Annotated in this window: 55 protein-coding genes (2 of these 55 cut by a window edge); 22 read left to right on the forward strand and 33 right to left on the reverse strand. The window is 65.7% G+C overall.

Going from position 1 to position 56299, the window contains the following annotated elements; all coding sequences use genetic code 11:
• Window positions 1-307 carry the end of an IS256 family transposase gene (locus OU994_RS28655; protein WP_281608671.1) on the forward strand. 890 nt of this gene lie to the left of the window's left edge, so 307 of the gene's 1197 nt are visible here — the last part of the coding sequence; its start codon lies off the left edge, out of view; the stop codon is at window positions 305-307.
• Window positions 308-568: 261 nt separating this feature from the next.
• Here OU994_RS28655 and OU994_RS28660 read toward each other — a convergent pair whose 3' ends face one another.
• A complete protein-coding gene (locus tag OU994_RS28660) occupies window positions 569-931 on the reverse strand; it encodes a hypothetical protein (protein WP_130187622.1) in 363 nt (120 codons plus the stop codon).
• Between the two features lie 467 nt (window positions 932-1398).
• Here OU994_RS28660 and miaB point away from each other — a divergent pair, with 467 nt between their 5' ends.
• From miaB to ybeY, 3 genes are read left to right on the forward strand one after another with little or no spacing between them, the layout of a single operon-like run.
• A complete protein-coding gene (gene miaB / locus OU994_RS28665; RefSeq protein ID WP_281608672.1) occupies window positions 1399-2730 on the forward strand; it encodes a tRNA (N6-isopentenyl adenosine(37)-C2)-methylthiotransferase MiaB in 1332 nt (443 codons plus the stop codon).
• 28 nt (window positions 2731-2758) lie between these two features.
• Window positions 2759-3814: a PhoH family protein gene (locus OU994_RS28670; protein WP_131143975.1), complete on the forward strand. Its 1056-nt coding sequence runs from the start codon at window positions 2759-2761 to the stop codon at window positions 3812-3814.
• Window positions 3798-4268, forward strand: a complete 471-nt coding sequence (gene ybeY / locus OU994_RS28675) for an rRNA maturation RNase YbeY (protein ID WP_281608673.1) — start codon at window positions 3798-3800, stop codon at window positions 4266-4268. Before OU994_RS28670 ends, ybeY begins: the two co-directional genes overlap by 17 nt.
• A 175-nt stretch (window positions 4269-4443) precedes the next feature.
• Here the strand turns inward: ybeY and OU994_RS28680 are convergent, their stop codons facing one another.
• Entirely contained in the window at window positions 4444-5457 is a 1014-nt protein-coding gene (locus OU994_RS28680) for a transporter (protein ID WP_131143973.1), read from the reverse strand.
• A 145-nt stretch (window positions 5458-5602) separates the two neighbouring features.
• Between OU994_RS28680 and OU994_RS28685 the strand changes: the two genes are divergently transcribed.
• From OU994_RS28685 to OU994_RS28715, 7 genes are all read left to right on the forward strand, one after another.
• A complete protein-coding gene (locus OU994_RS28685; RefSeq protein ID WP_373922636.1) occupies window positions 5603-6541 on the forward strand; it encodes an HlyC/CorC family transporter in 939 nt (312 codons plus the stop codon).
• On the forward strand, window positions 6541-8094 hold the full coding sequence (gene lnt, locus OU994_RS28690; protein ID WP_281608675.1) for an apolipoprotein N-acyltransferase: 1554 nt from the start codon (window positions 6541-6543) through the stop codon (window positions 8092-8094). The genes OU994_RS28685 and lnt overlap by 1 nt, the downstream gene beginning before the upstream one ends.
• Window positions 8095-8199: 105 nt before the next feature.
• Window positions 8200-9099: a glycine--tRNA ligase subunit alpha gene (gene glyQ, locus OU994_RS28695; RefSeq protein WP_131143970.1), complete on the forward strand. Its 900-nt coding sequence runs from the start codon at window positions 8200-8202 to the stop codon at window positions 9097-9099.
• 10 nt (window positions 9100-9109) lie between these two features.
• Complete coding sequence (gene glyS, locus OU994_RS28700) at window positions 9110-11212, forward strand: glycine--tRNA ligase subunit beta (protein WP_281608676.1); 2103 nt, start codon at window positions 9110-9112, stop codon at window positions 11210-11212.
• Window positions 11213-11222: 10 nt separating this feature from the next.
• Window positions 11223-11777, forward strand: a complete 555-nt coding sequence (gene gmhB / locus OU994_RS28705) for a D-glycero-beta-D-manno-heptose 1,7-bisphosphate 7-phosphatase (protein WP_131143968.1) — start codon at window positions 11223-11225, stop codon at window positions 11775-11777.
• A 36-nt stretch (window positions 11778-11813) separates the two neighbouring features.
• Entirely contained in the window at window positions 11814-12554 is a 741-nt protein-coding gene (locus tag OU994_RS28710; protein ID WP_281608677.1) for a 1-acyl-sn-glycerol-3-phosphate acyltransferase, read from the forward strand.
• Between the two features lie 218 nt (window positions 12555-12772).
• Window positions 12773-13615 carry a M48 family metallopeptidase gene (locus tag OU994_RS28715; protein ID WP_281608678.1) on the forward strand — a complete coding sequence of 281 codons (843 nt, stop codon included), beginning with the start codon at window positions 12773-12775 and terminating at the stop codon, window positions 13613-13615.
• 13 nt (window positions 13616-13628) lie between these two features.
• Here OU994_RS28715 and waaA read toward each other — a convergent pair whose 3' ends face one another.
• The 9 genes from waaA to rfbB all read right to left on the reverse strand — a co-directional run bounded on the left by waaA (window position 13629) and on the right by rfbB (window position 22947).
• Window positions 13629-14912 (reverse strand): lipid IV(A) 3-deoxy-D-manno-octulosonic acid transferase, encoded by a 1284-nt coding sequence (gene waaA / locus OU994_RS28720; protein ID WP_281611745.1) that lies wholly within the window; start codon window positions 14910-14912, stop codon window positions 13629-13631.
• Window positions 14913-14925: 13 nt separating this feature from the next.
• Window positions 14926-15900 carry a lipopolysaccharide heptosyltransferase I gene (waaC, locus tag OU994_RS28725; protein WP_281608679.1) on the reverse strand — a complete coding sequence of 325 codons (975 nt, stop codon included), beginning with the start codon at window positions 15898-15900 and terminating at the stop codon, window positions 14926-14928.
• 16 nt (window positions 15901-15916) lie between these two features.
• Complete coding sequence (locus OU994_RS28730) at window positions 15917-17299, reverse strand: phosphomannomutase/phosphoglucomutase (protein WP_281608680.1); 1383 nt, start codon at window positions 17297-17299, stop codon at window positions 15917-15919.
• Window positions 17300-17747: 448 nt separating this feature from the next.
• Window positions 17748-18056, reverse strand: coding sequence for an H-NS family nucleoid-associated regulatory protein (locus tag OU994_RS28735; protein ID WP_131143964.1), 309 nt, complete (start codon window positions 18054-18056; stop codon window positions 17748-17750).
• A gap of 67 nt (window positions 18057-18123) precedes the next feature.
• Window positions 18124-19221, reverse strand: a complete 1098-nt coding sequence (locus tag OU994_RS28740) for a glycosyltransferase family 4 protein (RefSeq protein WP_281608681.1) — start codon at window positions 19219-19221, stop codon at window positions 18124-18126.
• Window positions 19222-19457: 236 nt separating this feature from the next.
• Entirely contained in the window at window positions 19458-20315 is an 858-nt protein-coding gene (gene rfbD, locus OU994_RS28745; RefSeq protein WP_281608682.1) for a dTDP-4-dehydrorhamnose reductase, read from the reverse strand.
• Window positions 20316-20366: 51 nt separating this feature from the next.
• On the reverse strand, window positions 20367-20912 hold the full coding sequence (gene rfbC, locus OU994_RS28750; protein WP_131143961.1) for a dTDP-4-dehydrorhamnose 3,5-epimerase: 546 nt from the start codon (window positions 20910-20912) through the stop codon (window positions 20367-20369).
• The gene (rfbA, locus tag OU994_RS28755) at window positions 20909-21865 is read right to left on the reverse strand and encodes a glucose-1-phosphate thymidylyltransferase RfbA (RefSeq protein ID WP_281608683.1); all 957 of its coding nucleotides are present in this window, start codon (window positions 21863-21865) and stop codon (window positions 20909-20911) included. The genes rfbC and rfbA overlap by 4 nt, the downstream gene beginning before the upstream one ends.
• A complete protein-coding gene (gene rfbB / locus OU994_RS28760; RefSeq protein WP_281608684.1) occupies window positions 21862-22947 on the reverse strand; it encodes a dTDP-glucose 4,6-dehydratase in 1086 nt (361 codons plus the stop codon). The genes rfbA and rfbB overlap by 4 nt, the downstream gene beginning before the upstream one ends.
• A gap of 175 nt (window positions 22948-23122) precedes the next feature.
• On the opposite strand from rfbB, the gene OU994_RS28765 reads away from it, so the two are divergent.
• Window positions 23123-23983 (forward strand): symmetrical bis(5'-nucleosyl)-tetraphosphatase, encoded by an 861-nt coding sequence (locus tag OU994_RS28765; RefSeq protein WP_281608685.1) that lies wholly within the window; start codon window positions 23123-23125, stop codon window positions 23981-23983.
• A 193-nt stretch (window positions 23984-24176) separates the two neighbouring features.
• Here the strand turns inward: OU994_RS28765 and OU994_RS28770 are convergent, their stop codons facing one another.
• From OU994_RS28770 to OU994_RS28795, 6 genes are read right to left on the reverse strand one after another with little or no spacing between them, the layout of a single operon-like run.
• On the reverse strand, window positions 24177-24998 hold the full coding sequence (locus OU994_RS28770; RefSeq protein WP_281608686.1) for a 1-acyl-sn-glycerol-3-phosphate acyltransferase: 822 nt from the start codon (window positions 24996-24998) through the stop codon (window positions 24177-24179).
• 4 nt (window positions 24999-25002) lie between these two features.
• On the reverse strand, window positions 25003-26295 hold the full coding sequence (locus OU994_RS28775; protein ID WP_131143956.1) for a dihydroorotase: 1293 nt from the start codon (window positions 26293-26295) through the stop codon (window positions 25003-25005).
• Window positions 26296-26303: 8 nt separating this feature from the next.
• Window positions 26304-27269, reverse strand: coding sequence for an aspartate carbamoyltransferase catalytic subunit (locus OU994_RS28780; RefSeq protein ID WP_131143955.1), 966 nt, complete (start codon window positions 27267-27269; stop codon window positions 26304-26306).
• Between the two features lie 9 nt (window positions 27270-27278).
• Entirely contained in the window at window positions 27279-27800 is a 522-nt protein-coding gene (gene pyrR, locus OU994_RS28785; RefSeq protein ID WP_131143954.1) for a bifunctional pyr operon transcriptional regulator/uracil phosphoribosyltransferase PyrR, read from the reverse strand.
• A 1-nt stretch (window position 27801) separates the two neighbouring features.
• Window positions 27802-28221 (reverse strand): Holliday junction resolvase RuvX, encoded by a 420-nt coding sequence (ruvX, locus tag OU994_RS28790; RefSeq protein WP_281608687.1) that lies wholly within the window; start codon window positions 28219-28221, stop codon window positions 27802-27804.
• Complete coding sequence (locus tag OU994_RS28795) at window positions 28214-28879, reverse strand: YqgE/AlgH family protein (protein ID WP_131143952.1); 666 nt, start codon at window positions 28877-28879, stop codon at window positions 28214-28216. Before OU994_RS28795 ends, ruvX begins: the two co-directional genes overlap by 8 nt.
• Before the next feature lie 180 nt (window positions 28880-29059).
• On the opposite strand from OU994_RS28795, the gene OU994_RS28800 reads away from it, so the two are divergent.
• Window positions 29060-30496 (forward strand): deoxyribodipyrimidine photo-lyase, encoded by a 1437-nt coding sequence (locus OU994_RS28800; protein WP_281608688.1) that lies wholly within the window; start codon window positions 29060-29062, stop codon window positions 30494-30496.
• Between the two features lie 171 nt (window positions 30497-30667).
• On the forward strand, window positions 30668-30871 hold the full coding sequence (locus tag OU994_RS28805) for a hypothetical protein (RefSeq protein WP_131143950.1): 204 nt from the start codon (window positions 30668-30670) through the stop codon (window positions 30869-30871).
• Between the two features lie 68 nt (window positions 30872-30939).
• On the opposite strand, the gene OU994_RS28810 is transcribed toward OU994_RS28805, so the two are convergent.
• The 8 genes from OU994_RS28810 to OU994_RS28840 form a co-directional block, all read right to left on the reverse strand.
• Window positions 30940-31368, reverse strand: coding sequence for a hypothetical protein (locus OU994_RS28810; RefSeq protein ID WP_131143949.1), 429 nt, complete (start codon window positions 31366-31368; stop codon window positions 30940-30942).
• Between the two features lie 210 nt (window positions 31369-31578).
• Window positions 31579-32364 carry a response regulator gene (locus OU994_RS31805; protein ID WP_373922499.1) on the reverse strand — a complete coding sequence of 262 codons (786 nt, stop codon included), beginning with the start codon at window positions 32362-32364 and terminating at the stop codon, window positions 31579-31581.
• A 3-nt stretch (window positions 32365-32367) separates the two neighbouring features.
• Window positions 32368-37236 carry an Hpt domain-containing protein gene (locus OU994_RS28815; RefSeq protein ID WP_373922500.1) on the reverse strand — a complete coding sequence of 1623 codons (4869 nt, stop codon included), beginning with the start codon at window positions 37234-37236 and terminating at the stop codon, window positions 32368-32370.
• A gap of 15 nt (window positions 37237-37251) precedes the next feature.
• On the reverse strand, window positions 37252-39555 hold the full coding sequence (locus tag OU994_RS28820) for a methyl-accepting chemotaxis protein (RefSeq protein WP_281608689.1): 2304 nt from the start codon (window positions 39553-39555) through the stop codon (window positions 37252-37254).
• 20 nt (window positions 39556-39575) lie between these two features.
• Window positions 39576-40175, reverse strand: coding sequence for a chemotaxis protein CheW (locus tag OU994_RS28825; protein ID WP_281608690.1), 600 nt, complete (start codon window positions 40173-40175; stop codon window positions 39576-39578).
• Window positions 40175-40540 carry a response regulator transcription factor gene (locus OU994_RS28830; protein WP_131143946.1) on the reverse strand — a complete coding sequence of 122 codons (366 nt, stop codon included), beginning with the start codon at window positions 40538-40540 and terminating at the stop codon, window positions 40175-40177. The genes OU994_RS28825 and OU994_RS28830 overlap by 1 nt, the downstream gene beginning before the upstream one ends.
• 11 nt (window positions 40541-40551) lie before the next feature.
• Entirely contained in the window at window positions 40552-40950 is a 399-nt protein-coding gene (locus OU994_RS28835; RefSeq protein WP_131143945.1) for a PleD family two-component system response regulator, read from the reverse strand.
• A 244-nt stretch (window positions 40951-41194) separates the two neighbouring features.
• Entirely contained in the window at window positions 41195-41347 is a 153-nt protein-coding gene (locus OU994_RS28840; protein ID WP_281611746.1) for a rubredoxin, read from the reverse strand.
• A gap of 143 nt (window positions 41348-41490) precedes the next feature.
• Here OU994_RS28840 and OU994_RS28845 point away from each other — a divergent pair, with 143 nt between their 5' ends.
• The 3 genes from OU994_RS28845 to OU994_RS28855 all read left to right on the forward strand — a co-directional run bounded on the left by OU994_RS28845 (window position 41491) and on the right by OU994_RS28855 (window position 44390).
• On the forward strand, window positions 41491-42339 hold the full coding sequence (locus OU994_RS28845) for a hydroxymethylpyrimidine/phosphomethylpyrimidine kinase (protein WP_373922501.1): 849 nt from the start codon (window positions 41491-41493) through the stop codon (window positions 42337-42339).
• Entirely contained in the window at window positions 42336-43622 is a 1287-nt protein-coding gene (hemL, locus tag OU994_RS28850) for a glutamate-1-semialdehyde 2,1-aminomutase (protein WP_281608692.1), read from the forward strand. Before OU994_RS28845 ends, hemL begins: the two co-directional genes overlap by 4 nt.
• A 306-nt stretch (window positions 43623-43928) precedes the next feature.
• A complete protein-coding gene (locus OU994_RS28855; RefSeq protein WP_281608693.1) occupies window positions 43929-44390 on the forward strand; it encodes a hypothetical protein in 462 nt (153 codons plus the stop codon).
• 165 nt (window positions 44391-44555) lie between these two features.
• Here the strand turns inward: OU994_RS28855 and corA are convergent, their stop codons facing one another.
• The 8 genes from corA to mpl form a co-directional block, all read right to left on the reverse strand.
• Window positions 44556-45521, reverse strand: coding sequence for a magnesium/cobalt transporter CorA (gene corA / locus OU994_RS28860; protein ID WP_131143941.1), 966 nt, complete (start codon window positions 45519-45521; stop codon window positions 44556-44558).
• Window positions 45522-45692: 171 nt separating this feature from the next.
• On the reverse strand, window positions 45693-46406 hold the full coding sequence (gene mtgA, locus OU994_RS28865) for a monofunctional biosynthetic peptidoglycan transglycosylase (protein ID WP_281608694.1): 714 nt from the start codon (window positions 46404-46406) through the stop codon (window positions 45693-45695).
• A 93-nt stretch (window positions 46407-46499) separates the two neighbouring features.
• Window positions 46500-47408: a shikimate dehydrogenase gene (gene aroE / locus OU994_RS28870; protein ID WP_281608695.1), complete on the reverse strand. Its 909-nt coding sequence runs from the start codon at window positions 47406-47408 to the stop codon at window positions 46500-46502.
• A gap of 1 nt (window position 47409) precedes the next feature.
• Window positions 47410-48291, reverse strand: coding sequence for a TonB family protein (locus OU994_RS28875; protein WP_281608696.1), 882 nt, complete (start codon window positions 48289-48291; stop codon window positions 47410-47412).
• A 152-nt stretch (window positions 48292-48443) separates the two neighbouring features.
• Complete coding sequence (locus OU994_RS28880; protein ID WP_281608697.1) at window positions 48444-50507, reverse strand: ribonuclease catalytic domain-containing protein; 2064 nt, start codon at window positions 50505-50507, stop codon at window positions 48444-48446.
• 3 nt (window positions 50508-50510) lie between these two features.
• Window positions 50511-51113 (reverse strand): chorismate lyase, encoded by a 603-nt coding sequence (locus OU994_RS28885; protein ID WP_281608698.1) that lies wholly within the window; start codon window positions 51111-51113, stop codon window positions 50511-50513.
• Window positions 51110-51712, reverse strand: coding sequence for a YqiA/YcfP family alpha/beta fold hydrolase (locus OU994_RS28890; protein ID WP_281608699.1), 603 nt, complete (start codon window positions 51710-51712; stop codon window positions 51110-51112). Before OU994_RS28890 ends, OU994_RS28885 begins: the two co-directional genes overlap by 4 nt.
• A gap of 3 nt (window positions 51713-51715) precedes the next feature.
• Entirely contained in the window at window positions 51716-53107 is a 1392-nt protein-coding gene (mpl, locus tag OU994_RS28895) for a UDP-N-acetylmuramate:L-alanyl-gamma-D-glutamyl-meso-diaminopimelate ligase (RefSeq protein ID WP_131143936.1), read from the reverse strand.
• Window positions 53108-53195: 88 nt separating this feature from the next.
• Here mpl and OU994_RS28900 point away from each other — a divergent pair, with 88 nt between their 5' ends.
• From OU994_RS28900 to accC, 5 genes are all read left to right on the forward strand, one after another.
• Window positions 53196-53852 (forward strand): hypothetical protein, encoded by a 657-nt coding sequence (locus OU994_RS28900; protein WP_281608700.1) that lies wholly within the window; start codon window positions 53196-53198, stop codon window positions 53850-53852.
• Window positions 53849-54409 carry a TlpA disulfide reductase family protein gene (locus tag OU994_RS28905; protein ID WP_281608701.1) on the forward strand — a complete coding sequence of 187 codons (561 nt, stop codon included), beginning with the start codon at window positions 53849-53851 and terminating at the stop codon, window positions 54407-54409. The genes OU994_RS28900 and OU994_RS28905 overlap by 4 nt, the downstream gene beginning before the upstream one ends.
• Window positions 54410-54539: 130 nt before the next feature.
• Complete coding sequence (gene aroQ / locus OU994_RS28910) at window positions 54540-54977, forward strand: type II 3-dehydroquinate dehydratase (protein WP_131143933.1); 438 nt, start codon at window positions 54540-54542, stop codon at window positions 54975-54977.
• A 110-nt stretch (window positions 54978-55087) separates the two neighbouring features.
• On the forward strand, window positions 55088-55558 hold the full coding sequence (gene accB, locus OU994_RS28915) for an acetyl-CoA carboxylase biotin carboxyl carrier protein (protein WP_281608702.1): 471 nt from the start codon (window positions 55088-55090) through the stop codon (window positions 55556-55558).
• Between the two features lie 112 nt (window positions 55559-55670).
• On the forward strand, window positions 55671-56299 hold the 5' portion of the coding sequence (gene accC / locus OU994_RS28920; protein WP_131143931.1) for an acetyl-CoA carboxylase biotin carboxylase subunit. It continues 730 nt past the right edge of the window; the window shows 629 of its 1359 coding nt (coding positions 1-629); its start codon is at window positions 55671-55673; its stop codon lies off the right edge, out of view.

The raw sequence follows: 56299 nt of genomic DNA on the forward strand, positions 1-56299 counted from the left end.
ATTTCCGAAACTGGCTGCGATGATGGACGATGCTGAGCACGAGGTACTGACGTTTATGACCTTCCCGAAAGCGCATCGGACCCAAATTCACAGCACCAATCCGCTTGAAAGATTGAACGCCGAGGTGAAGCGTAGAACCAACGTCATCGGTATATTCCCTAACGATGCCGCCATCATCCGCTTGGTCGGGGCCATGATGCTCGAACAGAATGACGAGTGGTCCTTGCAGCGCCGATACATGCAGCTTGAAGGATTATTGTCCTTGAGCGACAATCAGCCCGCACGGCTCTCCGCCGTGATTAACTGATCGGGGACCCAGCCCCTTGAGAATCACTTCTCATACACCACTCCTGGGGACACTATCGCGGGCGCGACAAGGCCTGCCGGAAATGGCGGGTGGCGCGGGAACGCAGGGACACGGAAGGCGCTGGTATTGCGCGAAGAAGGACGCAAAAACAGGCGCAAAAAACGGGCGCAAAAATCAGCCGCAAAAATCAGGCGGGAAGCAGCAGGCGGGAAGCAGCAGGCGGGAAGATTGGCCGGAGCGTAGCGCTCCGGCCGGCATGGCTCAATGCGTGTAATTGCCTTCCGGCTTTTGCTGAGCTTGCTGTGCGGCGGCGGCGGCCTGCTGTGCGGCCTTTTCTTCTGGCTTCGGACGGCCTTGCGCGTCGGACAGGCGATACTTGGTGCGGCGATCGCCCATCAGGTCGCGCAGGTCGCGAATGCTCATGCCGGTCACTTCATGCATGCGGATCAGCAGCGAAGCACCCACCGGCAGGCGGTGGTGGCGGATCTTGCTGATCACGGGCGGCGCCACTTCCAGCAGGCGCGACAGGGCAGCATCGTTTTTCAGTTGCATCTTGCCCAGCAAAATATCGAGCAGGTGATTCGGGTTGTAGCTTTCTTGGGATGAGAGTGCGTGGTGTGCCATGATGGATCCTCGTCGATATAGTAGATTGAAGATGCTGCTCCGGACATTAGGAAAGACCGCAGATTTCTACCTTGGTTTCAAAAAATATTTCCACATCAGTACCGGAACGGGTACGCCAAAACTTCCAGGCGCAAGGGCCGGCGACCATCGGGTAGAAACTTGCACTTTCTGCAAAATTCTATGCCCAAACAAGCACGCTCCAGCCTAGCGATGCCAAGCGAAGATTTAATAAAAATCAATCATTCGCTAAGAAACTTGACAACATGGCTATTTCAACACACGGAAACAGTAGGCAGCGCACGATAGAACCCGTGGGAAATTGTTACGGGGCCTCAACCTGCCGGTGACAGAGTTGTCAGACCGATATTGATGAGCCTGAAAGCCGCATGCCCACTGGCATGTAAAGTTTTTCCGTACTTCATCAACACGCGCAGTTCGCCAACAGGAATTACGGTAAACTGCCGGCCATGCAGAAAAAAGTATTCATCAAGACCTTCGGCTGCCAGATGAACGAGTACGACTCGGACAAGATGGCGGATCTTCTCGGCGCCACGGATGGCCTGGTGCGCACCGACACGCCGGAAGAAGCCGACGTCATCCTCCTCAACACTTGCTCGGTGCGCGAAAAGGCGCAGGAAAAGGTGTTTTCCGACTTGGGCGTGTTCCGCAAGCTGAAGGAAAAGAATCCTGGCCTGGTGATCGGCGTGGGTGGCTGCGTGGCATCGCAGGAAGGCGAAGCCATCGTCAAGCGCGCGCCGCAGGTGGATATCGTGTTCGGCCCGCAGACCCTGCACCGCTTGCCGAAGATGATCGAACTGCGCCGCCACAGCGGCAAGCCGCAGGTGGACATCGCGTTTCCGGAAATCGAAAAGTTCGACCACCTGCCGCCGGCCCGCGTCGACGGTCCGTTCGCCTATGTGTCCATCATGGAAGGCTGCAGCAAGTACTGCAGCTATTGCGTGGTGCCCTACACGCGCGGCGAGGAAGTGTCGCGCCGTTTCGACGACGTGCTGACGGAAGTGGCCGGGCTGGCCGCGCAGGGTGTCAAGGAAGTGATGCTGCTGGGCCAGAACGTCAATGCCTTCCGCGGCCAGATGGCCGATGGCCAGCAGGCCGACTTCGCGCTGCTGATCGAATACGTGGCCGAAATCCCCGGCATCGAACGGATCCGCTTCGTCACCAGCCATCCGAAGGAATTCACGCAGCGCCTGGTCGACTGCTATGCGCGGATCCCGCAGCTGGCCGATCACCTGTACCTGCCGGCCCAGCACGGCTCGGACAAGATCCTGGGCGCGATGAAGCGCGGCTATACGGCGCTGGAATACAAGTCGATCATCCGCAAGGTGAAGGCGGTGCGGCCGGACGTGACGATCGCCTCCGACTTCATCGTCGGCTTTCCCGGCGAGACGGAAGACGACTTCGAGGCGATGATGAAGCTGGTGCGCGACGTCGACTTCGATAATTCGTTCAGCTTCATCTTCAGCAAGCGCCCCGGCACCCCGGCCGCCAACCTGGCGGACGATACGCCGCACGAGGTGAAGCTGGCGCGGCTGCAGCGCCTGCAGGCATTGATCGACGAGAACACGAAACGGCACAGCGCGGCCATGGTGGGCAAGACGATGCGCGTGCTGGTCGAGGGGCCTTCGAAGCAAGGCGGCAAGGAACTGGCCGGCCGCGCCGGCAACGGCCGCACCGTCCTGTTCGATGGTGGCGACACGCCGACCGCCCTGCATGGCAAGATGGTCGATGTAATCATTACGGAAAGCCTGTCCTATTCCCTTCGCGGCGAGCGCATCTGATTCGCCGCCCTTCTGCCCTGACCACACATTGAAAACAAAGACTCCCGTACAACCGCACTATTTCGTTCCGGAACCGCTGGACAATACCCGGCTGGCCAACCTGTGCGGTCCCCTCGATGAAAACCTGCGCCAGATCTCGGCGGCGCTCGATGTAACGATCTTCCGGCGCGGCGAAAAATTCATCGTCAGCGGCACCAATGCCGAGCGCGCCGTGCAGATCCTGGAAAAATTCTATGCGGTGGCCGACAAGGCCGTGCCGATCGAGGAAGTGCAGCTGGGCCTCGTCGAACAGCGTACCAGCCAGGCCGCGCCGGACGGCGACGACGAAGAAGAGCCGCCGTTCTACGATCCGGAAATCGCCAGCCCCGCGCTGAAGACCCGCCGCAGCGACCTGCGCGGCCGCACGCCGCACCAGATCCGCTACCTGCGCAATATCCTCGAACACGACATCAGCTTCGGCGTCGGCCCGGCCGGCACCGGCAAGACCTACCTGGCCGTGGCCTGCGCCGTGGACGCGCTCGAGCGCGACGCGGTGAAGCGCATCATCCTGTGCCGCCCCGCCGTCGAGGCCGGCGAACGCCTGGGCTTCCTGCCGGGCGACATGGCGCAGAAGGTGGACCCGTACCTGCGCCCCCTGTACGACGCGCTGTATGACCTGCTGGGCTTCGACCGCACGCAAAAGATGTTCGAGAAGCAGGTGATCGAGATCGCCCCGCTGGCGTACATGCGCGGCCGCACGCTGAACCACGCCTTTGTGATCCTCGACGAGGCGCAGAACACCACCGTCGAGCAGATGAAGATGTTCCTCACGCGGATCGGCTTCGGCAGCAAGGCCGTGGTCACCGGCGATGTCACGCAGGTCGACTTGCAGAAGCACCAGAAGAGCGGCCTGGTCGATGCCATCCAGGTGCTGCGCGACGTGCGCGGCATCGCCTTCTCGCACTTCTCCAGCGAAGACGTGGTGCGCCATCCGCTGGTGGCGCGCATCGTCGACGCCTACGACAGCGCCCACCAGAGCACCGCCGACATCGCACCATTGCTGAAACCCGTCAAGACCGCCGCCCGGAATGTCCGAAAAAAATAAGCTGACCCTGTCGGTGCAATACGCCGATCCCCGCCTGCAGGAAACCATCACCCGCCCGCTGCTGCGCAAGTGGGTGAAGGCCGCGCTGTTCGCCCCGGCCGAGCTGACGATCCGCTTCGTCGACGCGGCCGAGGGCCAGCAGCTGAACCAGGCCTACCGCGGCAAGGACTATGCCACCAACGTGCTGACGTTCGCCTACAACGAAGGCGAGGACATCGCCGACGACGAACCGACCCGCGCCGACATCATCCTGTGCACCGACGTGCTCGAGCGCGAAGCCGCCGAACAGAAGAAAACCGTCGAGGAACACACCGCCCACCTGATCGTGCACGGCGTGCTGCATGCGCAGGGCTACGACCACGAGGACGATGACGAGGCCGAGGAAATGGAAAGCCTGGAAACCGAGCTGCTGGAAGGGCTGGGCTACGCCGATCCCTACGCCGCCGAGAAGTAAGCCCCTGCTCCCCGCGCTTCAGCCGGGTCTGGTGTCAGACATTATTTTCCGGACGATCTACCCTGAAAATAGTGTCTGACACCGGTTTTCGCTACTCCAGCTAAAAACGGTGACAGGCACCATTTAATTTGCAACACCCGTTGCAAAACAAATGGTGCTGTCACCGATTTTTTCGTTACTCCAGCTCGCGCCGCCGCCGCATCACCACCCAGGCGGCCACGCACGTGAACGCGGCCACGATCCCGGCAATGATCCAGAAGCCGGACGCATCGGTGGCCAGCGGCACGCCGCCCACGTTCATGCCCAGCAAGCCGGCGATGATGTTGATCGGCAAGGCCAGCACGGTAACGATCGTCAGCGTGTACAGGCTGCGGTTGTTGCCTTCATTGACGAGCGCGGCGATTTCTTCCTGCAGCAGCTTGATGCGCTCCTGCAAGGTGGCGATGTCGTTCAGCGTGACGGCGAATTCCTCGCTGGCTTCGCGCAATTCCTGGCGGTCTTGCACGGTCACCCATAACGGCGGGCGCTGCAGCAGCCGGAACATGGCCGCCGGCTCCGGCGCCAGCAGCCGCTGCAGCCGCACCAGCACGCGCCGCAGCGCGCCCAGGTCGGCACGCTTGTACTTCAGCTGGCCGGACAGCAAATTGTCCTCGATGCTGTCGACCTTGCCGGTGGCCACGCGCACGATGCGGGTCAGCACGTCGGCCTGGTCGCGCAGCAGGTGGGTCAGCAGCACCACGGAAGAGGCGATCGGCTCGCCGCGCCGCACCGCCTGGCGCAGCCGCTCGACCGCCTGCAGCGGGCTGCGCCGCGCGCTGATCACCAGCTGCCGTTCCACGGAGAGGTACAGGCTGGCGATGTCGGAAGGTTCAAAGGAAAAGTCGCGCAGCACATCGTTGACGACGGCCACCAGCGTGTCGTCGGCCTGTTCGATGCGCGTCGAGCGCGAACCCTGGTGCAGGCAATCGTAGAATTCCTCGGACAGGCGCACCTGCTCGCGCAGCCACTTTTCACTGGCCGTGTTGGCCAGGTTGAAGTGCAGCCAGAGGAATTCGCCCGGCTGGCCGGCATTCGCGCGCAGCCATTGCGCCGCCTCGGCCGCCTCGATCGGCACTGCCTGCGCCTCGCGCCCGAACAGGTATCCGCACACCAATCCATTCTGATCCGATCCGTATTCCAGCGCCTGCATGTTTCCTCCCGGCGCCAGCCTACCAGACGAATATGACAGTGGCATAGTGGCCGATGCGTGGCTGATGACTTTTTGATAAAAAGCGCCCCGCCGGCCCGTTTGGTGTATCCTGTATCCCTTCGAAACAAATGGCTTTATGCCTGCTATGCAAGAGCACTCTAGTAGCGTCAGGAATGACGCGAACCCAAACCGTAGCCTCAAGGGCGACACGAACTACGCCCGTAACGGCAAGAGCGACGCGAAACCCCATCGCTCCCTTCTCGAGCGCCTTACCGCGCTGATCTCCCCGGAGCCGGAAAACCGCTCCGAGCTCCTCGAAGTCCTGCACGAAGCCCACGAACGCAACCTGATCGATGCCGATGCGCTGTCGATGATCGAAGGCGTATTCCAGGTTTCCGACCTGTCCGCGCGCGACATCATGGTGCCGCGCTCGCAGATGGACGTGATCGACATCACCAAGCCCATCGAGGAATGGATGCCGCTCGTGCTGGAAACGGCACACTCGCGCTTCCCGGCCATCGAGGGCGAGCGCGACAAGGTGGTCGGCATCCTGCTGGCGAAAGACCTGCTGCGCTATTACGCCGAAGAATCGTTCGACGTGCGCGACATGCTGCGCCCGGCCATCTTCATCCCCGAATCGAAGCGCCTGAATGTGCTGCTGCGCGACTTCCGCGCCAACCACAACCACATGGCGATCGTCGTCGACGAATACTCCGGCGTGGCCGGCCTGATCACGATCGAGGACGTGCTCGAGCAGATCGTCGGCGATATCGAGGATGAATACGATTTCGACGAAGAGGAAGACAACATCCTCTCCATCCGCGAAGGCCAGCTGGGTCCGCGCTGGCGCGTCAAGGCGCTCACCGAGATCGCCCAGTTCAACGAAGAACTCGATGCCGACCTGCCGGACGACGACGTCGATACCATCGGCGGCTTCGTCGCCAAGCATCTGGCCCGCATGCCGCACAAGGGCGACGTGTTCGACATCGGCAACCTGCGCTTCGAAGTGCTGCGCGCCGATGCACGCCAGATCCACGTGCTGACGGTCGAGAAACTGCCACCCGCCATCGACGAGCAGGATTGATGCGTTTTCGCCGCGCCGCACCCGACGCGCCAGCATCGCCTCCCCGCAGCACGCGCAGCCGCATGATCATCGCCGCCATCGCCGGCGGCGCGAGCGTCCTGTCGTTCGCGCCGGTCGGCTGGTGGCCGCTCCAGCTGCTCGCGCTGGCTGTCCTTTTCTACCAGGTCTTGCGCGCCGAATCCGTGAAGGCCTCGGCCTTCATCGGCTGGGCATTCGGCTTCGGCTGGTGCCTGGCCGGCGTGCACTGGCTGACGATCACGCTGCCCCGTTTCGGTTTGCCGCCCGTGCTGGCCTGGATCGCCATCGTGCTGCTGTCCATCTACATGGGCGGGCACGCGGCCCTGGCGATGGGCGCCGCCGCCTGGCTGCGCAAGCGCTGGGCGCTGGCCCTGCCCGCGGCGAACCTGCTCGTGCTGCCCGCCTGCTGGGCCATTTCCGAATGGTCGCGCGGCTGGCTGGTCACCGGTTTTTCCTGGGCTTCCGCCGGCTATGCGCACAACGTGACGCCGCTGGCCGGCTATGCGCCGGTGCTCGGCGTGTACGGCATCGGCTGGATAGCCGCCATGAGCGCCGGCGCGCTGCTGCTGTCGATGCACCCGGTCCGCAAAGCCGCGCTGTCGCTGCTCGCCGCGCTGTGGATGGGCGGTTTCGCGCTCCAGTACGTGCAGTGGACGCAACCTGCCGGCAAGCCGCTGACGGCGCGCCTCATCCAGGGCAACGTGGCCCTGTCGGACAAGTTCAATCCGAACCATGTCGGCGACACGCTGCGCCAATACCGCGATGCCGTGACGGCGGCACCGGCGGACCTGATCGCGATCCCGGAAACCGGCATTCCCCTGTTCCCGCAACAGCTGCCGACCGGCTACCTGGACAGCTACGGCACCTTCGCCCGCAAGACCGGCAGCGCGATCGTGCTGGGCATGCCCATGGCCGACAGCCCGACGAGCTACTCGAACAGCGTGCTGGGGCTGGCGCCCGCGCTGGGCAAGCCATACCGCTACGACAAGCACCACCTGGTGCCGTTCGGCGAATTCATCCCGCCCGGCTTCCGCTGGTTCACGAACATGATGCAGATCCCGCTCGGCGACCAGGCGCGCGGCAAGGTGCTGCAGCCGGCCTTCCCGGTGAAGGACCAGCGCGTGCTGCCGAACATCTGCTACGAAAACCTGTTCGGCGAGGAAATCGCGGCCCAGCTCAACGAGGAAAGCGCGGGCTCGCACGCCACCGTGCTGCTGAACGTGTCGGAGCTGGCGTGGTACGGCAAGTCGGTGGCGATCCCGCAGCACTTGCAGATCTCGCAGATGCGCACGCTGGAAACGGGCCGGCCGATGCTGGCGGCGACCAACACCGGCCCCACGGTCGCCATCGACCCGCACGGCGTGGTGCAGGCGCGCCTGCCCTACCACCAGGCCGGCATCCTGCAGGCCACGGTGCAGGGCATGACGGGCGACACGCCGTACATCGTACTGCAGAACCGCCTCGTCCTCGCACTGGCCGCGGCCAGCCTGCTGGCCGCCTGGCTGCTCTCGCGCCGCAGGAAAGCCAGCGGCTGATCCCTACTGGTCCGTTGCAAAAACCGCTAAAATGAGCCGTTTTAGCGAACCGCCACACCGCTACCCATTATGCCTGCGCGCCCCGGCGCGCCACAAAAGAACACGATGCTGACATTCCAACAAATCATCCTGACCCTGCAAACCTACTGGGACAAGCAAGGCTGCGCCCTGCTCCAGCCATACGACATGGAAGTGGGCGCGGGTACTTTCCACACCGGCACCTTCCTGCGCGCCATCGGCCCGGAGCCATGGCGCGCCGCCTACGTGCAGCCGTCGCGCCGCCCGAAGGATGGCCGCTATGGCGAAAACCCGAACCGCCTGCAGCACTACTACCAGTACCAGGTGGTGCTGAAGCCGGCGCCGGAAAACATCCTCGACCTGTACCTCGGTTCGCTGGAAGCACTGGGCCTGGACCTGAAGCAGAACGACGTGCGCTTCGTCGAGGATGACTGGGAAAGCCCGACGCTGGGCGCCTGGGGCCTGGGCTGGGAAGTCTGGCTGAACGGCATGGAAGTCACGCAGTTCACGTATTTCCAGCAGGTCGGCGGCCTCGATTGCAAGCCGGTGCTGGGCGAGATCACCTACGGCATCGAACGCCTGGCGATGTACCTGCAGGGCGTGGAAAACGTCTACGACCTGGTGTGGACCGAATGGGAAGAGAACGGACAGAAGAAGGTGCTGAAGTACGGCGACGTGTTCCACCAGAACGAAGTGGAACAGTCGACCTACAACTTCGAGCACGCCAACACCGAACTGCTGTTCGCCCAGTTCGCCAACCACGAATCGGAAGCCAAGCGCCTGATCGAGCTGCAGCTGACGCTGCCGGCCTACGAACAGATCATGAAGGCTTCGCACAGCTTCAACATGCTGGACGCGCGCGGCGCGATCTCGGTCACGGAGCGTGCCGCCTACATCGGCCGCGTGCGCACGCTGTCGCGCCTGGTCGCCCAAGCCTACTACGATTCCCGCGAACGCCTCGGCTTCCCGATGGCCGCGCAAGCATAAGAAAACCGTTATGACCCAGACTCTCCTGATCGAACTGCTGACCGAAGAACTGCCGCCCAAGGCCCTGTCGAAACTGGGCGCCGCCTTTGCTTCGGGCATCGTCAATGGCCTGAAGTCGCGCGACTTCCTCGAAGAAGACAGCGTCGCCACCGCATATGCCACGCCGCGCCGCCTGGCCGTTTCCATCACCCGCGTGCGCGACGTGTCGCCGGACAAATCGATCCGCGAAAAAGTGCTGCCGGTGACGGTGGCCCTCGATAAAGAAGGCAAGCCGACAGCGCCGCTGGCCAAGAAGCTGGCAGCGCTGGGCTTCCCCGACCTGCAGGTCGGCGACCTGGAACGCGCCCAGGACGGCAAGGCCGAATCGTTCTTCTACACGTACACCGCGCCCGGTTCGCAGCTGGTCACGGGCCTGCAGGCCGCGCTGGAAGACTCGGTGGCCAAGCTGCCGATCCCGAAGGTGATGAGCTACCAGCGCCCGGACGGCGCCACCGTGCAGTTCGTGCGCCCGGCGCACAGCGTGATCGCGCTGTTCGGCGACACCGTACTGCCCCTGACGCTGCTGGGCCTGACCGCATCGAACGTCACGCAAGGCCACCGCTTCCTGACGGCGCCGGGCCAGCGCGCGGTCACCGTGCCGCACGCCGACGCGTACGCCGACACGCTGATCGACAAGGCCAGGGTGATCCCCTCGTTCGAAGCGCGTAAAGAGCAGATCCGCCAGGAACTGCTGGCCAAGGCCGGCGACGACCAGGTGCTGATGCCCGAGGCGCTGCTGGAAGAAGTGGCATCGCTGGTCGAATGGCCGGTGGTCTACGAATGCCGCTTCGAGGATGAATTCCTGGCCGTGCCGCAGGAATGCCTGATCCTGACGATGCAGACCAACCAGAAATACTTCGCGCTGACCGACAGCAACGGCAAGCTGCGCTCGCGCTTCCTGATCGTCTCGAACATCGCCACCGATACGCCGCAGGCGATCGTCGGCGGCAACGAGCGCGTGGTGCGCCCGCGCCTGTCCGACGCCAAGTTCTTCTTCGAGCAGGACAAGAAGAAAACGCTGGAATCGCGACTGCCGCTGCTGAAGAACGTGGTCTACCACAACAAGCTGGGCACGCAGGCCGAGCGCAGCGACCGCGTCACGGCCCTCGCCACCGCCATTGCGAAACGCCTCGGTGCCGACGCTGCGCTGGCCGAACGCGGCGCGCGCCTGTCGAAGGCCGACCTGCTGACCGACATGGTCGGCGAGTTCCCCGAACTGCAAGGCATCATGGGCACCTACTACGCCCGGCATGACGGCGAGAACGAGGAAGTGGCGCTGGCCGCCTCCGAGCATTACCAGCCGCGCTTTGCCGGCGATGCGCTTCCGTCCACGCAGACCGGCACCGCCGTCGCGCTGGCGGACAAGCTCGAAACGCTGGTCGGCATCTGGGCCATCGGCCTGCAGCCGACCGGCGACAAGGACCCGTTCGCGCTGCGCCGCCATGCGCTGGGCGTGCTGCGCATGCTGATCGAGAAGCGCCTGCCGCTGGCGATCTCCGACATCCTGGCCGACGCGGTGGCGCAGTTTGCTTCCGTAGCGGGCTTCAAGGACCCGACGCCCGAGGTGACGGCGTTCTTCATGGACCGCCTGCGCGGCATCCTGCGCGAGCGCGGCTTCACCCCGAACGAGATCGAAGCCGTGGTGGCGCAGAACCCGGACCGCCTGGACGACATCGTGCAGCGCCTGGAAGCGGTGCAGGCCTTCGCCGCGCTGCCGGAAGCGGCCTCGCTGGCCGCCGCCAACAAGCGCATCACCAACATCCTCAAGAAGAACGAGGAAGCGCTGGCGCAGGCCGGCACGGTGAATCCGGCGCTGCTGCAGGACGTGGCCGAGAAGAACCTGGCAGCGGCCGTGACGCGCGTGCAGCCGGAAGTCGACGCGGCCTTCGCTGGCGGCGACTTCACCGGCACTTTGATGACGCTGGCCCAGCTGCGCGACGATGTCGACGCCTTCTTCAACGACGTGATGGTGATGGCCGAGGACATCGCGCTGCGCAACAACCGCCTGGCGCTGCTGTCGTCGCTGCACGGCATGATGAACCGCGTGGCGGACATCTCCAAGCTGGCCGCCTGAGGAAGCACGGATGCCGCAGCCGAAACTGATCATCCTGGACCGGGATGGCGTGATCAACCACGATTCGCCGGACTTCATCAAGTCCCCGGACGAGTGGATCCCCATTCCCGGTTCCCTGGAAGCGATCGCCCGCCTGAACCAGGCGAATTACCGCGTGGTGATCGCCTCGAACCAGTCCGGCATCGCGCGGCAGCTGTTCGACATCACCACGCTCAATGCGATCCACGCGAAGATGCACCGGCTGGCCCTGCAGGTGGGTGCCGATATCGATGCCGTGTTCTTCTGCCCCCACGCGGCCGCGGACAACTGCGATTGCCGCAAGCCGAAGCCGGGCATGTTCGCCGAGATCTCGAAGCGCTACCAGGTCAGCCTGAAGGGCGTGCCCACGGTGGGCGATTCGCTGCGCGACCTGCAGTCCGGCTTCATCAGCGGCTGCGTGCCGTTCCTGGTGCGCACGGGCAAAGGGGAAAAAACCGAGGCGACCGGCGGCCTGCCGCCCGGCACGCTGACGTTCCCGGACCTGGCGGCCACCGTGCAGCACATCCTGAAGACCCCCACGCCATAAAGGCTGGATCCTTCCTGAAACTATTGGAGTACCGCGTTGCGTAAAGCCGTCCTGTTCCTGCGTTCCCTCGTTTTCGCCATGGTGATGGCCATTGCCACCGTGATCTGGTCGTTCGTCTGCATGCTGGCGGCGCCGCTGCCTTACAACAAGCGCTACTACGTCACGTCGCGCTGGAACGTGTTCGTCGTGTGGCTGGCGAAAGTCGTTTGCGGCATCCATTACGAGTTCAAGGGCCACGAGAATTTCCCGGACAGCCCGGCCATCGTGCTGTCGAAGCACCAGTCGGCCTGGGAGACCATTTTCCTGCTGGCGAACCTGCCACGCCCGCTGGTCTTCGTGTTCAAGAAGGAGATCCTGTACATCCCGTTCTTCGGCTGGGGCATCGCGCTGCTGCGCATGATCCCGATCGACCGCAAGCAGGGCAAGAATGCGTTCCGGATGGTGGTTGCACATGGAAAGCGTCGCCTGAAAGACGGCCAATGGATTATCATGTTCCCGGAAGGCACCCGCATCCCGGTGGGCCAGGCGGGCAAGTACAAGAGCGGCGGCACGCGCCTCGCGATCGAGACCGGCGTACCGGTGATACCGATCGCGGTGAACTCCGGCGAGTGCTGGCCAAAGAATTCGTTTATCAAGTATCCCGGCAAGATCACGGTCTCGGTCGGCAAGCCGATTTCGTCGGAAGGGCAGACTCCCGACGGCATGATGGAACAGGTGGAACAGTGGATAGAATCAGAAATGCGCGTCATTTCGCCCCACGCCTACAGCGCTGGCTAGAAAGCCGTACCCAGGCCAGCGAAAAATGTGACGGCAATGGCGGCGGCGTTGGCAGTGGCGGCGGTGCCGCCGCCCAGGCCCATCCCGCCAAGGCCGACCTCCAGCTCGATCTGTTTTCCGCCGCCGCAGCGGCACCAGCCGAAGTTTCAGTTGAAGCCGTGCCAGTTGAAGCTGCGCCAGCTCAGGTGCCACCTCAGGCGCCGGCGCCATTCCCTCCCTTGCCTGTCCTGCCCTTCCCCATCCCGGCTCCGGCCACCGTCAACCTGCTGCGCCCACCGGTGCCGCTGCGCCGGCCGGATCCGTCGCCCGTGCTCCCGCCGGCCGATGGCATGGAACGCCGCCAGGTGCTGGTGGGCAGCTTCATCCTCGAATACATGCTGCGGCGTTCCACGCGCCGCTCGATCGGCTTCATGGTCGATGACGACGGCCTGCGCGTGACGGCGCCGAAGCGCTGCACGCTGGCCGATATCGAGAATGCCATCCGCGCCAAGCAGAACTGGATCCTGTCGAAACTCGACGACCGGCGCCAGCGCCGCGCCGCGCGGCTGGAGAAGCCGCCGGTGGAATGGAAAGATGGCGCGAAGCTGCCCTACCTTGGCGGCGAGATCACGCTGCGCCTGCATCACGCCATGCGCAACCGTACCGAGTTCGATCCGGACACCCGGGAACTGTCGCTGGGCCTGGTACAGGGCGCCACCGAGCTGCTGGTCAGGGAACGCGTGAAGAACTGGTACAAGCAGCAGGCCGAAGGCCTGTTCGCCCAGCGCCTGGACCTGTATGCGCCGCGCGTGGGCGTGCAATACGCGTCGATGTCGGTCTCGTCGGCCGATGCCCGCTGGGGCTCCTGCACCGTGGGCCGCGTGATCCGGCTGAACTGGAAGCTGATGTTCTTTTCGCTGCCGCTGATCGACTACGTGGTGGCGCACGAACTGGCGCACATCCACGAGATGAACCACAGCCCGCGTTTCTGGGCGCACGTGGGCCGCGTCTATCCGCAATACGAGGAAGCCAAGCAATTGCTGCGCCGCCGCTCCCAGGAGCTGCCGGTGCTGTTCCCGTAACGACCGGCGTCGTCTAGTCAGCCAGCGGCGGCAGCAGGTCGATGGTGCGGGCCGTGGCGCCCCGGTGCCGGTTGGCGAACGCCAGGCCGGCCTGGCCCATGGCGCTGCGGGCAGCGTCGTCGCACAGCAGCCGGGTTGCCTGCGCCATCAGGTCGGCGGCGTCGAGCACGCGCAGCGCGCCACCGGCGGCCACCGCGTCGTCGGTCACCTGCGCGAAATTGAAGGTGTGCTGGCCGATCAGCACCGGCCTGGCCAGCGCCGCCGCCTCGATCAGGTTCTGCCCGCCCAGTGGCGCCAGGCTGCCGCCGATGAAGGCCACGTCGCAGGTGGCGTAGTAGGCGAACATCTCCCCCATCGAATCGCCCAGCACCACACGGGTGGCGGCATCGACGCGCGCGCCCGGTTGCGCCAGCGCCGAACGCCGCTGCACGGCCAGCGCGCGCTCGCGCACCATCGCCTCGACGGCATCGAAGCGTTGCGGGTGGCGCGGCACCAGCAGCAGCAGCGTTCCTTCCGGCAGCGCGGCGGCCTGGAAGGCGTCGAGGATCGCTTCTTCCTCGCCTTCGCGCGTGCTGGCGCACAGCAGCACCGGGCGCCCGGTGCCGAACTGGTGTTTCAGTTGCGTGCCGGTGGCCAGCGCGGCCGGCGGCACCGCCACGTCGAACTTGATGCTGCCGGTGACGGCCACGTTGGCCACGCCCAGCGCGCGCACCCGCTGCGCATCGTCTTCCGTCTGCGCGGCCACCAGCGAGATGCCGCGCGCGGCGTCGCTCATCAGCCGGCCCAGCTTGCGCGCCTTGCGCAGCGAGCGCTCGGACAGGCGCGCGTTGGCCAGCACCACCGGCACATTGCGCCGGTTGCAGCCATGGATCAGGTTGGGCCACACTTCCGTTTCCATCAGGATGCAGACGCGCGGCTCGAAATGCGCGATGAAGCGCCGCACCAGGGCCGGCAGGTCATACGGCAGGTAGGATTGCACGACGCGCGCGCCGTGCTTGCCGAACAGGCTTTTTCCGGTGGCGCGGCCGGTCGGCGTCATGTGGGTGAGAACGACGCGGCCACGCGGGTAGCGCTTGAGCAGCGCTTCCACCAGCGGTTCCGCGGCGCGTGTCTCGCCCACCGATACCGCGTGCACCCAGATCGTCAGCGGCTCGTCGTTGGCGGCACGCCGGCCGTAGATGCCGAGGCGCTCGTTCCAGAATTGCCGGTAGCCGGGTTCGCGGCGCCCGCGCCACCACAGGCGCGCGAGCACCAGCGGCAGCGCCAGCCGCCAGGCCAGGGAATACAGCAGCCGGATCAAGCCATCCCCTTCACAGCAGGCTCTTGGCGGCCGCCGCCACTTCGGCCACGGTCGGCGGATTGCCCCGGTCGCCCAGGTTGATGATCTTCGGCGACCAGTTGCCTTCGGTTTTCCAGCGCGGCGAATCGCAGTAGATCTCGACCACCGGCCGGCTGAACGCGGCAGCGATGTGGGTCAGGCCCGTATCGACGCCGATGGCCAGCGCGGCGCGGCGCGCCAGCATCACCGCGTCCGCCATCGGCAGCTTCGGCAGCACGCGCGCATTCGGGATGGCGGCGGCCAGCGCTTCCGCCTCGGCCTTTTCCTTGGGCGAGCCCCACGGCAGCAGGATCGTCATCGGCGCCAGCTCGCGGCCCAGCGCGATCCAGTTGGCCGGGGCCCATTTCTTGGCATCGCGCGCGGTGCCATGGAAGTACACGGCATACGGTCCGGCGGGCATCCAGTCCGGCCGCGGCTCGCTGCCGGCCACCTCGGGCAGGCCGAAGTCGGCCGGCGTATCGACGGCATAGCCCAGCGCGGCCCCGGCCACCAGGCGGCCGCGCGCCACGGCGTGCGTGCGCGGATCGAGCGGGATGCTTTTCGTGTGGAAGATGCGGGAGATGCCTTCGTAGCCGGAGCCTTCGCTGCCGTTGGCCAGGCCCACCTTCTGCCCGCCCTTTACGACGCGGGCGGCGCCCATGATCACGCCGGTCTTCAGCAGGCCCTGCGTGTCGAACACGTAGTCGTACTCGACTTCGCGCACGCGGCGAAAGAATGCCCCGATCTCGGCGCGCACCGCCTTGTCGCGCAGGTTCTTGCGCCAGCGGCGCAGCGCGAACGGGATGACATGGCGGACTTCCCTGTTCAGCCGCACCAGGCTCACATAGCCCTCTTCCACCACCCAGTCGATGTTAGCGTCCGGGAAGTGGCGGCGGATGTCCGCCACGATGGGCATGTTGTGCAGCACGTCCCCCAGCGAGGAGACGCGCACCAGCAGGATGTTCATCGATGGGAGAGGCGGCTCAGAACGGTAACTGCGCGTCCGGCTTGGCGGTCAGGATCACGTCGCGGAACTGGCCCTGGATGCGCGCCAGCGCTTGCGGGGTTTCGGCCTCGAAGCGCAGCACGATCACCGGCGTGGTGTTCGAGGAACGCGCCAGGCCGAAGCCATCGGCATACTCGACGCGCAAGCCGTCGATGTCGATGATGCGTTCGTTGCCGGGGAATTTCGCATCCGCGCGCAGCTTGTCCATCAGCGCGAAGTTCTCGCCTTCCTTCAGGTGCAGGTGCAGTTCCGGCGTGCTGTCCGATTGCGGCAGCGCGTTCAGCAGCGCGGAAGGATCGGCTTCCTTCGTCAGGATTTCCAGCATGCGCGCACCGGCATACAGGCCGTCGTCGAACCCGTACCAGCGTTCCTTGAAGAAGATGTGGCCGCTCATCTCGCCGCCCAGCGGGGCGCCGGTTTCCTTCAGCTTGGCCTTGACCAGCGAGTGGCCGGTCTTGTACATCAGCGGCTTGCCGCCGGCCTTCTCGATATACGGCGCCAGGTGGCGCGTGCACTTCACGTCGTACAGGATCTGCTCGCCCGGCACGCGCGACAGCACGTCCGCCGCGAACAGCATCATCTGCCGGTCCGGATAAATGATCTGGCCATCCTTGGTGACGAGCCCCAGGCGGTCGCCGTCGCCATCGAAGGCCAGGCCGATCTCGGCATCGGTCTCGCGCAGGCAGCGGATCAGGTCCTGCAGGTTTTCGGGATGCGCCGGGTCCGGGTGGTGGTTCGGGAAATTGCCGTCCACCTCGCAGAACAGCTCGATCACTTCGCAGCCCATGCCGCGGTACAGGTCGCCCGCGAAGGCGCCGGCCACGCCGTTGCCGCAATCGACGGCGATCTTGATCGGCCGGGCCACTTTCACGTCGCCGATGATGCGTTCCAGGTAGGCGGCGCGGATGTCGTGCGTGCGGTAGCCGCCCGGCTGCGCGGCCGGCCGCAGTTCGCCCGAGGCGATGCGCTCGTGCAGGCCGGTGATCGCGTCGCCGTAGATCGCTTCGCCGGCCAGCACCATCTTGAAGCCGTTGTAGTCGGGCGGATTGTGGCTGCCGGTGACCATGATGCCCGACTTCGTGTCCAGCACATTGGTACCGAAGTACACCATCGGCGTGGCGACGACACCCAGGTCGATGACATCCACGCCCGCCGCCTGCAACCCTTCGGCCAGCGCGCCGGCCAGCGCCGGGCCGGACAGGCGCCCGTCGCGGCCGATCACGACCGCGCGCTCCCCCTTCGCCAGCGCGGCCGCGCCGAAGGCATGGCCGATCTGGCGGGCGATGCCCGCATCGAGGGTGTTATCGATGATGCCGCGGATATCGTAGGCTTTGAAGATGGATTTCGAGAGGGAGACCATGAATGTCGGAGCCCGGGCTGAGCGGGCAGCCGGCTTTATGAAATGAAAACAACCGGTATAGTAAGTGCGTTGGCAGCGTCAGGCAAGCCCGGCTTGCTGCCATGCACAAGCCAGTCAGGCAAGCCATGCCGAGCTTCGCGTTAGCTTCGCCTGGTTTGAATTTGCTTTTGACTCTGATGTGGTGCCTCGGGGCTTCGAGAAACCATAATGAGCAACATCAGAGGACGCTGGCTATGCCGTGGTTTTGGTTTGGCAGTGCTGCCTCGGGGCCTCGAGAAACCGTAATGAGCGACGTCAGACCTGGTTGAGGAACGGAGCTGTACTTTAGTACAGCCGGTCCGCCGCTGCGGAGTACCGCAGACCAGCGGCTGGCGTTGCGCAATAGGTTTATCGAGGTCCCTTCAACAAGCGTTGCGGGATAGGCTTATCGAGGTCCCATCAGATCTTGTCAGATCCTCAAATCATCGATTGATTTACCCGAATCCAGCCAGTCCTTTACCCATTTCGGCTGGCGGCCGCGGCCGGTCCATTGCTGGCCTGCGTCGCCCGGGTTGCGGAAACGCGCGGCAACGGTACCGCCTTTACCACGGGGATTGGCAGCGATCAGATCCTTCAGCGGCAAGCCGACGCGCTGGGCAATCGCAAAAATCTCATCCTTGGCCTTTTGCAGGTCATGCGATTCGCGTTTTTTCAACTCGCGCTTGACCTGTTCCTGCAGATTGCGCAAATCGGAGGCTGACAAATTCGACAGATCCATCGTCTATTCCTTTGTGAAAAATGATCGGGAAACGTGTTTCTGTGCGAAATATACACCAAGTTTGTATTTACTGGTTCTTTTTGTGGCGAATCATCCAACGCGGCGCTTTAAATCGGACGATCCGGACATATAACCAGACATAACTGATAATGAACAGCAGGCAGAATAGCATCAGCACACCGGTATAGCGCCAGAATACGGTGGCGGGTATTACCGCCATCAGCGAAAACATCCACAGGTAAGGCGATGTCAGCGAATTGCGGCGCATCAGCGCCCGCGCATCCTTGTGACCCACGGCCCATTGCACCACGCGGCGGAATATCAGGCTGTGCAGGTGAATACCGTCCGGCATGGCCGGCGACTTGCCGCGGATGAACATGCGGCGATACACGGAAAATAGTGTTTCAAATGCCGGATAGATCAGCAGCAGCGCTGCGTACCAGGTGGACACCTGCGGATTGCGCATCACCAGCAGCAGCGCCAGCTCGCCCAGCATGAAACCGATAAAGTAGGCGCCGCCATCGCCGAGGAATATCAGGCCGACCGGATAATTCCAGATCAGGAAGCCGGCGGTGGCACCGGCCACCATCAGCGCGGCCACCAGCACGAACATATCGTTGACCTGCAACGCCACATAGCCGAGCGACAGCAGCATGCATATCGTGACGACGCTGGCCAGGCCGTTAAAACCGTCGATGATATTCACGGCATTCGCGATACCGGCCACCGATAACACGGTCAGCGGCAGGGTCAGCCAGATATAGGGCAGCGGCCACACCGTATCGATCCAGTCGATACGGTCGATGCGGGCATCGAGCAGATAATAGCCGAGCAATGCGGCCACCATGGTCAGGAACAATCGGCGCGCAGCCGAAACACGCCCCGTGTAATCCTCGACGATGCCGCCGACAAATGCGCAGGCACTGCACGCCATCAGCGACAGCATCCAGGTCGTCAATGCCGGCACGCGCCAGACGGAAATGCAGGCCGACAGCGCGACGGCCAGGAAGATCGACAGTCCGCCGATCCGCGCCACATTGTGCGAGTGTACCTTTTGCACGCCATGGAAATCGGCATCCAGCGCAGGACCGTGCAGCCGCGCCTCCTTGATGACCAATAAGGTCAGCAGGGCTGAAGCGACAAAGCTTACAAGGAAAGAAAACATGTATCGTAAATCGGTCGTGTTCCGGCAATGCCGCACTGCAGCAACGGGCGTTATCTGCATGCCAACCAGCGATTGTACCGGATTAATAAACGGAAACTCGAAAATCGGGTCCAGGCTGGGGCATTTGCCGGGGCGGCGGGAAAGGCGCGGATTTTACCGCCGCGCAATGCGTTGCCCCAAATCAATTACCATTGGAAACAACTTGGCAAGGCAGCGCGGTGCGGCGGTGGCGAAGGTCAGCCCAGGCACAGGCGCAGCGCTTCGCGCCACCCGGGCAATAGCACGAAGCGTTCTTGCAGGCGGCTGGTGTCGAGCGCGGAAAACTGCGGCCGGGGAGCCGGCAGCGGATACTGGTCGGTGGTGATCGGCACCAGCCGGCACGCAATGCCGGCCTCTTCCAGGATGGCTTGCGTAAAGCCGCACCAGGTGGTGCGGCCCTGGCTGGCGAGGTGGTACAGCCCGCCGTTCGCGTCCCACCAGGGCTGGCCGCCGGCGCGCGCCTGGGCCAGGATCAGCGCCGTGGTATCGGCGATGGTGCGGCTCCACGTGGGCGCGCCATGCTGGTCGTCGACGATGCGCAATTCCTCGCGCTCCTTCGCCAGGCGCAGCACCGTCAGCAGGAAGTTCTTGCCGCGCATGCCGTACACCCAGCTGGTGCGGAAGATCAGGTGCGGCACGCCCGATGCGGCGATGGCCCGTTCACCTTCCAGCTTGCTGGCGCCATATACGTTCAGCGGGCCGGCCGGATCGTCTTCGCGCCGTGGCTGCGCTTCGTGGCCGGAAAATACGTAGTCGGTCGAGTAATGCACCAGCGCCGCGCCCAAGGCCTTCGCTTCGGCCGCCATCACGGCCGGCGCCTCGGCATTGATGCGGTACGCCAGTTCCGTGTCGCTTTCAGCCTTGTCCACCGCCGTATAGGCGGCCGGGTTGACGATCAGCTGCGGCCGCACGGCGCGGATCACGCCGCGCACCTGGTCCAGGTCGGCCAGGTCCATGCGGGTGCGGTCGACCGCGACCACTTCGCCCAGCCCCTGCAGGCTGCGTTCGAGCTCGTAGCCGACCTGGCCGGTACTCCCGGTGAGAAGTATTTTCATGGGCGGATTTTCATGCGAGGGTTTTCATGCGAGGGTTTTCATGCGCTGACTTTATTCGAATACATCCGCTTCGGCCAGCGGCAAGCCTTTCTGGTCCTTCGCCGACAGCAGCGGCATGCCATCGACCGGCCACTCGATGCCGATGGCCGGATCGTTCCACAGCAGCGAGCGCTCGTGCGCCGGCGCATAGTAATCGGTGGTCTTGTACAGGAACTCGGCGAATTCGCTGGTGACGGCGAAGCCATGCGCGAAGCCCGGTGGAATCCAGAACTGGCGCTTGTTCTCGGCCGACAGTTCCAGGCCATGCCAGCGGCCGAACGTGGGCGAACTCTTGCGCAGGTCGACCGCCACGTCGAACACGCTGCCGGCCGTCACGCGCACCAGCTTGCCCTGCGCCTGCTGGATCTGATAGTGCAGGCCGCGCAGCACGCCGCGCGCCGAGCGTGAGTGGTTATCCTGCACGAAGGGCAATTGCACGCCGGTCAGCTCGGCGAAGCGCTGGGCATTGAAACTCTCGTAGAAAAAGCCCCGCTCGTCACCGAACACGGCAGGCTCGATGACCAGCAGGCCTTCGATCGGGGTAGGTATCACTTTCATCGCGGGATCACCTTGTCCTGCAGGATCTGTAGCAGATATTGGCCGTAGCCGTTTTTCTTCAGCGGCTCGGCGAGGCGGCGCAGTTGGCCGGCATCGATATAGCCCTTGCGGTAGGCGATTTCTTCCGGACAGGCCACCTTCAGGCCCTGCCGCTTCTCGATCGTGGCGATGAACTGGGAAGCGTCGAGCAGCGAGTCGTGCGTGCCCGTGTCAAGCCATGCCATGCCGCGGCCCATCAGTTCCACGCGCAGGTGGCCCTGGTCCAGGTACGCCTTGTTCACGTCGGTGATCTCCAGCTCGCCGCGGGCCGATGGCTCGATCGCGGCGGCGATGTCGCACACCCGGTTGTCGTAGAAATACAGGCCGGTTACCGCGTAGTTCGACTTCGGCACCGCCGGCTTTTCCTCGATGCTGACGGCCTGCCGGTTGGCGTCGAACTCGACGACACCGTAGCGTTCCGGATCATGCACGTGGTAGGCGAACACGGTCGCCCCGTCCGGCTGGCTGGCGGCGCTGCGCAGCAGCGCGTCGAGATCGTTGCCGTAGTAGATGTTATCGCCCAGGATCAGCGCCGAGGGCGCGTCGCCGACGAACTCGCGGCCGATGATGAAGGCCTGCGCCAGGCCGTCCGGCGACGGCTGCACCGCGTAGGACAGCTGCAGGCCCCACTGGCTGCCATCGCCCAGCAGGTCGCGAAAGCGCGGCGTATCCTGCGGCGTCGAAATGATCAGGATCTCCCGCATCCCGGCCAGCATCAGCGTGGTCAGGGGGTGGTAGATCATCGGCTTGTCGTAGATCGGCAGCAGCTGCTTCGACACGCTGGTGGTCACCGGGTACAGCCGGGTGCCGGAACCGCCGGCCAGGATGATGCCCTTGCGCTGCCTGATCGGATCGATCTGCCTGGAATCCGTCTCCTTGGGCGTATCGGCCTGCCTGCTGGTGTCGACGCTCATGGTGCGCTGCTCCCCTGCGCTTCGCGGTTGAAGTAATTGGTCTCGAGCCACTTGGCATAGGCGCCGGACTGCACGTCCGCCACCCAGTCCGGGTGGTCCAGGTACCACTGGACGGTCTTGCGGATCCCGGTCGCGAACGTCTCGGCGGGCTTCCAGCCCAGCTCCCGTTCCAGCTTGCGGGCATCGATCGCGTAGCGGCGGTCGTGGCCCGGGCGGTCCGCCACGTAGGCGATCTGCGCGCGGTAGCTGGTGCCGTCGGACTTCGGCTTCAGGCTGTCGAGGATGTCGCACAGCGTATGCACCACATCCAGGTTGGCCATCTCGTTCCAGCCGCCCACGTTGTACACTTCGCCCAGTTTGCCGTCGGCCAGCACGCGGCGGATCGCCGCGCAATGGTCGGACACGTACAGCCAGTCGCGGACCTGCTGGCCATCGCCATACACGGGCAGCGGCTTGCCGGCCTGCGCGTTGGCGATCATCAGGGGGATCAGCTTCTCGGGGAAGTGGTAAGGGCCGTAGTTGTTCGAGCAGTTCGTCGTCAGCGTCGGGAAACCGTAGGTGTGGTGATACGAACGCACCAGGTGGTCGGACGCCGCCTTCGACGCCGAGTACGGGCTGTTCGGCGCATAGGCGGTGGTTTCGGAAAACGGGGGATCCTGCGGGCCCAGGGTGCCGTACACCTCGTCGGTGGAAACGTGCAGGAAGCGGAACGCGGTCTTCTCCGCTTCGGGCAGGCCGCTCCAGTAGGCGCGTGCCGCTTCCAGCAGCGCGAACGTGCCGTTGATGTTGGTCTGGATGAATTCCGCCGGTCCATGGATCGACCGGTCGACGTGGCTCTCGGCCGCGAAGTGCACGATGGCGCGCGGCTGGTGGTCGCGCAGCAGTGCCAGCACCTGCTCGCCGTCGCAGATATCGCCGCGCACGAACACGTGGCGCGCGTCATCTTTCAGGGATGCCAGGTTGCTCAGGTTGCCGGCATACGTCAGCTTGTCGAAGTTGAGCACCGGCTCATCCGATTGCGCAAGCCAGTCCAGCACGAAGTTCGAGCCGATGAACCCGGCCCCGCCTGTGACGAAAATCATTTAGTATCCCTGTCGAGAAGATTATTTTTTGATAAGGCCGATTGTAATGGCAAAGGGCTCCGCTGCCTAAGAATTACAGCTACCCCATGACAGCTGCTCCATGACAGCTGCTCGATGACAGCGGCCCATGACAGCGGCCCCATTACAGCGGTCTGGCAATGGAGTGCAAGGCAGTATGAGGACTTATGCGATCGGCGACCTGCAAGGGTGTCACGCCGAAACTGTTGCGCTGGTCGAGCGTATCCTGGAGCGCGAGCGCGGCAATGATCCGCCGGCGATCCTGTTCTGTGGTGACCTGATCAACCGCGGCCCCGATTCGCTGTCGACCCTGCGCTACGTGCAGGCGCTGGCGCAGGGCAGCGGCGGGCGCATCGATGCCGTGCTGGGCAACCATGACCTGCACCTGCTGGCCGTCGCCAACGGCATCCGGCCGGAATCGGGCTCCGACACGCTCGATACCATCCTCGCCGCGCCGGACCGCGAAGCGCTGCTGCACTGGCTGCGCGAACGCCCGCTGGCGCTGTTCACGAAGCATCACCTGCTGGTACACGGCGGCGTGCTGCCGCAATGGTGCGCGGCGCAAACGATCGCGCTGGCCGGCGAAGTGGCGGCGGCGCTGCGCAGCGCGGAGTGGACCGGCTTCCTGGCCGACATGTACGGCAACCAGCCGGACCGCTGGGACGACGACCTGCGCGGCACGGCGCGGCTGCGCTGCATCGTCAACGCGCTGACGCGCATGCGCTTCTGCAGCGCCGAAGGCGAGATGGATTTCAAGCTGAAGGAAAGTGCCACCGTCGATCCCGCCACCGGACTGATGCCGTGGTTCGAGGTGCCGGGCCGGCGCACGCGGGACGTGACCGTGGTATTCGGCCACTGGTCGGCGCTGGGCCTGCGCATCACGCCGGACTACATCGCGCTCGACAGCGGCTGCGTGTGGGGCGGCCAGCTGTCGGCCGTGTGCCTCGACGACCGGGAACTGCTGCAGGTGCCGTGCCCCGAATTCCAGCGTGCCAAGGGCAAGGCTCAAGACCGGTAGCCAGGCAGGGCGAGCCACACGCATGGAAAGCGGAGCCTCGCTTGATGCCGTCAAGTCAAGCGTCATCCGGCACATTGAAAACGCATGCATTCACCCCAACAGCGAAGGGCTGGGGTCAGACCCGCCGGGTCTGACCCCGGAACTTGCCCTTGGGGTGGCTTTACCTAACGGCACCAGAACCTGTCACCGGTTTTCAGGTCTGCCAATCGGAACCCGTCAGCGGTTTTTTTGCATCCTCGCCGGAGTCTTCGCCGGCATCGGGCGCGGGTTCCTCGCCTGGCGGGGCGGGAATCTTCAGCGCCTCGCGGATCGCCTGGTAGGAGCGCTCGGCCAGGTCGCGCCGGCCCACGCCCTCGCTCTTCATCGAACGCAGAATCGTGACGCGGGCGTGGATCGCCTTGCCGGACAGGATCGCCAGCACGCTCTGCACGAAGGTCATGTCGCCGATGAATTCCACCGAGGGATGCGGCTGGCGCTGGTGGTCGATATAGCGGATCGCGTAGGGCTGCACGCGCGCCCCGGCATCGACCGCCGCCTCGAACAGGTTGGCATGGAACGGCAGCAGCGTGCCTTGCGGCGCCGTGGTCCCTTCCGGGAAGAAGGCCACGCGCTCGCCCCGTTTCAGCGCATTGACCAGCCCTTCGAAGGCGCGGCGCAGGTCGCGCCGGTTGCCGCGCGCGATGAACACGGTGCCGGCCTGCTCGACCAGCCAGCCGGCCAGCGGCCAGGCGCGGATCTCGGCTTTTGCCACGAAGCGGCAGGGATACAGGGCGTTGAGCACGAAGATGTCCAGCCACGACACGTGATTGGCCACCACCAGTGCCTGGGCACGCGGTGGCGCGCTGCCCGCCGTGATCTGCACATGCACGTTGCAGATGCCCAGCAGGTGGCGCGACCAGCGGCGGATGTGGATCTCGCGCGCCTCGCGGTCGATCCACGGGAAGAACAGCGCGCAGATCGCCATCCCCGACAGCAGATGGAACACGAGCCGCGCGATGCGCAGGGCGAGAATCATCGACTCAGGCGGCTTTCCGTTCGTAGGCGACCTGGCCGGCCACGATCGTGGCCTTCACCTGGCCCGGCATTTCATAGCCGAGGAACGGCGTGTGCTTGCCCTGGCTGGCCAGCGCGGCGCCTTCGACCAGCCAGCGTTCGGCCGGATCGAACAGCACCACGTCGGCCGCGGCGCCCACGCGCAGGTGGCCCGCATCCAGCCCCGCCACGCGCGCCGGGTCGGATGTGACCCGCTGCAAGGCCTTGAACAGGTGGTTGTTGCCGCCCAGCGTTTCGCTCCACTTCAGGGCCAGCGACAGCAGCAGTTCCAGGCCGGTGGCGCCCGGCGACGCCTCGGCGAACGGCAGCAGCTTTTCATCGTCGTCGACCGGCGTGTGGTCCGAGCAGATCGCGTCGATGGTGCCATCGGCGAGCGCCGCGCGGATCGCATCGCGGTCGCGCTGCGAGCGCAGCGGCGGCGTCAGGCGCGCGTTCGGGTCGAAGAAGTTGATGTCGGCATCGGTCAGGTGCACGTGGTGTGCGCCCACGTCGCAGGTGACCGGCAAGCCTTCGGCCTTGGCCGCGCGCACCAGTTCGAGGCCGGCGGCGGACGACAGGCGGCACAGGTGCACCCTGGCGCCGGTGGAGCGCACCAATTCGAAGATCGTGTGCAGCGCGATGGTTTCCGCCATTACCGGCACGCCGGACAGGCCCATGCGCGAAGCCAGCGGCCCGCTGTGCGCCACGCCGCCCTTGCCGATGTAGGCATCCTGCGGGCGCAGCCATACCGTATAGCCGAACGTCTTCGCGTATTGCAGCGCGCGCAGCAGCACATTGGTATCCGTGACCGGCATTTCGGCCTGCGCGAAGCCGATGCAGCCAGCTTCGGTCAGTTCGGCCATTTCCGTCAGCGCCTCGCCTTTCAGGCCCATCGTCAGCGCACCGAGCGGATGCACGTGGGCGCCGTTGCGGCCGCGCGCGCGGTGCTTCAGCATTTCCACCAGGCCCGGCTCATCGAGCACGGGGTCGGTATCGGGCGGGCACACCAGGCTCGTTACCCCGCCCTGCAGGGCGGCCTGCATTTCCGATTCCAGCGTGGCCTTGTATTCGTAGCCCGGTTCGCGCAGGCGCGCCGCCAGGTCGACCAGGCCGGGCGCCACCACCAGGCCGCTCGCATCGAGCGTGCGCGCCGCCGTGAAGCCTGCCGGCGCCGCACCCAGCGCGGCTACCTTGCCATCGACGATGTACAGGTCCTGCACCGCGTCGACGCCGTTGGCCGGGTCGATCACGCGGCCGTTCTTGATATGAAGATTGCTCATCCTGATGCTTATCCTTGAGTCCCTGCGACAATGCTCATCACGGCCATCCGCACCGCGATCCCGAACGTGACCTGCGGCAGGATCACCGCCTGCGGGCCATCCGCCACCGCCGAGTCGATTTCCACGCCGCGGTTCATCGGGCCCGGGTGCATCACGATCGCCTCGGGCGCGGCCAGGGCCAGGCGCTCCGGCGTCAGGCCGTAGCTCTTGAAGTATTCCTGCGCCGACGGCAGCAGCGCGCCGCTCATCCGTTCATTCTGCAGGCGCAGCATGATGATCACGTCGACGTCCTTCAGGCCTTCGTCCATGTTGGTGAAGGTGCGCACGCCCAGCTGTTCCAGGCCGCCCGGCAGCAGCGTGTGCGGGCCGATCGCGCGGATCTCCGGCACGCCCAGCGTGGTCAGCGCGTGGATGTCCGAACGGGCCACGCGGCTGTGCAGGATATCGCCGACGATCGCCACGCGCAGGTTGGTGAAGTCCTTCTTGTAGTGCCGGATGGTGTACATGTCCAGCAGGCCCTGCGTGGGATGCGCGTGGCGGCCGTCGCCCGCGTTCACCACGTGCACGTGGTTCTGCTTCGTGTCCTGCAGGTGCTTGGCGATCAGGTACGGCGCGCCGGACTGCGAATGGCGCACCACGAACATGTCGGCATGCATCGCGGCCAGGTTGTCGATGGTATCGAGCAGCGATTCGCCCTTGCTGGCCGACGATGCGGAGATGTTCAGGTTGATCACGTCCGCCGACAGGCGTTTCGAGGCGATCTCGAACGTGGTGCGGGTGCGCGTGGAATTCTCGAAGAACAGGTTGAACACGCTCTTGCCGCGCAACAGCGGCACTTTCTTCACTTCGCGGTCGGACACGCTGACGAAGGAACTGGCGGTATCGAGGATCTGGTTGATGATGGCCTTCGGCAGGCCTTCGGTGGACAGCAGGTGCTGCAGTTCACCGTGTTTGTTCAGTTGCGGATTGAGCATTTTTTGTTGTCACGCATTGTCTTGTTCGATGGTCAGATGGAAGCGCCCGTCGTCCGCCTGCTTCAGGCGCAGCGCCTGGCCCGGTTCGACGCGGGTATGCGCCGCCACGAAATCGGCGGCCACCGGCAACTGGCGCCCGCCCCGGTCCACCAGCGCCGCCAGCAGGATGCGCGCCGGGCGGCCATAGTCGAACAGTTCGTTGATGGCGGCGCGCGTGGTGCGGCCCGTGTACAGCACGTCGTCGACCAGCAGGATGGTGGCGCCGGCCACCTCGAAACCGATGCTGGTCGGCTTCACTTCGGCCGGCAGGCCCTTCTTCGCGTAATCGTCGCGGTAGAAGGAAACGTCGAGCACGCCGCAGCGTTCGCTCATGCCGAGATCGCGGGCGAGGCGCTCGGCGATCCAGGCGCCGCCGGAATGGATGCCGACGATGGCCGGCTCGTGCGCACCGGCGAGGCCGGTCTTCACCTGGTCCAGCAGCGCGGCGTACAGCGCCTCGGCATCCAGGGCGGTGGGGTCAGTAATGGACATATTAATAGGGATGTTGGTCGAAATACTGTTGCAGGATGACGGCGGCGGCGCGGTCGTCGATGACCTCGCCGCGCTTCTGCGACAGCACCGCGGAAGAGTAGCGTTCGTCAACGAGCTCGACGGGGATGTCGAAGCGGCCATGCAACTGGTTGGCGAAGCGGCGGCAGCGCGCCGTCATCTCGTGCTCGGCGCCGTCCGGATGCAGCGGCAGCCCGACGATCAATCGGGTCGGGCCCCACTTGTCGATCAGGGTCTTGATTTCCGCGAAGCGGGATTGATTGTCGATGGACTTGATAACGGCCAGCGGGCTGGCCTGGCCGATCATGGTATTACCCATCGCCACGCCGATACGCTTGATGCCGAAGTCGAAGCCAAACACGGTTTGCGGCACTGTTACGGGTGCATCTTCCACCTTATGCATGACCCGCTTCGGACGTGAGCATCAACGGATCGATGCCCAGCAGTTTCATGGCGGCCACGTAGCGTTCCTCGATCGGCACTTCGAACAGCACGGCGGGATCGGCGTTCACGGTCAGCCAGCCGTTGCGGCTGATTTCGTCTTCCAGCTGGCCCGGGCTCCAGCCCGAGTAGCCGATCGACACCAGCATGCGCTGCGGGCCGGCCCCCTTGGCAACGGCTTCCAGCACGTCGATCGACGTGGTGAACGCCACCTCGTCCGTGACCGTCAGCGACGATGAATAGCGTGCCCCCGGGGTATGCAGCACGAAGCCGCGATCGTCCTGCACGGGGCCGCCGAACATGATCGGCTTGCTCGTCATGTTGCCGCCGCCGCCCGTCACTTCCAGGTCGATGCGCTCGAACAGCACGTCCATCGTCATGTCGGTCGGCTTGTTGATGACCACGCCGAGCACGCCGTTCTCGTTGTGCTCGCAGACGTACACGACGGTGCCGCCGAACACGGGATCCTGCATCGACGGCATCGCGATCAGGAAATGGTTCGCCAGGTTCAGCGCGGGCGTCGCGGAAGTGTCCTTCGTTTCCATCTCGTGCAGCGGGGACCCGCTTTCCTGTAACAGCCCGGGCACAGGTAGCGGTTTGCTCACTTTGCTCTTCTTCATAAGCTGCTCTCTTTGCTGGACCGTGGTTTCGGTAATGTTGCTGAATTCTTTAATGACGAGCGGAAACTCGCCGCCACATCGACAGTTTACTATGAATTGCCGGATCGGCCATCCAAACCAGGGTGGCGCTCTGTAAACTGATGGTAAGCAATAATTTGCAACGCACTCTTGAGCTAAAACATGCCACAAAGCAATTCCACCGCACCCGGCGCCCTCGTGTGGTTCCGGCGCGACCTCCGCAGCTTCGATCACGCCGCCCTGCACCACGCCCTGCTGGCGGGTACCCCCGTCTACTGTGCCTTCATTTTCGACAGCCCGATCCTGGAGGGCTTGCCACGCGATGACCGCCGCGTGGCGTTCATTCATGCATCGCTGGGCGAACTCGCGGCCGAGCTGGAAGCGCTTGGCGGGCACCTGCTGGTGCGCCATGGCGATGCCCGCGCCGAGATCCCGGCACTGGCCGCCGAGCTCGGCGTGGCCGCCGTGTACGCCAACGAGGATTACGATCCGGCCGCCATCGCCCGCGACGAAGCGGTGGCCGAAACGCTGGCGGTGGCTGGGCGCGCGTTGAAACTGTTCAAGGATCACGTGATCTTCGCCAGGAGCGAAGTGCTGTCGCAGGCCGGCAAGCCGCTCGGCGTGTTTACGCCCTACAAGAACGCCTGGAAAAAACGCCTGGAAGCGCAGCCCGACGCGCTGGCGCCCTGGCCGGTCGATCCGCACGCGGCGGCGCTGGCGCCCGGCCGCTCGCAGTTGCCATCGCTGCAAGAGATCGGCTTCGATGGCGCCAACCTGGCTGCGGCCGGCATCACCCCCGGCATGAGCGGCGGTGCCGCGCTGTTCGACGCCTTCCTGCCGAGCCTGGCCGACTACGGCACCGGGCGCGACTATCCGGCGCGCGACGGCACGTCGCGCCTGTCGCTGCACCTGCGCTTCGGCACGGTGTCGATCCGCCACCTGGTGCGCACGGTACTGCAACTGTCGGCGCGCGGACAGGCCGGCGAAGGCGGCGCCACGTGGCTGTCCGAACTGGTGTGGCGCGACTTCTACCAGATGATCCTGTACCACCACCCGCATGTGGTGCACGCCTCGTTCAAGCCGGTGTACGACAAGGTCGACTGGGAAACCGGCCCGGCAGCCGAGGAACTGTTCGCCGCCTGGTGCGCAGGCCGCACCGGCTACCCGCTGGTCGACGCGGCGATGGCACAGCTCAATACCACCGGTTTCATGCACAACCGGCTGCGGATGGTGACGGCCAGCTTCCTGTGCAAGGACCTGGGCATCGACTGGCGGCGCGGCGAAGCCTATTTCGCCCTGAAACTGAACGACTACGAACTGGCGTCCAATAACGGCGGCTGGCAGTGGGCGGCCTCGAGCGGCTGCGATGCCCAGCCGTTCTTCCGCATCTTCAATCCCGTCACGCAGTCCGAGCGCTTCGACCAGCAGGGCGACTTCATCCGCCAGTTCGTGCCCCGGCTCGCCAGGCTGTCCGCCAAGGCGATCCATGCGCCGTGGCTGCATGGCGGCGTGGATGGCTATCCGGCACCGATCGTCGACCATGCCGAGGCGCGGCAGCGCACCCTGGAACGCTACGAGGTAGTGAAGGCGCGCGGCTGACCGGCCGGCAGGGCACGGTGAACCGGAAGCGGCCTGCCGGGCCCGTGGATATATACCGATACACGTCAACCGGTGAGCGGCTGCCGCCGTTGTAAGAGGATGACCGTCGGTCTTGATGCACGGTTTCACCGGAGCACACCATGACCGAGGCACACATGACCGGAGCACCCCATGCTACGCCGTGATGCCGGACTCGCGGCGCTGGTCGACGCTGCGATCATCCTGAGGGAAGTCTTCCACCTCTCCTACGCGGAGGCGCTGTTATCCTCGGGCGATGTCCCGCGTGACGTCATCGAACGGGTCTTGAAAGGCAGTCCTTCGGAACGCCGGATCATGCACTGGCGGGACAGCCACGGTTCGGACCAGATATTCTGACGACCGCGCCGGCGCGCAACAGCACCGCCGAGCTGGCGGGACGATCACGCGATCACTCCTTCTTTCAATTACTCGACCACGAGGGCCGGCGAAGGCCTTCTTTTCGCGGAGCCCAGCACACGGGCCGTGATCCAGATCGGAATGCCGGCATTGCGCAGGTACTCAGCGGCGGCGTCCGTCCCGAGCATGGTCTTGAACACCAGTGCGACCTCGATCCGCTGCGAGGTGAGCAGGTCCCCGCGCTGGTCCGCCGCCAACGGGTCCTGCTCGGCGCCATGGATGGACGCGCGGCGGGTCGCGTAGCGGCGATCCTTCCGGCGCAACCGCCCTTCCTTGCCCTTCAAGATCCTGTCGATGACGGATCCCGGCACGTTTTCACGGATCAGTATCCAGTACGCGCGATCGGAGCCGAGCACCTTGTTGATGTGGATGGCGGCTTCGACATAGGCGGCATGGACATAATTCTTGCGGCGGCAGTTTTTATATGCGTCATCCATGACCGGATGGCTTCCTTTCGCTTGCGGCTGCTCGGCAATATCACCAGGTCCCCTGAATACCCTCGATACGTTGTCGAAACACGCGATCCGGCCCGGCGGAGCGTCCGGATCAGCTGTGTGGCGCTGCTCCTTCCTGGCATGGATGCAAACGCTCCGAATAGCGTAGCACGTCACAAGCAAAATTTCACGCAGTCCCTGCCACCTGCTTACTCACCGCTCGCCCGACTCTCCCCGCGCCGGCAACAGGCCGGCGATCGCGCCCAGCAGTACGGTCTGCTGGTACGGCTTGCCGAAATACGCGTTGACGCCCAGCTGCAGGGCCAGGTTGCGGTGCTTGTCGGCACTGCGCGAGGTGATCATGATGATCGGGATCTCATGCGTGGCCGGATCGGCGCGCACGTGGCGCGTCAGGTCGAAGCCATCCATGCGCGGCATTTCGATGTCGACCAGCATCAGGTCCGGCCGGTGCGCGGCGATCTGCTCGAGCGCGTCGACGCCATCCTTGGCCAGCAGCACGGTATAGCCTTCGCGCTCCAGCAGCCGCTGGGTCACCTTGCGCACGGTCAGCGAATCGTCGACCACCATGATGGTGCCGGCCGCCGCGTGCACGGCCGGGATCGGCGCCTGCAAGCCGGGGTGCTGGGCCAGGTGCTGGGCCAGCACGACGGGATTGAGGATCAGCACGATCTCGCCCGAGCCCAGCACGGTGGCGCCGGCAATGCCGGGAACGTGCGCCAGTTGCGGCCCGGTGTTCTTGACCACCACTTCGCGGTTGCCGAGCACTTCGTCGACCCGCAGAGCCAGGCGGTCGGTGCCGGCATGCAGCGCCAGTACGGGCACCGTGCGCTGGGCCAGCGGCTGTGCGCGCGCATCGCCCAGCAGCGCCGGCAGGTAGTGCAGCGCCAGCGGCTGGCCGGCCACGTCGACGCGGCCGGCGGCTTCGTCCAGTGCCGCGGCCTTCACCTGCAGCACCTGCTCCACCAGCGCCGCCGGCACGGCCTACGTGCAGCCGCCGCCCGCGACCCGCACGCTGTGCGTCACGCCCAGGGTCAGCGGCAGGTGGATCGTGAAACGGGTGCCCTTGCCTGGCTCGGTGTGGGTGTCGATGCGGCCGCCCAGGGCCTGTGCTTCGGAACGCACCACGTCCATGCCCACGCCGCGGCCGGCCAGTTCGGTCAGCGCGTCCGCGGTGGAAAAGCCCGGCTCGAAAATCAGGCTGGCCACCGCGGCGTCGGCAGTTTCCCCATCGCCCAGCAAGCCGCGTTCGCGCGCCCTGGCCCGGATGCGTTCGAGGTCGAGGCCGGCGCCATCGTCGGAAAACGCCAGCACGATCTCGTTGCCCTGCTGGCTGGCCTGCACCACCACCTCGCCCGTTTCCGCCTTGCCGGCGGCACTGCGCGCTTCGCGCGTTTCGATACCGTGCACGATCGCGTTGCGCAGCAGGTGTTCGAACGGCCCGGCCATCCGTTCTAGCACGCTGCGGTCCATCTCCACGGCACCGCCGCGGATATCGAGGTTGACGCGCTTGTCCAGTTCCTTGGCGCCCTGCCGCGCCACCCGGTACAGCCGCTCGGCGATACTGGCGAACGGCACCATCCGCACGCGCAGGAGGTCGCGCTGCAGTTCGCGCGTCATGCGCGCCTGCTGCGCCAGGTCGTCGGTGGCGCCGTTTACCGACTGCAGCAGTCCGGCATGGAACGAGGCCACGTCGTCGACGCTCTCGGCCATCATCCGCGTCAATTCCTGCAGGCGCGTATAACGGTCGAATTCGAGCGGGTCGAATTCGCGTTCGCTCGACACCGACAGGCGCGACGCGATGTGCGATTCGGCCTGCATTTCCACTTCGCGCAATTGCTGCCGCAGCTTGCCCAGGTTGTCCTCGAAGTCGCCCAGCGCGGTGCGCAGCGCACCCATTTCGTTTTCAAGGCGCGAGCGGGTGATCGCCACCTCGCCGGCCTGGTTGACGAGGCGGTCGAGGATATCGGCGCGCACGCGCACCAGCGGCGCCTGGGCCGCGCTTGCGGAAGTCTCGGCCGGCGCCGCGACCGGCACGTCCGCCGCCGCGGCGCCGGCCGTTTCAGGCGGATGCTGCAACTGCTCGAACAGCAGCAGCGCGTGGTCGTAATGGGCCAGCAAGTCGTCGAACGCCGCCGGCGCCGGATTGCTCATGCCTTCGACATGGGTTTCCATCTCGTGCGCATGCTGCCCGAGGCGCATCGCGCCCGCCATCCGCGCGCTGCCCTTGAGGGTGTGCAGCACGCGCTGCAGCGTGGCCGGGTGGGCGGTATCGGCCGGCGCATGCTGCCAGGCGCGCAGCGCGGCGCCGACCTGGGGCAGCAGGTCTGCGCCTTCCTCGAGGAACACGGGCAGCAGGTCCGGATCGAGTTCGTCGGCCACGGCCGGGATGTCCGGCCGCGCTTCGAGCAGCGCCAGCACCTGCACGTCGGGCTCGGCGGCATCCTGTTCCACTGGCTCCGCGGCCTGCCCGGCTGCTTCCGCCGGTTCCACGGCTTCCAGTGGTTCGGCCGGTTCGACGGCTTCCAGTGTTTCCACCGGCTCCATGGCCTCCACCGCTTCCACGTCTTCCACCTCGGGCACCGCGGCTTCCGCCGCTGTTTCCACGGAGGGTTCGGGCGGCGCGACCGGTACCTGCTGCGGTACCGCCGCCTGCGTGAGCGGCGGCTCGGCGAAGGCGTCGTCGAACGCGGCATCGAACAGGTCGTCGATCGAGTCATCCTGCGTGGCCAGTTGCGGCCGCAGCGGCAGCGGCGCGCCGCGCTCCGGCACCGGCGGCGGGTCGGCAAGCAGCGCGTGGTAGGTGTCGGTGAACAGCAGGTCGAGCCGGGCCACCAGTTCGTCCACCGGCGCCGGTGCCGCCAGCATGCCGTCCAGCCGTGCCGCCACGTCCGGCGCGGCGGCATGGGCACGGGCCAGTTCGTCGCGCAGGCGCTCCAGCGCGGCGATCAGTTCCGGCTGGTCGGGCGGCATGGTGCCGCCGGCGAAGCTGTCCAGCATGCCGCGCACGCGGCCGATGACCAGGTCGAACAGGTCGTGGTGGGCCGGATCGTGCAGCACCGCGGGCGCGGCCTGCAGCGTGGTCTCCAGCGCCACGGCCAGTTCGCGCAGCGCCTTGAAGCCCACCGTGCCCGACGTGCCGGCCAGCGTGTGGGCCAGGTGCAGCGCGTCCGGATCCAGCTCGCCCTGGCGGCGCCACGTGCCGAAGTCGCGCGCCAGCGCCGCCGCCAGCGCGGTGGCTTCGGCCACGTAGATGTCGAACAGCGCCGCCGGTACGGCCAGCCGGCCAACGAAGCGCATGCCCTGGTCGGCCGGCGCGGCTGCCTCGGCTGCATTGTCGGGCGCGGCCGCCCCCGCTGCCGTTGCCGGCTCAGCTTCGGTCGCCGGCCCGGCCGCACGCTCGCCAACCGCGATTTCACTGGCCACGTCGTCGCTGGCCACGTCGTCGCTGACCGCATCGTCGCTGATAGCAGTATCAATGACGGCATCATCGCTGGCCGCGGTGTCGCTGATCACATGGTCACTAACCGGATGGTCATCGACCACATGGTCATCGGCCGCCGTGTCGCCGGCGGCATTTTCATCGGTCACGTACGGCTCCGCCGGCGGCGGCTCGACGGTGGGTTCGGCGCGTCCGGCCGCGCGATCCGGCGACATGAACGGCTGACCGTCCAGTACCTGCATGGCCGCCGCCACCAGCGGTGCGGCACTGCGCGGCGAAATTCCCCGGGCCACCAGCTCGGCGACCCAGGCATTGAGTTCGGCCGCCGTCCATGCCAGCAGGCCGGCCAGCGCCGCATCGGCGGCGCGGCCATCGGCCACCCGCACGTTCAGCACTTTCTCCAGCGCGCCCGCCGCGTCGGCGAACTGGTTCAGTCCCACCATGCGGCCGCTGCCCTTGAGCGTGTGGAACGAGCGGCGCAGCGATACCAGGCTTTCCGGCGTTCCGGCATCCGGCCCGGCCAGCACGCCGCCCATATGGGCCAGCACTTCCTGCGCCTCGCCGATGAAGATCTCCAGCAGTTCTTCCTCGATGGCCGCGTCGCTCGCGCCCGAAACCGCGGCAAGCGTGGCCGATGGCGCCGGCTCGGCCGGTGCCGGCACTTCCTCGTCGAGCACGGGGATCGATTCGGGTCCGGCGATCTTGCGCAGCGGCACCGCGCGGAACGTGCCCTGCGCGGCATCGAACGCAAAACGCTCGCGCGCCCCGGTGGCGTTCTGCGCCAGCATGTCGACGAAGAAGCCGAGCGCACCGACGTTGTGCGCGATGCGATCGAGCTGGGCCGCCTCGCCGGCGCCCGGGCCGGCGGCAAGTCCGGCGACCTGCCCGCGCACCTGCGCCACGGCGGCCTGCGCATCCGGCTGGTCGGTAATGGCCAGGGCGCCCTCCAGCTGGTGCAGCACGCCGTCCAGCGCGGCCAGTTGCGGCCGGGCCGCCGGGTCGGCGGCGAATTCATCCAGCTCGCGCTCCACGTCGTGCAGCGCCACCTTCATCTGCTGCGCCAGCGCCACCACCGTGTCATCCTGCCGCAGGCGCTGCGCCAGGCCCTGCTGCCACTGCGCCGGCTCCGGCGGTTGCTGCCCCGCCGCCAGCGCCGCCAGCCGCGTACCGATGGTGGCCGCGCTGGCCGCGAAATCGTCCGGCAGGTGGCGGACCTGGTCCAGGCCGTGGCTGGCGAACAGCAGCGCCGTGGCCATTTCCAGGCCCAGCGCTTCGTTGCGCCCGACATCGGCCACCGCGGCCAGCTGCCGCATCAGGTTGGCCAGCGGCGTCACGCCCAGCTTGTCGCCGGCGGCCGCCACCAGCGCCACCGCCTGGCTGAACTCGGCCTGGGCGGCAGTGTCGCCCGCTTCCAGCCGCTGCCAGGCGGCGCGGGCACCTTCCAGGCCTTCGCGCGCGCGGGCCAGCGCTTCCGGATCGATCCGGCAATAACGCTCGGTCGCGTAATCGGGCGGCACCAAGCCGTCGAGCGCGAAGCCGGTGCGCAGCGCGCGCCCCAGCGGCGCCAGGTGCTCCGGTTCCGCCGCGGCGAGGAAGAACAGCGCGTCGCGCAATACCGTGTCGGGGGTTTCCGGCGCCCCTTGCGCCAGCCGGCGCATTTGCAGGTTGGCCGCGCCGAACAGCTGCTTGATGTACACGCCGTACACGCCGCCGGGCACGTGGCCGGCCACCACCAGTTCCGCGAACGCCTGCAACGCCAGCCAGAAAACGCGGCCGCGGCCGGCCTGGGCCGCGGCCACCTCGGCGATCACCTCGGCCAGGGGCTGCGCCTGCGCCGGATCGCCGGACTTCAGGTACGGCAGCAGGGCGCGCTCGAACCGTTGCCGCAACGCGGCGTAGTCCACGGGCCCGCCCGCGTCATCTCCGCCATCCGCCGCCGGCAGCGCGGGTTCGCGCGCCAGGTCGGGGAAGAACAGGTCGGCCGGGTGGATGCGGGGCGCGCCCAGCATTTCCTGCACCGCCGCGTAATACGGGAACAGGCGCACCGGCTGCAGCGGCCCGCCGTCCAGCAATTCCTCCAGGTACTCGACGAGCGCGCCATACAGCCGGCCGATCGCCTGCACATGGTCGGCGCTGCACTTCACGCTGCCATCCTTGAAGCGGTCCAGCGCTTCCTCGGCCAGCCGGGTGATCGCCGCCACGCCCTCCACGTCCACCATCTGCAGCGCGCCGTGCGCCTGGTGCAGGTGCGACTTGGCCAGCCGCAGCGCGGTGGCCTGGTCTTCCGGCTCCAGGCCGCCGGCCTCGAACAGCGCCGTGCGCGAGCGGCCCAGCGCCTCGCGGATCTCGCCCATCACCCACGACAGCGGGCCGGGATCGAAGGAGTTGGTCGGGAAATCGGTCTGGCTCATGGTCTCGCTGCTTGTTCAGGTTGTTGGGTTGCCGATGCGGAAACGCGACACGGAATCCTTCAGCTGCTGGGCCAGCGCGGACAGCTGGCGCACCGATTGCGCCGTCTGCTGCGTGCCGGCTTGCGCCTGTTCCGTGGCTTGCAGGATATGGCCGATGTGCTCTGCCACGCCGCTGGCCGATGCGGCCTGCGTGCCGGTGGCGTGCGACATGCCCTCGATCAGCTCGGCCAGTTGCCGCGACACGCGCTCGATGTCGTCCAGCGCGGCGCCGGCCGCGTCGGACAGCCGCGCGCCTTCCACCACGCCATGGGTGGAGCGTTCCATCGCCGCCACCGCATCGTGCGTGTCGGCCTGGATGGTGCGCACCAGCGCGCCGATCTGCTTGGCACTGTCGGCCGACCGTTCCGCCAGCCGCTGCACTTCCTCGGCCACCACGGAAAAGCCGCGCCCGGCCTCGCCGGCGGAAGCGGCCTGGATCGCCGCGTTCAGCGCCAGCACGTTGGTCTGCCCGGTAATGTCGGAAATCAGTTCCGTGATCTCGCCGATCTGCTGCGACGATTCGCCCAGCCGCTTGATGCGCTTGCTGGTTTCCTGGATCTGCTCGCGGATGCCGTTCATGCCGGCGATCGCATCCTGCACCGCGGCGGCGCCCTGCCGCGCCGCGGCCACCGAGCGGCGCGCCACGTCCGCCGACTCGGCCGCGGACTTCGACACGTCCGTGATCTCGGCCGCCATGCGCAACACCGTCGCGCTGGTATCGCGGATCTCGCGGGCCTGCTGCTGCGACGCGGACAGCAGCGCGGTGGAAATATCCTGCGCCTGGCTCGACGCCGCCGTGACCTGCTCGGCCGTCGCCGTCACGCGGCCCACCAGGCCGCGCAATTCCTCGACCGTGTAGTTGACGGAGTCGGCGATCGCGCCCGTGATGTCCTCGGAAACGGTGGCCTGCACGGTCAGGTCGCCATCGGCCACCTCCTGCAGCTCGTTCATCAGGCGCAGGATCGCGGCCTGGTTTTGCGTATTGGCCGCCCTGGCTTCCTCCTCCTGCCGCTGCGCCTGCAGCCGCTGCTCCTCGGCCTGCTGGCGGCGGCGCTCGGCGCCGCGCGTGCGGTTGTACGAATCCTGCAGCAGCACGCGGCCGATCGCGGCCCCCGTCAGCAGCGTCAGCATGCCGCCCGCCACCATCAGCCAGAAGGTCCAGTTCAACGACTCCTGCGCGGCGCGATAGCCGTCCAGCAGGCGCGCCAGGCTTTCGCGCAGGCTCTCGTTCTGGCTGAAAATCAGCCGCTCGGCAGTGCGCGCGGCCAGCAGCCTGTCGAGCCGGCCCAGGATCGCGCCCGCCCCGGCCTGGTATTGCTCGAAGCCGGCCCGCAGCGCGGCGAGGCGTTCGCGCACGTCCGGCTCGCGCACGGCGGCAATGCCGGCCACGGCGCCGCCGCCATCCGATCCACTATTTGCGCCATTCAGCAGGGCATCGACGATGGCGCGGAAGGCGGTGATGTCGCGTCCCAGCTGGAATGCCGTTTCCGAACGGATGCCGCCCGCCGCGGTGAATTCGGCCGTGCCAAGGCTCATCCGCTGGGTCAGCATCGTCAGCCGGCCCAGGGCGGCGATCTCGCGCGCGCCAGCTCCCCGCTGCAGGCGCAGCGCGGCGATTTCATCGGCCTGCGCCAGCAGCTGCGGCGCCAGCACGTTCAATGCGCGCAGCGATTTTTCGACACCGGCCAGGTCTTCCCGGTGGCGCAGGATGGTATCGGCCGCCTTCGCCGTGGCGGCCCACTTGGCGCGCGCATCGGCGATCGCTGCCTCCAGGTTGCCAGGGGCGGCGGCCACACTGCGGCCCCGGTAGCTGCCGCCACTGCCCAGCAGCGCCAGGTCGCTGTCCAGCTCGCGCCGGCTGTCGCCCAGCTGGCGGAACGCCTCTTCGTGGCCCTGCAAGGCATTCGGCGCGGCCTTGCCGATCCGTTGCGAGTGCATCAGCGCATCGCCGGCTACTTGCGTGGCGGCGGCGCCGGCCGCGCTGTGCCGTGCATTCAGCGCCACCAGGGCGGCGGAAAGCGCCAGCACGACGGCCAGCGTGGTGACGAGGAAACTGAGCTGGCGCTGCGGCGGCAGGTGGCCGATCAGCGGCAGCCGCGCCGGTGCCGGCAGCTCCGCCGCGCTGGAAGTGCCGCCGCGGCGCAGCGCATCGCGCAGGCGCAGCGGCCGGTCGGTCGCTGCGCCATCCGCGAACTGCGAGTCGCCGTCGGCGAACCGGGAGTCAGGCGGGGAATCGGCGGGCGGCTCCTGCCGGCGGGGCCGTGAAAACCTGAATCGCATCGTATCCTTTCTCATCGGGGCTAGCGGCCCGCGGGCAGCCCCGCCTGCGGGCTTGCATGCAGGCTCACCTGTAAAAAACGCGGCTCGCGCGCCAGTCCGGCCAGGTCCAGCCGGGTCCATGGCTGGCCATCGCCGTCGACGTACCGCTCGGCACACCAGCCGGGTGCCGCCGCGTCGCTGCCGTCGGCCCGCATGTCGGCCAGCCGGCGCAGGCCCAGCACGCGGTTGGCCAGCAGCGCGCACGGCAGGCCGAGGCTGGCGGCGAAGGTCAGCAGGCGGGTATCCGGGCCGGCGGCATGCGTGCCATGGTCGGCATGCGTGCCGGGGCCATCGCCCAGGTAGGCCGCCAGGTCGACCACGCCGAGGAGGTTGCCGCGCACATTGGCCAGGCCCAGGTACCACGGCTGCGTCAGCGGCACCGGCGTGATGGAGTGGCTGGGCACGATCTCGCCCATCTGTGTCAGGTCCAGCAGGCAGTGGCGCGCGCCGACCAGCACGCCCAGCTCGCGCGCGGCCGCCGTGCCCGTGCCCTGCGCCGCCTGCATCCGCTCCAGCAGCTGGACCTGGTACTGGCGCAGCCGGCTGCGGCGTTCGCCGGTATCCGAAACCGCGTCCTCCATCAGCCCAGCGCTGCGATCTTGGCCAGCAGTTCGGCGGCGCTGACCGGCTTGACGAGATAATCCTTGGCGCCCTGGCGCAAGCCCCAGATGCGGTCGGTTTCCTGGTTCTTCGACGAGCAGATGATCACCGGCACATGCTGCAGTTCAGGGTCGCGGGCGATCGAGCGCGTGACCTGGAAGCCGTTCGCGCCCGGCATCACCACGTCCATCAGGATCAGTTCCGGCCGGTCGGCGCGGATGCGCGCCAGCGCCTCTTCGCCGCTCTCGGCGGTGGTGACCGCGTAGCCATTGCGGGCCAGGATATCGGACAGGTAGTAGCGCTCGGTCGGGGAATCGTCGACGATGAGGATCTTGTGGATGGCCATGGCTTGCTTTCTCATGGACGCCCGGGACCGGCATGCTCGCGCACCGCGGCCAGCAGGCTGTCCTTGCTGAAGGGTTTGGTGAGGTAGGCGGCCGAGCCGACCATCGCGCCGCGCGCCCGGTCGAACAGGCCATCCCTGGACGACAGCATCAGCACGGGCGTGGCATGGAACTTCGCGCTCTTCTTGATCAGCGCGCAGGTCTGGTAACCGTCCAGCCGGGGCATCAGGATGTCGCAGAAGATCAGGGCCGGCTGGTGGTCGATGATCTTGGCCAGCGCATCGAAGCCATCCTCGGCCAGCACCACCTGGTAGCCCGCCCCGCTCAGGAAGATCTCGGCGGACCGGCGGATCGTGCTGCTGTCATCGATCACCATGATGGTCAAACCGGTCGCTTGCGGCGTTGTCGTCATATATTGTGTCCACCCATTTCCACTACGATAGCACAGCGAAAAATGCGGGGGCGGACGGTAAATCTTTACAGCAACCAATGTTCACTGCTACCGGTTGCAATCTGCTTTTCCTACGGGCGCCTCGGGGCCTCGAGAAACCGTAATGAGCGACGTCAGACCTGGTTGAGGAACGGAGCTGTACTCAGGTACAGCGAGTACCGGAGACCAGCGGCTGGCGTTGCGCAATAGGCTTGTCGAGGTCCCATCAGATCATGACCATTTCGAAGTCGTCTTTTCTAGCCCCGCACTCCGGACACGTCCAGTTCATCGGCACATCTTCCCAGCGGGTACCCGGCGCAATGCCCTCTTCCGGCAGGCCGGCTTCTTCATCGTAGATCCAGCCGCAGATCAGGCACATCCAGCTCTTGAACTCTCCTGCACTATTTTGCCGGGCGTTATTTTCCAGCTTGTTTTCTACCTTATTTTCCACATTAATGCTGCTCACGTTCTGCCACCCTCAATCAAGTAAAATGCCGAATCGGGTATCTTAATCTACTGGCCGTGCAAAACCAAACATCACCCCTCATCCTGACATTCGGCGTGGCCGATCCGATCGGCGCAGTGGGCGTGCATTCCGATATCGGCGTGTTCGCCGCGCTGGGATGCCAGGGCCTGTCGGTCACCACCGCATTACTCATCGGCGACAGCGCCCGCGTGGAAGACCAGCAGCATGTGGAACCGGACTGGGTATCCGACCAGGCCCGCGTCGTGCTGGAAGACGTGCAGGTGGCGGCGTTCAAGATCGGCGCCGTCGACCAGATGGAACACATTTCATCGATCGCCGAAGTAGTGTCCGATTATCCGGATGCGCCGCTGATCCTCGACCCGTTCGGCTCGCAATTGCCACCCCTGTCCGAACAGACCGACCCGGAGGAACTGCTGACGGTGCTGCGCCAGCTGCTGGTGCCGCAGGCCACGCTGCTGATGCTGTCGCAGGTGGAACTGGGGCGCATGGCCGAAACGTGGCGCGACCTGTCCAATGGCGAAACCATGGGCGACGATGCCCAGCACCTGATCGACCTGGGCTGCGAATACGTGCTGGTGACGGGGACCCCGGCCGGCACGTCGCGCGCCGAATCGGGCCTGCGCGCCAACACGCTGTATGGCGATGGCGGCGTGATCCGCCACGATCGCTGGCAGCACCTGCCCGGCCCGTTCGTCGGCGCTGGCTGCGTGCTGTCGGGCGCCATCGCCGCCTACATGGCGCAAGGCCTGGCGCTGCCGCAGGCCGTCGACCTTGCCCAGCAATACACTTTCGGCGCCCTGCGCCACGCCCAGCGCTACGGCATGGGCCGGCTGGTGCCGAACCGCTTCCACGCGGTGACGCAAACGATAAAGGATACGCAATGACGATCTCGCAAAACGATGTGCTGTTCGAACGCGCGCAGAAGACCACGCCGGGCGGCGTCAATTCGCCGGTGCGCGCCTTCCGCTCCGTAGGCGGCACCCCGCGCTTCATCACCCGTGCCGAAGGCCCGTATTTCTGGGATGCCGACGGCAAGCGCTACATCGACTACATCGGTTCCTGGGGCCCAGCCATCGTCGGTCACGCCCACCCGCAGGTGGTCAAGGCCGTGCAGGAAGCGGCCACGCGCGGCCTGTCGTTCGGCGCGCCGACCCAGGGTGAAGTGGAAATGGCGGAAGAAATCGCCCGCCTGGTGCCGTCGATCGAGCAGGTGCGCCTGGTCTCGTCCGGCACCGAAGCGACGATGAGCGCGCTGCGCCTGGCGCGCGGCGCCACCGGCCGCGACAAGATCGTCAAGTTCGAAGGCTGCTACCACGGCCATGCCGATTCGCTGCTGGTGAAGGCCGGCAGCGGCCTGCTCACGTTCGGCAATCCCACCTCCGCCGGCGTGCCGGAAGATTTCGTCAAGCACACGCTGGTGCTGGACTATAACGACGTGCCCGGCATCGAGGAAGCGTTCGCCGAATATGGCGACGAGATCGCCTGCGTGATCGTCGAACCGGTGGCCGGCAACATGAACCTGATCAAGGCATCGCCCGAGTTCCTGCAGGCGCTGCGCGACCTGTGCACCGAACATGGCGCGCTGCTGATCTTCGATGAAGTGATGTGCGGCTTCCGCGTCGGCCTGGCCGGCGCCCAGGGCCTGTACGGCATCACCCCGGACCTGACCGCGCTGGGCAAGGTGATCGGCGGCGGCTTGCCGGTGGCCGCGTTCGGCGGCAGCGCCGAGTTGATGAGCAAGATGTCGCCGGTCGGCGCCGTCTACCAGGCCGGCACGCTGTCCGGCAACCCGATCGCCGTCGCCGCCGGCATGACGACCCTGAAGCTGATCCAGGAAGCCGGTTTCTACGAGCGCCTGACGGCCACCGCGAAACGCCTGGCCGAAGGCTTGACCGACGCCGCGTTCCAGGAAGGCGTGACCTTCTGCGCCGATTACCAGGGCGGCATGTTCGGCCTGTACTTCAGCGCCGAGCCGCCGCGCAACTACGCCGAGATGATGGCCGGCGACCGCGCGAAATTCAACGAGTTCTTCCACGCGATGCTCGATGAAGGCGTGTATTTCGCCCCTGCCGCATTCGAAGCCGGCTTCGTCTCCGCCGCCCACGATGACGCGGTCATCGACGACACCATCGAAGCGGCCCGGCGGGTGTTCGCGCGGCTGAAATAAGCGCCGGTCTCGGCCATGGAAAAAGGACGGGTAACCGTCCTTTTTTACTTGGTGCAATCCCATGCGGCACAACATTTCCAGCAGCCAGGGTCTGCCCCCGATCCCGGGAAATGTTTCCTGAAACCGGGGTCTGACCCCAATCCCGGGAAATGTTTCCTGAAACCGGGGTCTGACCCCGGTTCCTGGAAATATCCTTGGGATCTGCGCGGCACTCGATCCTGAAGACTTTTAAAACCGACAATCTTCCGACATTTCGATGACATCCGATCTTTAGAATCCGTTGCATTCGAGATCACAGGAGACGTCATGCAAACACAAGCCACCAGCCGGCAGGAACAGGCCGCTCGCGCCGGTATCGTCTGGATCAAGCTCGCCGTGCTGTACCTGCTCATCGGCGTGGCGCTGGGCATTGCCATGGGCGCCAGCCGCGACTTCACGCTGCGCCCCGTGCATGCACACGTCAACCTGCTGGGCTGGACCACGCTGGCGCTGTCCGGGATTATCTACACGCTGTTCCCGCAAGCCGGCACCACGCTGCTGGCGCGCGTCCACTTCTGGCTGCTGAACCTGGCGTTGCCTGTCATGATGGGCTCGCTGGCCTATGTGCTGTCGACGGGCGACGCGAGTGTCGTGGCGATGCTGGTGATTGCCGAAATCACCGCGGCGATCTCGATCGTGGCATTGGCCGCCAATATCTTCATGAACCTGCAAGTCAGCAAGGACGTGGCAGGGGAATGCCAGCCCGATAAAAAAGCGGCCGCGGCCTGATGCCGTTCGGTTAAGTCCACCCCAAGTGCAAATTCTGGGGTCAGACCCGGCGGGTCTGACCCCAGCCCTTCGCTGTTGGGGTAAATGCATGCGCTTCCAATGTGCTGGATGACGCTTGACTTAACGGCGTTACGGCCGAGGCCGCTTTTTCACCGTGTCACCGTCCTATTTCAGCCAGCCCCGGTGCCGGAAATACAGGAACGGCGCAATCGCGCTGGTGATCATCAGGCCCCAGGCCCAGGGATAGCCCAGCGTCCATTTCAGTTCCGGCATGAAGTCGAAGTTCATGCCATACACGCTGGCGATCAGGGTCGGCGGCAGGAAGGCCACGCTGGCCACCGAGAAGATCTTGATGATCTTGTTCTGGTTGATGTTGATGAAGCCGACCGTGGCGTCCATCAGGAAGTTGATCTTGTCGAACAGGAACGAGGTGTGGCCGTCGAGCGATTCGATGTCGCGCAGGATCTGCCGGGCTTCCTCGAACTGCTCGGAATTGAGCAGGCGCCCGCGCATCAGGAAGCTGACGGCGCGCCGCGTATCCATCATGTTGCGGCGGATCCGGCCATTCAAGTCTTCCTCGTGGGCGATGGCGGACAGCGCGTCGGCCGCGTCCTTGTCGGTGAATTCTTCCTGCAGCACGCGGAACGATACTTCTTCCAGGTTCTTGTAGATGCCTTCCAGCGCGTCGGCGGAATATTCGGCGTCGGTGGCGTACAGGTCGAGCAGCACGTCCATGTAGTCGACGATCGAGCCGGGGCGCGAGCGGGCGCGCATGCGCACCAGGCGGAACACCGGCAAGTCGTCGGTGTGCACGGAGAACAGCATCTTGCGCGCCAGGATGAAGGCGACGGTGACGATGCGCGACGGGCCATCGTCTTCTTCCAGCAGGAAGTCGGTGCGCAGGTGCAGGTCGCCGTTTTCCGCTTCGTAGTAGCGGGCCGACGCTTCGATATCCTTGACTTCGTCTTCGCCCGGCAAGGTCACGCCGTAGATGGCCTTGACCCAGGCACGCTCGTCATCGTCCGGGTCGGTCAGGTCGACCCATACCGGTGCCACTTGTTCAAGGTCTTCGCGCGTTTCGATGGGAACCTGGTTCAGCCGGCCATTTTGTAGAACGAAGACATTGATCATAGGCACTCTCAGCCGACTGGGATTCTGGACACTTGCAGGACGCAAAATTAAAACAGCGCAAGTGTACAGGCAAAGCCCCGGCCGGGACCAGACCGGAGGACCACTTTTTACCCATGGAACCGATAATTGCGGTGTATCGGGCACCGATCGCGGCGCGGGGCTGGGGAAGCGCTACGGCAGCTCGGCCGAATTCATGCGCCGCAGGATGATCTGGGTGCGCCGGTTCAGGTAGCGCGTATCGCGGTGCGCATCGTAATAGCGGGGATTGGGCAGCATCACCGCCAGCCGCGCCGCCTGCGCCGCACCGAGTTTCGCCGCGGGCACCTTGTAATAGTGGCGTGCCGCCGCCTCCGCGCCATACACGCCGCGGCCGAACTCCACCACGTTCAGGTAGATCTCGAAGATCCGCCGCTTGTCCATCATGGTTTCCAGCATGTACGCGATGATCAGTTCCTGGCCCTTGCGCAGGTAGCTGCGCGAGCCGGACAGGAACAGGTTCTTGGCCAGCTGCTGCGTGATCGTGGAGCCGCCGTGCGTGACCTTCTTGCGTTTTTCATTACGCTCGTAGGCCTTTTCCAGCGCCTCCCAGTCGACGCCGTCGTGGTCTGAGAAATTGGCATCCTCGGAAGCGATGACGGCCCGCTTCAGGTTGTTCGAGATGCGCTCGTACGGCACCCATTTCTGGACGATCTTCGCATCCGGATTCTTTTCCTGCATGGCCGACAGCTGCTGGCGCATGAATGCCGTCATGCCCGGCTCGTGGTCGCGCCACCACCAGATCTGCGCGGCGAAATACAGCTGCACGGCGATGAACAGGACGACGGGAACGATGAACAGCCACTTGACGAATGCCCAGCGGCCCAGGGGCTTGCGCGCTTTTTTCATGTGCATTTCTTATTGTTCAACACGACGCAGGAAGCTTCACCAGCGCAGGAAGCATCGCCGGCATCAGATGTCCGATCGACACATGCCACCGTGTCAACGCAGGCGTGCCAGCAGCTCCGCGGTGTCCGGCCGCACGCCGCGCCAGCCCAGGAAGGCTTCGGCGGCCTGCTCCACCAGCATGCCCAGGCCATCGCGCACGGTCGCGCCATGGCTGGCGGCGAAGCGCATGAAGACGGTCGGTTCCTGCCCGTACATCATATCCAATGCCAGCGAGCCCTGGTGGAATACCGATGGCGCCACCGGCGGCAGGTCGGCCTGCAGGCTGGCCGACGTGGCGTTGATGACGATGTCGAAGCTGCCGGCGATGTCGGCAAAGCCGCAGGCGGCCACCACGCCCGCGCCGCCCAGCGGCGCGAATTGCTGGACCAGCGCCTCGGCGGTGGCCACGGTGCGGTTGGCGATCACCAGCGCGGCCGGGCGATGCTCCAGGATCGGCAGCACGGCACCGCGCGCGGCACCGCCCGCGCCCAGCAGCAGCACGCGCTTGCCGGTGATCGGCACGCCCGCGTTGACGGTGATGTCGGCCACCAGGCCGGCGCCGTCGGTGTTGTCGCCGGTGATGCCGTGTTCATCGAACAGCAGCGTGTTGACGGCGCCCGCGGCCTGCGCGCGCACCGTCAGCGCGCTGGCCAGCCGGCACGCCTCGAGCTTGAACGGCACCGTCACGTTGGCGCCCTTGCCGCCTTCGGCGATGAAGGCATGGACCGCCTCGGCAAAACCATCCAGCGGCGCCAGGCGTTTTTCATACGTCAGCCGCTGGCCCGTGGCCGCGGCGAACGCGGCGTGGATGACGGGCGATTTGCTGTGGGCGATCGGATTGCCGAACACGCAGTATTTGTCGACGCCGGAGTTGATGCCGGAGTCGCCGCCGATGCGGTCCAGGGCCGTGCCGTCCACACTGTTATTGTCCACGCTGCTATTGTCCACGCTGTCATTGTCCATTTTATTTTGCTCCACCGAGTTGGGCTTCGAGTTTTTGTTCGCGGGTGAATTTGAACCGGGTGATGATGACCCACAGGTCGTCGCGGTCGTTCGACAGCATGTTGGGCGGGAACTTGCCGAACGGCGCGGCGCGGCGCACGATGGCGATCGCCGCCTGGTCCAGCGCCGGATTGCCGGAACTGGTCTGCACCGTGATGCCGCCCTCCTTGGTATACAGCGTGCCATCCTGGAAGATCGGGATCGACAGCACCAGCTCGCCATACAGCTTGCGGCCGTTCACCTGCGGGAAGTTCAGCGTGCCCACCTCTTCCACCTTGCGCTGGAAGGTCTTGTAGTACATCGCATAGCCCACCTGCTGGGTGCTGGGCGTGATGTAGGTGCGGCGCGGGCGCTTGTTCTGGTCTTCGATGGTTTGCGCGATCTCGGCCGCCATGCGGGCGATCGCCCTGCTGCTTTCGATCAGCTCGGCACCGGTGGGCGTGGGATCGGGCTTGCTGTTCTCGGTGACGGGCGCGGCGCGGTACGGCGTGGTCTTCACCTGCGTCAGCAGCTTCTTCTGCACTTCTTCCAGCTGCTCGATGCGGCGGCGCGAGGCTTCGATGCTGTCGCCATCGGCCACCCGGCGCATGTCCGGCAGCGGCGACTTCGAGCGGCCCTGGTCGGCCATGCCGCCGCCATCCAGGTTGGCCTGCGCCAGCGCCTCGGCCTTCAGCGGCCGGTTGGCGTGCTTGGCATTGACGAGGATGACTTCCAGCGTCGGATCGGTGGGCGCCAGCTTGAATTCCTGCGGCGCCACGAAACGCACCGCCAGCAGCGCCGCATGGGCGAGCACCGAGACGGCCAGGGCGATCGCGAGGAACCGGTTTTCTTGTAAATACTTCACGCAGAGAAGGAAAAAGCGTCGGCGAAATGCATCATTCTACCCGCTGAAACCACCGGCGTTACCAGTGGCGGCAGTGAAAACCAGTGCCCCGCACCTTTTCGCGGCCATGCCCCGAAAAAATGTCCGACACCAGGCTCCTCCACCGTTCCGGTTCAGCCAGCGGCGGGCGGGACGGCGGCGGCTTCGGCCACTTCCACCTTCTCGTCGGCGGGCTGGTCGGGATCGGCGACCAGTTCCGGCACGGTCTCGCCGACCAGCGCCTTGTCCGCGTCGCCTTCCTCTTCTTCTTCCTCGAAGTCGACGGCGGCCGGCGCGGCTTCCTCGATTTCCAGCAGGCGCGTCTCGATCGTCAGGTCCACTTCATCCCAGCGGATCACGTCCAGCTTGACGGCCGCGCCGCGCGGCGCCGACGGCATGCCCGGCAGGCGGATCACCAGCGGGATGTCGGTCAGGCGCAGCACTTCATCCTTCAGCACCACGGCATCGACCTGGTGCTTGTCTTCCTGGCCGAGCCAGCGCAGGCACCAGTAGCGTTCCATATTGGCCTGGAAGTCGGCATAGGCGGCATACGCGGCGTCGAACGCCGAGACGATGGCGAACAGGTTGGCATCCTTGTGCTTGAACGGCGCAACGAGGGGGGCCATCACGCCCTTCTCGGCCACGGCCAGGATCTGCCACTGGTTGACCAGGTCCGTGTAGCGGCGCAGCGGCGACGTGCTCCAGGCATACTGGTCGACACCGAGGCCTTCGTGCGGCGCGGCATGCGTCAGCATGCGCACCTGCATCTTGGCATTCCAGCCGCCCACGCCGCGGCCCTGGCTGCGGTAGATGCCGGGCACGCCGTGGTCGTGCATCAGCTTGCCCCAGGTGCTGTTGGCGAAGATCATCATCTCGGCCACGATCTTGTCCAGCGGGGCGCCGCGCTTGCGGCGCGTGATCGTGACGACATCGTCCTCGACATAGAAATTGAAGTCGACGCGGTTGTTCTGCTCCGGCTTCAGCCCGAACGCCTCGCGCTTGGCCATGCGGCCCGCTTCCAGGTGCTGCGCCCACGCCCACAGCAAGGTCAGCTCGGCCTTGCGCGGGTAGTCACCCTCGCCACTGGCCAGCGTCTGTTCATTCACCACGTCATCGAGATCGTTGTGGCGCAGGTTGTTCGCGATGGGCACCATCTCGGCGCGCGTCTCGGTCGAGATCACGGTCCAGTCGGCGGGATCGAGCGTGGCGTACAGCGACAGCGCCGGGCACGTCTTGCCCTCGGCCAGCGTGTAGGCCTCGACCACGGAATCCGGCAGCATGGTGATCTTGTCGCCCGGCATATAGACAGTGGACAGGCGCGCGCGGGCGATCTTGTCGATCGCATCGTCCGGGCGGATGGCCAGGCCCGGCGCGGCGATGTGGATGCCGATGCGCACCTTGCCATCGTCCAGGTGGACGATCGACATGGCATCGTCGATCTCGGTCGTGGTCACGTCGTCGATCGAGAATGCCTCGACCGCGGCGACCGGCAGGCCGGCCGGCGGCGGCGGCACCGCCACGTCCGGGAAGCCATGCCCGCGCGGGAACGATTCGAACAGGAAGCGGGCCATGTGCAGGTCCTTGGCCGAACCGATGCCGCCCACCGCCAGCATCAGGCGTGCCGGCGTGGTGTGCAGCTCGTTGCAGGCCGCTTCCAGCGCCTTGTATTCGATGGTGTTCTTGTCCGGCTTGAACAGCAGCTGCTGCACGATGCCCGCCATGGAAGGCGGCAGCTTGTTCGCCTTCAGCTCGTCCACATAGCCCTGCTGGACGATGGCCTGCTGCTTCTTCTTCTCGATGCCGGCCAGCGCTGCCTTCAGGGTCTGCTCGGGCGCAGCCTTGTAGCGCCCGCGGCCCTTCTTATGAAAATATACGGGCGCCGTATGGAGCGCCAGGATCAGCCCCGCCGCCTCGGCGGGCAGCGGCGCATGGCCGAAGTACTCGGCGCCCAGCTCCGCGAACCCGAATTCTTCCTGGCCAGCCACCTCCCACAGGAAATCCAGGTCGACATCGGCCGCCACCGCGCGCGCCTGCTCCATCAGCTCGTCGGGCGCAGGCTTGTCATACTGCAGCAGCACATCCTTGGCTTTCACCTTGCTGCGCTTGCCGCTGGCCATCTCCACCTGGTAAGCCTCGCCGGCGGTGGACAGCACTTGTCCGACCTTGAAATCGCCGGATTCTTCAAAAAAGACATTCATTGTTCATCTCGTGTTGGAGGTTTTCGGCACCAGCGCCGCGACCTGGGGGAGGAATACCTCGGTCACCAGCAGCGTGCCCTGGCGCCGCCGGTACAGGCAGCGCCGTGCATACAGCAAAAGTTCGTCGGGAACGGCGATTCCCTGTCCCGCCAGCGCGGCGCGGGCACGGCGCGCCAGCGGATGGCTGCCGCGCAGCCGCGCATATTCGAGCGGGCCACGCGCCACCATCGGGTCGCCGAACAGGGTAGTGCCCAGCGACCGTTCGCCCAGCGCGGAAAACAGCGGCCAGTCGGCGGCGTCCGCGCTCATCGGCACCACCGTGTGCGCGAACACCACGGGCGTATTATCACACCGCAGCAGCACTTCCCGTTCCCAGCAGCGGCCGCGCCCGTTGCCGATGCGGGGCAGGCCCAGCGCGCCGGATTCGTCGGCCAGGCATTGCGCGGGACGCTGGCGCAGCACCTGCACCCGGAAGGTTCCGGCATGGGCTTTCAGCCGGGCCGTCAGCGAACCGCCCGACGTGAGCCAGCACGCCAGCGCCGCCGGCGCGTTCACGGCCAGCACATGCCGGTACCAGTTGGCCCGGCGCAGCGAGCGTTCCCTCATCCGGCCCCGATTCCGCAGAAGGCCAGCACTTCGTCGACGTAGTCCGCGAACTCGGCGATGCCGTGGTCGGAACCGTCGATCACGTGCTGCCGGGCGCCCGGGTAGTGCGCCACCATGTCGCGCCAGTCCAGCACTTCGTCGCCGGTGGCCGCCAGCAGGTAGTAGCGTTCCGGCCGGGTGATGGCGGGCACCGCCAGTTCTCCCAGCTCGGCGATGTACTCGCGCTTGAACTCGAACGGCTCGCCGCTGTGGAACATGGTGGTCATGCCCACGTATTTCTCCAGGTCGCGCAGCGGCGTGACGGCGGGATTGAGCAGCGCGGCGCGGCAGCCCAGCTGCTCGGCCATCCACGTGGCGTAATAGCCGCCCAGCGACGAGCCGACGATGGCCAGCTCATTGGCCACCTGATCCCGGGGCAGCCCGGCCACCAGTGCCATGGCTTGCTGCATCGCCAGCTGCGGCGATGCGGGCAACTGCGGCGCCAGGTAGTCGGCGGCGCGGCCCAGCTGCGCCATCCGCTCGCCCAGCAGCCGGCCCTTCATCGACAGCGGCGACGAGCGGAAGCCGTGCAGATAAAGGATCTTTACCGCGGCGGTCATCCTTCAGGCCTTCAGTGCCTGCAGCGCATCGAGCAGCTTGCCGTGCACGCCGCCGAAGCCGCCATTGCTCATGACGACGACATGGTCGCCCGGCCGCGCCTGGCCGACGATGGCTTTCACCATCAGGTCGATATCCTCGTAGCCGGCGGCCTTCGAACCCATCGGCGCCAGCGTGGTGGCCAGGCTCCAGCCCAGTGCCTTTTCGCTGCCGAAGCCGAACACGAAGTCGGCCTCGCGCAGGCTGGCCGGCAGCGCATCCTTCATCGCGCCCAGCTTCATCGTGTTCGAGCGCGGCTCCAGCACGGCCAGGATGCGCGTATCGGCACCCAGCTTCTGGCGCAGGCCGCCCACGGTGGTGGCGATCGCGGTCGGGTGATGGGCGAAATCGTCGTACACCGTCACACCGTTCACCACGCCGCGCACTTCCATCCGGCGCTTGACGCTCTCGAACGATTCCAGCGACTTGGCCGCCTGGGCGACCGGCACGCCGACATTGCGGGCGGCGGCGATCGCGGCCAGCGCGTTGTAGCGGTTGTGGCGCCCGGTCAGCTTCCAGTTGATCAGCGCTTCGAACTTGCCGTTGAACAGCACGTCGAAGCTGCCGTCCGGATGTTCCTTCAACGTCCAGTTGGCATTGCCGTCATTGCCGAAGCTTTCCTTTTCGCTCCAGCAGCCGCGCCGGATCACGCGCTGCAGCGACTCTTCGTCGCCGTTGACGATCACGCGGCCGATGCCCGGCACGGTACGCACCAGGTGGTGGAACTGGGTTTCGATCGCGCCGATATCGGGGAAGATGTCGGCATGGTCGTATTCCAGGTTGTTCAGGATCGCCGTCTTGGCGTGGTAGTGCACGAACTTGCTGCGCTTGTCGAAGAAGGCCGTGTCGTATTCATCCGCCTCGATGACGAAGAACGCCGAATCGCCGCTCTTGCCGGCGGTTTGGCCCTGCAATCGCGCGGAAATGCCAAAGTTCATCGGCACGCCGCCGATCAGGAAGCCCGGCGCGTAGCCGGCATCTTCCAGGATCCACGCCAGCATCGACGAGGTGGTGGTCTTGCCGTGCGTGCCGGCCACCGCCAGCACCCATTTGTCACGCAGGATGTGCTCGCCGATCCACTGCGGGCCGGACACATACGGCAGGCTGCGGTTGAGGATTTCCTCGACCAGCGGATTGCCCCGCGAAACCACGTTGCCGATCACGTACAGGTCCGGGTTCAGCTTCACCTGGTCCGCATCGAAACCCTGGATCAGTTCGATACCCTGGGCTTCCAGCTGGGTGCTCATCGGCGGGTAGACGTTGGCGTCGCAGCCGGTCACCTTGTGGCCGGCTTCCTTGGCGAGCACGGCGAGGCCGCCCATGAAGGTGCCGCAAATGCCGAGGATGTGAATGTGCATGGGGATCGTGCTCCGTGGTGCTGCGTGGTCAAAGGCGCGATTTTACCCGACGCGCTGGCTTTCGCCGGTTCAGAGTATCATTCCGGCCATGATGCCGAACCATGAAGCCAACGACCAGGTCGCGCTCCTGCGCGCCGAAATCGCCGCCGCCGCCGCCAGGATGGTTGCCCAGGATGGCGCCGACTACGGGACGGCGAAGCGCAAGGCGGCCCGCCGCATCCTCGGCGATGCGCAGGCCAATTCGCTGCGCGATGCGCTCCCGGACGATGCGCAGATCGAGGAAGAGGTGCGCCAGTACCATGCGCTGTTCAACGCCGCCACGCAGCCGGCCCGCCTGCTGAAGCTGCGCCTCATCGCGCTGGAAGTGATGGAACGGCTGGCCGAGTACCAGCCTTTCCTGACCGGCCCTGTATTGAATGGCAGCGCCGGCGAACATGACGACATCCGCCTGCAACTGTTCGCCGACAGCGCGAAGGAGGTGCAGATCTTCCTGCTGAATAAGAACGTCAATATAGAGATCTCGGAAAGCGAGCATTTCAAGGGACCGCGCCACGACCCGGTCGAGACCGTGAGCTTCCTGTGGCATGGCGAAGGCGTGCATGCGGAACTGTATGAACAGCAGGACCTGCGCGGCGCCAGAAAGAAAAAGAACGAACAAAAAGCCGGCGATCGCCCGGCGCGGGCCGACATCGACGAGCTGCGCGCGCTGATCGCCACCGAACACCCTGAACACGGAAACGCATGAAGACATCCCACCTGCTGGCCTGCGGCGCCATCGCCGTCGTATTCGGCGCCATCGGCGCCTGGGTCGGCATCAACAAGAAAGCCCCGCCACCGCCCATTACCTCCACCGTCCCGCCCGGGCAAGCCGCGGCCGGCAGCGCCGTCGTCGATGCCCTGCTGGCGCGCACCATGGCCGATGCCCAGGGCACGCAGCAGCCGCTGGCGCAATGGAAAGGCAAGCCGCTGCTGGTGAATTTCTGGGCCACCTGGTGTGCGCCGTGCGTGAAGGAAATGCCGGAACTGTCGGCGCTGCAAACCAGCGGCAAGTACAAGAACCTGCAGGTGATCGGCATCGGCATCGACTCGCCCACCAACATCGCCGAATTCACGAAGAAGTTCCCGATCGCCTACCCGCTGTACGTGGATGGCGTGGCCGGCACCGAGCTGTCGCGCCAGTTCGGCAATGCCCAGGGCGGCTTGCCGTTCACGGTGCTGATCGGCGCCGATGGCCAGGTGAAGAAGACCTATCTCGGCCTGCTGAAGTTCGACCAGCTGCACCAGGATCTGGCAGCGCTGTGAGCGCTGCCGGCACTGCCCGCACCACCACTCCGGTAACGACTCAGTTTACTGTTTGGCAAGTTCTTTTTTCTTGCCAAATAGTCGCGTCAGGCGGCAAAATGCGGAACTTTCGCTGGACTAAGGTCACAACATGGCAAAACACCTGCTGCTGCTGAACGGCCCCAATCTGAACCTGTTGGGTACCCGCGAGCCCGGAATCTATGGGGCGACGACACTGGCACAGGTGGAACAGGCGGCACGGGACCAGGCCGCCTCGGCGGGCGCGCAGCTGCATGCCTTCCAGAGCAACCATGAAGGCGCGCTGATCGACCGCATCCATGCCGCGCGCGACGAAGGGGTGGACTTCATCGTCATCAATCCCGGCGGGTATACCCACACCAGCGTGGCCCTGCGCGATGCGCTGGCCGGCGTGGCGATCCCGTTCGTCGAAGTCCATATATCGAATATTTATCAGCGCGAAAGCTTTCGCCACCACTCATTTCTCAGCGCGATTGCCAAGGGAACGATTTGCGGACTCGGCACCGAGGGATACCGCTTTGCCATCGACTTTGCACTAAGAAGCAGTTAATCTACGCGATCTGCGCGCTATTTACAGCGTAGTCGCTTATGTGCCAGCTTATTTGGCTTAACATGGCAGCCGCGCCAATTTCACAAAACAAGATTAGACGGGAGTCTCAGATGGATCTACGCAAGCTCAAGACTTTGATTGACTTGGTTGCCGAATCGGATATTGCAGAACTCGAAGTGACCGAAGGCGAGAGCAAGGTGCGCATCGTCAAGTCGTCCGCCATGCCGCAAAACCAGGTCGTGATGATGCCGCAGGGCGGCGCGCCGACCCACTACATGCCTGCCGCCGCGCCGGCTCCGGCGCCTGCCGCCGCACCGGCCGTGCCGGCCGCCGCCGCCGAGCCGACCGGCCACATCGTCAAGTCGCCGATGGTCGGCACGTTCTACCGTTCTTCCGCACCGGGCAGCGCGCCGTTCGTCGAAGTGGGCGCGACCGTGAAGGAAGGCGATACGCTGTGCATCATCGAAGCGATGAAGCTGCTGAACGAGATCGATGCGGACAAATCCGGCACGATCACCCAGGTTCTCGTCGAGAACGGCCAGCCGGTCGAATTCGGCCAGCCGCTGTTCGTCATCGGCTGATCCATAGGCCGATGAGGGCCGGCGCGTGCCGGTCCGGCGGCCCAGCCGCCACGTTAGCTCCCTCTCCCAGGACACCCGGCATGCCCGGGTGTTCGCAAACATAGAACTAGCCATGTTTGAAAAAATCCTCATTGCCAATCGTGGTGAAATCGCGCTGCGTATCCAGCGCGCCTGCCGCGAGATGGGCATCAAGACGGTCGTCGTGCACTCCGAAGCCGACAAGGACGCGAAATACGTCAAACTGGCCGATGAATCCGTCTGCATCGGCCCGGCTTCGTCGAGCCTGTCCTACCTGAACATGCCCGCCATCATCAGCGCGGCCGAAGTCACCGACGCCGAGGCGATCCACCCCGGCTATGGCTTCCTGTCCGAAAACGCCGATTTCGCCGAACGTGTCGAAAAATCCGGCTTCGTGTTCATCGGCCCCCGTTCCGACTCGATCCGCCTGATGGGCGACAAGGTCTCGGCCAAGCAGGCGATGATCAAGGCGGGCGTGCCCTGCGTGCCCGGTTCCGACGGCGCGTTGCCGGAAGATCCGAAGGCGATCGTGCAGATTGCCCGCAAGGTCGGCTATCCGGTCATCATCAAGGCGGCTGGCGGCGGCGGTGGCCGCGGCATGCGCGTGGTGCATACCGAAGCGGCGCTGCTCAATGCGGTGACGATGACGAAGAGCGAAGCCGGTGCCGCCTTCGGCAATCCGGAAGTCTATATGGAGAAATACCTGGAGAATCCGCGCCACGT

The organism is Pseudoduganella sp. SL102 (genome assembly GCF_027856995.1).
Taxonomy (GTDB): Bacteria; Pseudomonadota; Gammaproteobacteria; order Burkholderiales; family Burkholderiaceae_D; genus Rugamonas; species Rugamonas albidiflava.

What these genes read in the sequence shown, in the direction of transcription:
- glyQ (WP_131143970.1), top strand. Translation starts at nt 8,200, where the DNA reads ATGCTGACATTCCAACAAATCATCCTGACCCTGCAAACCTACTGGGAC.
- lnt (WP_281608675.1), top strand. Translation starts at nt 6,541, where the DNA reads ATGCGTTTTCGCCGCGCCGCACCCGACGCGCCAGCATCGCCTCCCCGC.
- aroQ (WP_131143933.1), top strand. Translation starts at nt 54,540, where the DNA reads ATGGCAAAACACCTGCTGCTGCTGAACGGCCCCAATCTGAACCTGTTG.
- OU994_RS28660 (WP_130187622.1), bottom strand. Translation starts at nt 931, where the DNA reads ATGGCACACCACGCACTCTCATCCCAAGAAAGCTACAACCCGAATCAC.
- glyS (WP_281608676.1), top strand. Translation starts at nt 9,110, where the DNA reads ATGACCCAGACTCTCCTGATCGAACTGCTGACCGAAGAACTGCCGCCC.
- OU994_RS28855 (WP_281608693.1), top strand. Translation starts at nt 43,929, where the DNA reads ATGCAAACACAAGCCACCAGCCGGCAGGAACAGGCCGCTCGCGCCGGT.
- OU994_RS28815 (WP_373922500.1), bottom strand. Translation starts at nt 37,236, where the DNA reads ATGAGCCAGACCGATTTCCCGACCAACTCCTTCGATCCCGGCCCGCTG.
- OU994_RS28780 (WP_131143955.1), bottom strand. Translation starts at nt 27,269, where the DNA reads ATGCTCAATCCGCAACTGAACAAACACGGTGAACTGCAGCACCTGCTG.
- waaC (WP_281608679.1), bottom strand. Translation starts at nt 15,900, where the DNA reads ATGAACATCCTGCTGGTGCGCGTCTCCTCGCTGGGGGACGTGCTGCAC.
- rfbB (WP_281608684.1), bottom strand. Translation starts at nt 22,947, where the DNA reads ATGATTTTCGTCACAGGCGGGGCCGGGTTCATCGGCTCGAACTTCGTG.
- OU994_RS28730 (WP_281608680.1), bottom strand. Translation starts at nt 17,299, where the DNA reads ATGGTCTCCCTCTCGAAATCCATCTTCAAAGCCTACGATATCCGCGGC.
- rfbC (WP_131143961.1), bottom strand. Translation starts at nt 20,912, where the DNA reads ATGAAAGTGATACCTACCCCGATCGAAGGCCTGCTGGTCATCGAGCCT.
- ruvX (WP_281608687.1), bottom strand. Translation starts at nt 28,221, where the DNA reads ATGCATAAGGTGGAAGATGCACCCGTAACAGTGCCGCAAACCGTGTTT.
- OU994_RS28795 (WP_131143952.1), bottom strand. Translation starts at nt 28,879, where the DNA reads ATGAAGAAGAGCAAAGTGAGCAAACCGCTACCTGTGCCCGGGCTGTTA.
- OU994_RS28765 (WP_281608685.1), top strand. Translation starts at nt 23,123, where the DNA reads ATGAGGACTTATGCGATCGGCGACCTGCAAGGGTGTCACGCCGAAACT.
- OU994_RS28735 (WP_131143964.1), bottom strand. Translation starts at nt 18,056, where the DNA reads ATGGATCTGTCGAATTTGTCAGCCTCCGATTTGCGCAATCTGCAGGAA.
- mpl (WP_131143936.1), bottom strand. Translation starts at nt 53,107, where the DNA reads ATGCACATTCACATCCTCGGCATTTGCGGCACCTTCATGGGCGGCCTC.
- OU994_RS28800 (WP_281608688.1), top strand. Translation starts at nt 29,060, where the DNA reads ATGCCACAAAGCAATTCCACCGCACCCGGCGCCCTCGTGTGGTTCCGG.
- OU994_RS28905 (WP_281608701.1), top strand. Translation starts at nt 53,849, where the DNA reads ATGAAGACATCCCACCTGCTGGCCTGCGGCGCCATCGCCGTCGTATTC.
- accB (WP_281608702.1), top strand. Translation starts at nt 55,088, where the DNA reads ATGGATCTACGCAAGCTCAAGACTTTGATTGACTTGGTTGCCGAATCG.
- gmhB (WP_131143968.1), top strand. Translation starts at nt 11,223, where the DNA reads ATGCCGCAGCCGAAACTGATCATCCTGGACCGGGATGGCGTGATCAAC.
- corA (WP_131143941.1), bottom strand. Translation starts at nt 45,521, where the DNA reads ATGATCAATGTCTTCGTTCTACAAAATGGCCGGCTGAACCAGGTTCCC.
- OU994_RS28885 (WP_281608698.1), bottom strand. Translation starts at nt 51,113, where the DNA reads ATGAGGGAACGCTCGCTGCGCCGGGCCAACTGGTACCGGCATGTGCTG.
- rfbA (WP_281608683.1), bottom strand. Translation starts at nt 21,865, where the DNA reads ATGAGCGTCGACACCAGCAGGCAGGCCGATACGCCCAAGGAGACGGAT.
- OU994_RS28830 (WP_131143946.1), bottom strand. Translation starts at nt 40,540, where the DNA reads ATGGCCATCCACAAGATCCTCATCGTCGACGATTCCCCGACCGAGCGC.
- OU994_RS28820 (WP_281608689.1), bottom strand. Translation starts at nt 39,555, where the DNA reads ATGCGATTCAGGTTTTCACGGCCCCGCCGGCAGGAGCCGCCCGCCGAT.
- OU994_RS28840 (WP_281611746.1), bottom strand. Translation starts at nt 41,347, where the DNA reads ATGTGCCTGATCTGCGGCTGGATCTACGATGAAGAAGCCGGCCTGCCG.
- rfbD (WP_281608682.1), bottom strand. Translation starts at nt 20,315, where the DNA reads ATGAAAATACTTCTCACCGGGAGTACCGGCCAGGTCGGCTACGAGCTC.
- OU994_RS28740 (WP_281608681.1), bottom strand. Translation starts at nt 19,221, where the DNA reads ATGTTTTCTTTCCTTGTAAGCTTTGTCGCTTCAGCCCTGCTGACCTTA.
- OU994_RS28825 (WP_281608690.1), bottom strand. Translation starts at nt 40,175, where the DNA reads ATGGAGGACGCGGTTTCGGATACCGGCGAACGCCGCAGCCGGCTGCGC.
- OU994_RS28890 (WP_281608699.1), bottom strand. Translation starts at nt 51,712, where the DNA reads ATGACCGCCGCGGTAAAGATCCTTTATCTGCACGGCTTCCGCTCGTCG.
- miaB (WP_281608672.1), top strand. Translation starts at nt 1,399, where the DNA reads ATGCAGAAAAAAGTATTCATCAAGACCTTCGGCTGCCAGATGAACGAG.
- OU994_RS28805 (WP_131143950.1), top strand. Translation starts at nt 30,668, where the DNA reads ATGCTACGCCGTGATGCCGGACTCGCGGCGCTGGTCGACGCTGCGATC.
- OU994_RS28770 (WP_281608686.1), bottom strand. Translation starts at nt 24,998, where the DNA reads ATGATTCTCGCCCTGCGCATCGCGCGGCTCGTGTTCCATCTGCTGTCG.
- OU994_RS28685 (WP_373922636.1), top strand. Translation starts at nt 5,603, where the DNA reads ATGCAAGAGCACTCTAGTAGCGTCAGGAATGACGCGAACCCAAACCGT.
- aroE (WP_281608695.1), bottom strand. Translation starts at nt 47,408, where the DNA reads ATGGACAATGACAGCGTGGACAATAGCAGCGTGGACAATAACAGTGTG.
- OU994_RS28810 (WP_131143949.1), bottom strand. Translation starts at nt 31,368, where the DNA reads ATGGATGACGCATATAAAAACTGCCGCCGCAAGAATTATGTCCATGCC.
- hemL (WP_281608692.1), top strand. Translation starts at nt 42,336, where the DNA reads ATGACGATCTCGCAAAACGATGTGCTGTTCGAACGCGCGCAGAAGACC.
- pyrR (WP_131143954.1), bottom strand. Translation starts at nt 27,800, where the DNA reads ATGTCCATTACTGACCCCACCGCCCTGGATGCCGAGGCGCTGTACGCC.
- mtgA (WP_281608694.1), bottom strand. Translation starts at nt 46,406, where the DNA reads ATGAAAAAAGCGCGCAAGCCCCTGGGCCGCTGGGCATTCGTCAAGTGG.
- OU994_RS28900 (WP_281608700.1), top strand. Translation starts at nt 53,196, where the DNA reads ATGATGCCGAACCATGAAGCCAACGACCAGGTCGCGCTCCTGCGCGCC.
- OU994_RS28775 (WP_131143956.1), bottom strand. Translation starts at nt 26,295, where the DNA reads ATGAGCAATCTTCATATCAAGAACGGCCGCGTGATCGACCCGGCCAAC.
- OU994_RS28680 (WP_131143973.1), bottom strand. Translation starts at nt 5,457, where the DNA reads ATGCAGGCGCTGGAATACGGATCGGATCAGAATGGATTGGTGTGCGGA.
- ybeY (WP_281608673.1), top strand. Translation starts at nt 3,798, where the DNA reads ATGTCCGAAAAAAATAAGCTGACCCTGTCGGTGCAATACGCCGATCCC.
- OU994_RS28880 (WP_281608697.1), bottom strand. Translation starts at nt 50,507, where the DNA reads ATGAATGTCTTTTTTGAAGAATCCGGCGATTTCAAGGTCGGACAAGTG.
- OU994_RS28835 (WP_131143945.1), bottom strand. Translation starts at nt 40,950, where the DNA reads ATGACGACAACGCCGCAAGCGACCGGTTTGACCATCATGGTGATCGAT.